The sequence below is a fragment of the Agreia sp. PsM10 genome, assembly GCF_030433855.1.
In the GTDB taxonomy this organism is placed as follows: domain Bacteria; phylum Actinomycetota; class Actinomycetes; order Actinomycetales; family Microbacteriaceae; genus Agreia.
Genome location: NZ_JARUXC010000007.1, coordinates 164,648 through 208,577, shown reverse-complemented (window position 1 = coordinate 208,577; position 43,930 = coordinate 164,648). Strand labels below are relative to the sequence as shown.

Sequence of the window (43,930 nt, the reverse complement as noted above, 5' to 3'; positions counted from 1 at the left end):
GGGTTTTCGAGCGACCACGCGCGGTTGTGCGGGCCCGACCCCGGGGGGGGCAGCCGGGAGGGGGGCCCGGGGGCGCAGGCCCGCCGGCGGCCCGACGGAGTGTCTCACTGCGGGTGGGCAGGGCATAACGATCTGTTCTCGGCCGGTGTCTCCCGAGAGTTCGCGAGCGAGGCGTTCGATGGCCCATCGCCCCATCTCGTAGTGAGGCAGCCCGATCGAGGTGAGTCCGGGCAGGAGTGCGTCGGCGACGAGTTCGAAGTTGTCGATGCTCACGACCGAGAGGTCGTTCGGGATGCTGAGGCCGACGGCCTGCGCGGCCTGGTAGGCGCCCATGGCCATCCGATCGTTGAAGCAGAACAGCGCGGTGGGTCGGTCTGGTCGCGCGAGCAGGTCGGCCGCCGCCTCGCGGCCGGGCGCGGTGGTCGCCCCGCTGACCGTGATCAGCGATTCGTCGACCGGGATGCCGTGCTTCGCCATGGTCGCTCTGAAGCCCGCGAGGCGACCGCGCGTCGCCGGAATGTCGTCTTCGTTCGACAGGTAGCCGATTCGGCGGTGTCCCGCCGCGATCAGCTCCTCTACGGCGCTGCGTGCCGCACCCTCTTCATCGGGCACGACAGACGAGATCGCTGGATCGTCGCATGAGGCGTCGAGCAACACGGTCGGCACTCCTCGCAAGCTGCGGGGAACGACGATCTCCTGGTGGTACATGCGCGCGTAGATGATTCCATCGACGCGGTGTTGGAGGAACGCCCCGATGCCCTGGTCTTCGAGCCCGCCGTCGGCATTGGTGTTGAGGATCATCAGCACCCACTCGTTCTCGGCCGCCGCCTCTTGGGCGCCGATCAAAACCTTGCCCGCGTACGGGGTGGTCGAGATCTCGTCGCTGACGAAGCCGATGATCTGCGAGCGCTTGCTGCGCAATCCGCTCGCGAGCCGGTTGGGGGCGTAGTTGAGTTCGGATGCGACGGCCCGGACGTGCTCGCGGGTGGCGGGGCTGATCTGGCCGCCGCCGCTGAGGGAGTGAGAGACCGTGGTCACCGAGACGCCGGCCGCAGCCGCAACATCTCTGATGCCTACTCGCTTGCTCATCATTGAACTCCCAAAACGTTTTTGTAATACGTGTTGGCGATCTTACATAAACGTTTTTGTGGATGTCAATGACCGATCGCGATTCGGCCTCGCCTACTAACCGAGTGTCGTCAATCCATCCTGTCGAACGGCGCAGCGAAGAAGGCGAGCTCGTGCTCGGCCGACCGGACGAACGCGTCCCTCATCGCGGAGCGACCCGCGTCGTCGGCGCGAGCGGCGGCATCCATGACGAAGGCGACGGCCGCCTCGGTCGTCGTGGCGACAGCCTCGTCGGCGTAGGCCTCGATCCACGATCGGTACGGATGTGCCTCGTGCGAGACGGCCAACAGGCGTTCGCCGAGGTCCTGATACAGCCAGAAACACGGCAGGAGCGCGGCGATGAGCGTGGTGTACGACCCGTCGGTGCACCGGGCGAGCAGGTGGTTCAGGTAGGCGGTGGTCGCGTGGTCTGCGCGGGTGCCGGCTAACGCGCCGTCGGCGAGCCACGAATCATGCAACTCGAGTTCGGCGGTGATCGACCCCTCGGCGGCCGCCGCCCAGAACGCCTGCTCGGTCAGGGTGGGCGCCAGCGCGCTCGCGGTCGCCAGGGCCCGGGCGAAATCGCGCAGGTACAGAGCATCCTGGGCGAGGTAGCCGCGGAACGTCTGGTCGTCGAGCGTTCCATCGCCGAGGCCGACCACGAACGGCAGGGTGTCGATCCGCTCGCGCACCGGCCGGATGCCCTCCCACCATTCCGCTCGGATCTCGCCCGCGGTGGGGCGGGTGTCGAGCCCGGCCCGCTGCCACATTCCGGCGAAATGGCTGATCGGTCCGTTGCCGCGGCCGACCTCGAGGTCGGCGCCGCCTCGGATGCTCTCGCTCAGCCACCGCTTCGCCTCGCCGACCGCATGCGCGGCATCGGGCGAGGTCACGAGCCTTGTCGCGAGGGCGGACGAGAGGGAGCACCCGGTTCCGTGGGTGTTCGTGGTCGCGATGCGCGGAGCATCGAACAGGATGGTGAGCACCTCGCCGCCGCGGGCATCGACCAGCGCGTCGGGCGACGTGCCGTGGTCGAGGTGCCCGCCCTTGGCGAGCACCATCACGCCGAGTCGCTTCGACACTCTCGCCGCCTGGGCGACAGTCTCCTCCCAGCTCGTGGCCGGCGGTTCGTCGGCGAGGATCGCCAGCTCGGGAATGTTAGGAGTGACCAGGTGAGCGAGGCGTGCCAGATCGCGCAGCGCACCCTCCGAGTCGGCGCGCAGCAGCCTGTCGCCGCTGGTCGCCACCATCACGGGGTCGAGCACGACGATCGGCGGCGCCACCCGAACCAGCCACTCGCGCACGGCCCCGATCACGTCGATGTCGGCGAGCATCCCGATCTTCACCGCGTCGATCTCGACGTCGTCACTGACCGCATCGAGTTGCTCGCGGAGGAAGGTCACTGGAGGAACATGAACCGAGCGCACTCCGCCCGTGTTCTGCGTGACGAGGGCCGTGACGACCGCCATGCCGTAGCCGCCGTTCGCCGCGATGCTCTTCAGGTCGGCCTGGATTCCGGCGCCTCCGGTGGGGTCGGTGCCCGCGATGCTCAGCACGCGAGGAACGGCGCGGACGGCCTGCGCATTCGCTGCTTCGCTCATCAGGCGTTCCTCCATTCGGTCACGAGTTCCCGAGCGGCGTCGCGGGGGCTGACAGCCGAGCAGATCGCGGAGACGACTGCTGCTCCCGCCGCCCCTGCCCGCCGCAGGGGCGCGATGTCCGCCTGGCCGATGCCGCCGATGGCCACGGCGGGCAGGCGCGTGGATGCGGCCAGCGCCGCGAAGGCGTCGAGCCCCAGGGGCCGGGGCGCGTCGGGCTTCGTGGTCGTCGCGTGCAGCGCCCCGATTCCGACGTAGTCGACGGCGGCGCGGTCGGCCTCGGCCTCGCGCAGCTGCGCGGGCGTCGACGCGCTGAGTCCGAGCACCGCATCGGGGCCGATGAGGTCTCGCGCCAGCGAAGGCGGCAGATCGGACTGCCCGAGATGCACGCCGCCCACCCGCGCGCCGAGCCTGCGGGCGGCGAGAAAGACATCCACCCTGTCGTTGACGATCACGGTCACAGACTCGGGCACCGCATCGGCGACCCCGCAGACCAGGTCGAGGAAATCGCGGGCCGTGCCGTGCTTCTCGCGAAGCTGCACGACGCTCACGCCGCCGGCCACCGCCTCACGCACGACCGACAGAATCGGATGCCCGGCCGCGGCGGCGATGGCGGTGTCGGTCACGAGATAGATCGACAGGTCGAGGCTCATGAGATCCTCGCTCGCGCCGCGACGTGCTCGCCGTCGATCGATGCGAGCGCGTCGAGGAAGGCGACGCCGAAGGTGCCGGGGCCTGCGGACTGCGCCGCGGCCAGCTCGGCGGCGATCGTGTACACCGTGACGGCGGCGACCGTGGCGGCCAGATGGTCGTCGTCGGCCGCCAGGAACGCGGCCATCACGGCGCCGAGTGCGCATCCGCCGCCGGTGATGCGGGTGAGCATCGGGTCGCCGTTGGCGATGCGCACGACCCGGATGCCGTCGGTCAGCAGGTCGACGGCGCCGGAGACGGCGACGACTCCGCCGGTCGATTCGGCGAGCGAGCGCGCGGCGGGCAATGCGGCCTCGACGGAGTCGAGGGCGTCGACCCCGCGCCCGCCCGCACCGCTGCCCGAGAGCGCGATGATCTCGGAGGCGTTGCCGCGCACGACCGAGGGACGCAGCTCGCGCAGCCGGTGAGCGAGGGGCGTGCGCACGGGCAGAGAGCCGATCGCGACAGGGTCGAGCACCCAGGGCGTCGACCCTGCGGCAGCCCCCGCCTGCGCCTCGATCATCGCGTCACGCTGCTCCGGCGTGGGCGTGCCGAGGTTGATCAACAGCCCCGAGGCGACGGTCGCGAACGGTCCGGCCTCGCCGATGATGTCGACCATCGCGGGAGCGGCCCCGATCGCGAGGAGTGCGTTGGCCGTGAAGTTCACGACGACGCTGTTCGTGATGCACTGCACGAGCGGGCTGGTCTGCCGCACCCGGTTCAGGGCATCGATGTTGGACTCGATGAATGGTTCTGACGTGCGCATAAGCGCGACATCCCTTCGCTAGTACGAACTAGATCAGGTTCGACGGGTGTGATCTCAGCCCCGAAGGGGCACCCCGTGTCACGTAATTGCAGTCAGCCTAGCAAGGCCCCTCAGACATGCGCCGCGATGAGTTCGTCGACCCGGGCGTTCAACTCGGCCGAGGTGTAGTCGTGTCCGTCGCGCATCACGAGCGAGATCGAGCTCAGTCCCTCGATCGAGGCCAGCGGGTCGGCATCGAGGAGCAGCAGATCGGCATCCATGCCGGGCGCGACCCGTCCCATACGGTCCGTGCGATCGAGGTACCTCGCCGGCGCGCTGGTCGTGGCTTGCAGAACCTGCAACGGAGTGAGCCCGGCACGGCCCAGCTCGCGGAACTCGATCGCAAAGCTGTTGCCGACACCGCGGCCGTTGCCGTCGGTGCCGGTCATGATCGGCGCTCCCTCGTTCGCCCAGATACCCACCGTCTGAAGAACCCGTTCGTAGTACTCGTGCAGGATGTCGAGGTCGGCTCGCGGTGTGGAGCCGAATGCCTCGACGGCGGCGAGGTGTTCCTCCTTCTCGGCGGCGGGGAGTCGCTGAAGCCACGGGTCCTCGAGAAACTCCGGGTCGTCGAGCACGTACTTGCTCCTGATATTGGCCATCGTCGGCGTGTTCCACGTCTGCTTCTCAACGAAGGTGTGCGCGAGCCGTGCCGCGCGGTCTTCGGAATAGGTCGCGAAGGCGTGCTTCAGGAGGGCGAGCTGGTCGGCATCCGTGGTGCTGGTCGCCGGGCCGAGGAAGTTCTTCTTGAGGAACGTGTCGAACGCCCAGCCGGCGAACGGGATGCCCGTCGCCCACGAGGGGAACGGCAGCTCGGTGGGGGTCTGCGCCCACAGCTCGTCGGCCTTCGACGACAATGTCAGAAAGACGCTCGACCCGGTTCCGAGGTGCTCGAGGCTGTCGAACCCGCTCTCGGCGGCGCGGTCGATGCGCACGACAGGGGGCAGGTGACCCGCGATGCGCATGCCTCTCGTGTGCGCCGCGTCGATGACCGCGAAGAACACCTCGCGGTCGGTCAGCACCATCTTGATGAAGTCGGCTCCCTGGTCCCACTGTCGCGCGATCTCGAGCCGGGCATCCTCGACGGACCTCGCGTTGAAGGGCAGCAGCAGACTGCCCGGCATCTGCAGCAGTCGCGGCGCCTTCTCGTTCAGGCCGAGCCGGTTCTCGGCGCGGTTCGCCAGCAGCTCGGGCGAGCCCTCCATCTGGCGGATGCCGGTGACACCCTGGGCGAGCATCAGGGCGAAGCCGAGTTCGGCGATCGGCGACTGCAGCACGTGCGTGTGCATGTCGTTGTAGCCCGGAACGGCGAATCGGCCGGCGCCGTCGATCACGCGCATGGATGCTTCGGCCGGGATAGACGAGATCGGAAGGACGTCGACGATGCGGCCCTCGCGCACGACGATCGACTGTCCGGCGCGGCGGCTCCCATCGGTCGGGTCGATGACGGTCACGTCGTCGATGCGCACACCATCCGCCGTCGTCACGGCAGTGCGTGCGGAAACCACCGGCGCGGTGGACCGTCGCACTGTCTCATCTGCTGCGATTCCCAGGCCCACGAGTGCGGCTCCCACGCCCGCGCGCTTCAGGAATGTGCGCCGGTTGCTTCCCCGCTTCTTCGTAGTCTCGGGAGCGTGCGGCTCCTGGTCGGCCGGGCTTTCGCGGCTGTTCTCCGCATTCTCCTGGCTCTTTCGTTCGTCCTGTCTATTCACAAATTGATTGTATCCACAGTTTTGATGAAAACATCATGAATGATGACAGGAGTAGATTGTCGTCATGCCATCGACCAGCCCACCCGGCCCGGCCCGGCAGGACCGCCGCAAGGAGCGCACCCGCGCTGCCCTCATCGACGCCGCACAGCAGCTCATAGCCACGGGCGACGACGCGCACGCCAGCATCCAGGCGATCACCGATCTTGCCGATGTGGGCTTCGGCTCGTTCTACAACTACTTCTCGTCGAAAGACGAGCTCTTCGACGCGGCGGCTACGTCGGCTGTCGACGAGTACCTCGGCTGGCTCGACGAGAGCCTGCCCGACGATTCCGACCCTGTGACGCGTCTGATCGAGAGTGTCCGGCACACCGGCCGATTGGCTCTCGAACGACCGCGCACGGCCGCTATTCTCACCAAGCGCCTCGCGCTGATCGATAACGAGGGTGACCCGCGAGGCGAGCGCATCCGGGCCGATGTGAGCGCAGCGATGACGAACGGTGGCACCGTCGCCGACACTCTCGAGTTCGAGATCCTCGTGACCGCCGCCCTCGGCGCGATCCTGGCCGTCCTCAGACGAACGACATCGCTCTCGCCGGCCGAGATATCTGATGCCGCCGACGTGCTGGCCCCGGCGATACTCCGCCTCCTGGGCGTTGAGCCATCGACGGCTGCCCCGTAGGACGGCTGCCCGTAGGACGGCTGCCCCGTAGTCAGTCGCGTCCCGCCCGGCTATTACAGGACGAATCGAAGTTGCGTCGGCGCGTCACAGCTCAGCGACCGGAGTGTCGTCGATACATCCTGTCGAACGAGGAGACGTGTGGTCGTGACCGTCAGGCCAGCATGCGGTCGGCGGTGCGCAGCGACAGCGCCAGCTGCGCCAGGCACGGGTTGGCGCTGAGGGCGCTCGGGAAAGTCGAGTTATCCGAGATCCACAGATTCGGGATGTCGTGGCTGCGGCCGTCGGCGTCGACCACGCCCGTAGACGGGTCGGCGCTCATGCGGCACGTGCCCAGGGTGTGCGCGGTGCGGGCGAGCACCCGCGTCTCCCGCGCTCCCGCCGCCTCGAGGATCCGCGTCATCGTCGACAGAGCGTGGTCTTCGATGGCCTGCTCGTTGGTGCCGGCCGCGAAGGTGACGAGGGCGCGCGGCACGCCCCATTCATCCCGTTCGTCGGTGAGCACGAGCCTGTTGTCCTCCGCCGGCAGACACTCGCCGTTGATCCCGATCCCGGCCGAATAGCGCCACGCATCCATCGCCTGCATCAGCTCGTCGCCCCAGAGCCCTGCGCCGCGCACGAGGGTGTTCGCGTAGTTCAGCGGCATCACGCCGAGGCTCTGCATGAGGTAGCCGCCGGCGAAGTCGACGTCGTCGGGGCGCACGAAGTCTTCGCTGATCAGCGAGGAGGGGTAGCCGCGGTAGCCGCGGATCTGCTCGTCGAAGCGGCCCCACACCTGCACGCCGCCGTGCGCGAGGAAGTTGCGGCCGACCTGGCCCGAGGAGTTCGCGAGCCCCGTGTTCAGCAGCAGGCGCGGGGTCTCGATGCCGCCGCCCGCGAGCACGAGGGCAGCGCAGCGCTGGCGATATTCGACGCCCTCGTGCCGGTAGACCACGGCCTCGACGCGGCCGAGCGAGTCGAGCTCGATGCCGTGCACCATCGATTCGGGGCGGATCTCCGCTCCGGAGGCGACGGCCGCCGGCAGGTACGTGTTCGCGGTCGTGGCCTTCGTTCCGTAGCGCTCGCCCTGATGGATGCTGCCCAGGTTCTGGCTCGCCCGCCGTTCGCCGAAGTGCGGCTGGTCGCGGTCACGGCTCAGGATGGCCGCCGGCGCATCCGTGGCCCGGATGCCGAGCTGTGCGCATCCGGCCGCCATGAGGTCGGCGGGGGCGTTGCGGTCGACGGGAGGCTCGAGGTACTCGCGTTCCGGGTCCCACGGATACGGGGTCGGGCCGGAGACGCCGATGGTGCGCTCGACCTCCACGATGTAGCGGGTGAGTTCGGCGTGGTCGATCGGCCAGTCCTCGCCGACGCCCGTCTCGGTGCGCAGCCGCATGTCGCGCGCGTCGGGGCGCGGCGTGAACGCGCCCCAGTGCAGCGTTCCGCCGCCCACGCCGAAGCCGCTGTTGTTCGTTCCGAACGCGGTGGGGTCGTCGCCGCCCGACAGTCGCTCCGACATCCAGTTGATGCGCGGCGATTCGATCTCGTCGTTCGTGAAACCGTCGGGGTCGGTGTTCGGGCCGGCCTCGAGGGCCACGACCTTCAGTCCGCGCTCGGCGAGGCGCGCGAGAAGCGGACCCCCGCCCGCTCCGGTTCCGACGACGACGACATCGACGATCTCGTCTCGGTCGTACGTGCGCATGCGGCTCAGATCCACGCGGGGTTCTCCTCGACGGTTCGGGTGTTGTTCGGGGTGGGGCTGTCGCGCCCGTCGTCTTGCTCGTCGTCGTCGTACTCGTCGTCATCGTCGGATGCGATGCTTCCGAGCTCGGCCGGCTCCCAGGGGTCGCGCTGGCCGGCCGCGACGGCGACGTAGCCAGCGTCGCCGGTCGCCGCGCCGCTGGTGGCGAAGCCGTCGTAGCCCACGCGGGCGAGAGAGGCCGGATGTGCCAGCCAGATTCGGGTCAGGTCGGCGCGCACATCGTCGATCCAGTGCTGGCGCATCTCGCCGTTCCAGTCGTCGCCGCCGAGTGCCTCGTGGTCGTTCAGTTCGCCCGAGATGAGGCCCGCGATCAGGGCGTCCTGCTCGGCCGCCGCGTTCTGTTCATCCGTGTCGTCGGGCCAGAGGGCGGCGAGGTCGTCGAGTCCGAGGCGGTACGCGGAGGCGTCATCCGGCTGCCCGGCGTTTCGCCACCCGTCTCCGCGCCCTGATGCGAGGTCGTCGTCGACTCGCGCGGCGAGGTCGATGCGTCGACCTTCCGGCTGCGGAACGAGCCGGTCGGCGAGGAGGCGAAGCGTGGCGAGCTGCGCCGCCGAGAGGGCGCGAGGCCGGTAGTCCGGGTCGTCGGCGATCAGCCTGCGCGCGAGAAAGCCGCGCGCCTCGGGCGCCGTGCGGTCGGAGGCGACGAGCCGGCCCCATTCGGGCGTGAGCTGCGGGCTCACCGATACCGTCGCATCCCACAGCCGCACGATCTCGGCCGCCACCTCGGCGGGCCGCTCGTAGGGCAGCAGGTGCCCTGTCTCGGGGAAAGCGACGACGCGGGCCCGCGGGTACAGCTCGGCGACGAGGCCCGGCTGGGCGGATGCGCCGAGGTCGTCGTCGTCTTCGCCGGCCAGAACGACGACGGGAAGGTCGATCGAGCCGAGCTCCTCCGACACGTCTTCCGTGCTGCCATCGGTGAGCCAGCGACGCCACGCGAGCGGCGACATGAGGCGCACCTGGGCGATCGCCGCGCGCTCGTCGTCGTCACTGAGCGGGGTGGCCACGTTCTGCGCCACGAACTCGATCGCGTGCTCCTCGGAGATGAGCCCGTTCTCGGCCCATCCCAGCATCTCGGCGCGCTTGTCGTCGGCCATGGGCTCGGGGGTCGGCGGAGACGGCGCGAGCAGCACGAGCGCGGCGAGGCCGAACACGTTCGCGTCGCCGTTCAGGATGCGATGGGCTGCGACGGCCGCGACCTTGCCGCCCATGCTGTGGGCCGCGATCACGAACGGGCCGCCGTCGGCCTCGGCTTCGATGACCTGAAGCGCGCGGTCGGCGAGCGCCGATACTGAGCCGTTCGGCGCATCCGGAGACCCGCCGTGCCCGGGCAGGTCGATGCCGACAACGCGCAGGCGACCGCCCGCGAGGCTGTCGAGGGCGTCGGCGATCGGAGCGGCGGCTGCCGCGTCGAATCCGAGGCCGGGGAGGAAGAAGACGGTTCCGTCGGCGGCGGTCACGGTGTGACCATGCCCCCGTTGACGTTGAGCGTCTCGCCCGAGACGTAGCTCGACTCGGCCGATGCGAGGAACACGTAGGCGGGCGCCAGCTCGGCCGGCTGGCCGGAGCGCTGGTAGGTGCTCTCGTCGTCGAAGGCCTTCATCTGCTCGTCGGAGACTCCGCCCGACACCTGCAGCGCGGTCCACGTGGGGCCGGGCGCGACGATGTTCACGCGGATGCCGCGGGGAGCGAGCTGCTGCGCCAGACCCTTCGAGAAGTTGTTGATCGCGGCCTTGGTCGACGCGTAGTCGAGGCGGTCGGGGGCCGGCTTGTAGGCCTCGAGCGAGGCGGTGTTGATGATGGTGGCGCCCTCGGGCAGGTGGGGGAGCGCGGCCTTGGTGAGCCAGAAGTTCGCGAACACGTTGGTGCGGAAGGTCTGCTCGAACTGCTCGTCGCTCAGGTCTTCGAGCCGATCGACGGCGATCTGCTTGCCGGCGTTGTTGACGAGGATGTCGAGTCCGCCGAGCACGTTCACGGCCTCGTCGATGATGGCGCGGCACGTGACGGCCTCGCTGATGTCGGCGGCGATCGCGTGGCCCTTCGTGCCGGCCTGCTCGATCAGGCCGACGATGCGATCGGCGTCCTCCCTCTCGGCGGGCAGGTGCACGATGACCACGTCGGCGCCCTCGCGGGCGAAGGCGATCGCCACGGCGCCGCCGATGCCCGAGTCGCCGCCGGTGATCAGTGCCTTGCGGCCCGTGAGTCGGCCGGTGCCTCGGTAGGTCTTCTCGCCGAGATCGGGAACCGGTGTCATCTGCGCCTGCACCCCGGGCTCGGGCTGATGCTGCACGGGCGGTTCGACCCGGTCGTACTGGGTGACCGGGTTCGTGAAGGTGTACTGGTCGCGTTCCGTCATACGATCCACCGTAGGACGGGCGGGTTCTCAGGGCGGGGGCATTGCGCGCCGCTCAGCTTCTGGTAACGGCGGGGTCGCGCCGCAACTCAGGAAGAACCGACTCCCAGCGTGCGGAACTCCCCCATACGGCCCGTTTTTCCTGCGTTGCAGCGGCAGGCGGATCCGTCACCGCGGCGTGCTCACCCCTGGCGGGCTTTGAAGCGCGGGTTGAGCTTGTTGATCACGAACACGCGACCCCGTCTGCGCACGACCTGCGAGCCCGGCATCTTCTTCATGGACCTGATCGAATTGCGTACCTTCACGGCTGCCTCCGGTTGTTATTGAGAACGATTCTCACATACAGTAGCCCACATGACCGACTCCTTCGACCGCAGTTCACTGGCCGGTCTCGCTGTGACCCTGGTGGGCGGCAGCGACCGTCGGGCTGCGCAGCAGATCGCCGCCGTGCTCAGCGGCCGCCCCGCATCGGAGGCCCCCGTCGAGCTCGACGTCGGGGGCGACGACGACGCCTCGTTCGCCGTCGAACTCGCGCACCGACTCGCATCCGACTACGACGACGGGCTCACCGGCAACACCGTCATCGTCGTCGAACCGCACGCCGACATCGTCGAGATCGCCCTGGTGCTCGAGCATATGCTCGACTCCCGGCGCCCCAGGCCTCCCATCGGAATCCGCGACGTCGTGGCGGTGACGTCGGTGCGCGAGATCGGCGAGCTCCTCTTCCACCGCGCGCCCGAGGCCCGGAACGAAGGGGATTTCACTTCGCCGGGGCGTCTGGCGTCCCGCCTCGAGTTCGCCAGCATGATCGTGCTGACAGACGTGCCGGATGCGGCTGCGCCGGCGGACACCCGCCTGGCGCTCGCGTTCCTCGCGCGACTGGCGCCGTCAGCCCTGCTGCTGTCTCCGCTCGACATGGAGCACGCGCGACAGCTGTCGGGGCTGCTGGTGCGCGGACGAGCGCACAGGCTGGGAGCCACGATGGGGTGGCAGCGTGAGATCGCCGACACTGCGCCCGCGCATCCGGTCTCTGATGCCTGCACGACGTTCGTCTTCCGCGACCCGCGACCGTTCCACCCGGGCCGCCTGCACGCGGCCGTGACCGAGAGACTGACTCACGACACCGTCGGATGCGTCGCCCGGTCGCGCGGTTTCGTGCGGCTCGCGACGCGCCCGGCCAGGGTCGGATCGTGGGCGACCGCCGGCGACGTGCTCGACCTCGGACCCACCGACATGCTGAGCTGGCAGCCGGATTCGCCGATCGGCCAGGAGATCGTGTTCTTCGGCCCCGGTCTCGACGGGGAGGCACTCGCGGCGACGCTCGGCGACTGCCTGCTCACGGCAGACGAGCTGGTGGCCGGAGCGGATGCCTGGGCGCACTACTCCGACCCGTTCCCCGAGTGGGTGGTCGAGCATCACCACTGAGCCGAGCCGACGGGGCTCGCTTCAGGCCCCTTGCCCGGCGCGCCTGCTCGCCCGCGCCTCTCGAACGAGGAACCACACGAGGTAGCAGCCTCCGAGTACGACGGTGACGACCCCGACGGGAACCGTCACGGGCAGGGCGTGCTGAGCGATCAGGTCGGAGGCGCTGAGCATGACGGCGCCGAAGAGCGCCGTCGTCAGCAGCGGGATATGGGGCGTGCAGGCGATCCGTCGAGAGATCTGCGGGGCGGCGAGGGCGACGAAGGCCACGGGCCCCGCCACCGTCGTGGCCGCGCAGACGAGAACCACACCGACGGCGAGCATCGTGATGCGTGTCACCGTGATGCGCACCCCTGTGACGACGGCGATGTCGTCGCCGAGACCGAGCTGGTGCAGGGCTCGCGCGTGAAGGGGGATCACGGCGAAGAGGATCCCGACCAGCACGGCTGCGGTGGCGACGCCGCCGACGGTCACGCCGGCGAGCGTGCCCGCACCCCAGGCCGATGCGAAGAGCGCCGTATCGACATCGACCTGCAGAAGGAGCCATGTGCCCACAGCGGCTGCCATCGATGAGATCGCGATTCCCACGACGATGAAGCGGAAACCGCCGATGCCGAGGCCGCGCGCGAGAACGACGATGAGCAGGGCGACGGCGATGCCGCCCACCAGGGCGCCGATGGTGCGTGACTCGATCGACGATCCGGCGGCGATGAGCGCGACGAGCATCCCGACGAAAGCCCCGTTGGAGAGGCCGATCACGTCGGGACTCGCGAGGGGGTTGTGGGTGACGGTCTGAAAGAGGCCTCCGGCAACTCCGAGAGCCGAACCGACGACGATGGCCGCCGCTATGCGGGGCACTCTCCACTCCAGTACGACAGTGGTCGCCAGGTCGCCGGCTGTGCCCGACAGCACCTTCACGAGGTCGCCGAACGGAACGATGAAATCTCCGGTCATCGCGGCGATCGCGGCCAGAACCGCGAGAAGAACGAGAAGGGTCAGGTTCACCGTCGCGGGGCGTAACCGGTGTGGTGATCGACGATTCACAGGCCGGTCACCCGACGGTTCCGACGCACGAGCACGATGAGTACGGGAGCGCCGACGAACGCGGTGACGATGCCGACCGGCATCTCTCCGGGAAGCGCCACGAGTCGCCCGATGATGTCGGAGATGAGCACCAGAATCGGCCCGGTGACGATCGATCCGGCGATGATGCGGCGGTGATCCACTCCCACGACCCACCGGACCACGTGCGGCATCATCAGGCCGACGAATGAGATGGGGCCGGCCACGGCAGTGGCCGTGCCGGCGAGAAGGGTGATCGCGATCACGGCGAGCAGTCGGGTGCGCGGCACGCTCACGCCGTGGCCCGTGGCCACCTCGTCGCCCAGCGCCATGGCGTTGAGCGCGGGTCCGATGGCCATGGCAAGGACGATGCCCACCGCCAGCGGCAGCAGCACCGGGGTGGTCACGTCGAACCCCCGGCCGAGAAGACTGCCGGCCGACCAGCCGAGCATCCGCTCGAACGCATCGGGATTCGTGAGCGTGAGGCCCGTGGTGAGCCCGGAGAGGACGGCACCGACGGCCAGCCCCGCGAAGGTGAGAGTAAGGGGATCGGCCCGACGCGGCCCGGCCGATCCGAGGAGGAAGACCGCCGCCGTCAAGACGAAGGCGCCGGCGTAGGCGAACCATACGTACTGGCTCGGGCTGGTCACGCCCAGGAACACGATGGCGACGGCGACCGCCGCCGCCGCTCCCGCATTGACGCCGAGGATTCCCGGATCGGCGAGCGGATTGCGGGTGACGGCCTGGATGAGTGCCCCCGCGCCGCCGAGGCCGGCTCCGACCACGAGCGCCGCCGCCGACCGCGGCACTCGCTGGTCGAGGAGGATGAAACGCGACTCCTCTGTTCCCCTGCCCGCCAGCGTGTCGAGCAGCACGGACACCGACACCATGTTCGTGCCGATCACCAGGGAGAGAACGAGGAGCAGGGTGACGAGCACGCAGGCTGCCGCTATGAAGAGAGCGAATCGACGGGTCGATTCAGCGGGTGCTCCCGCGGACCGTGCCGAGGGCGGTGCTGTGCGGGCGGTGGCCCCGTCTGCCGCACTCACTGAGCGTCGCGGAGGATGCTTTCGATGTCGTCGAGCACCGCGAGGCCGCCGAGGGGCCCTACTCCCGTGATCCAGTGGGACTGATCGACGAGGTGCACGTTGGGAAACGACGACGAATTGGCGGTGATCGCCTCGGGAATCGTCGACGTGTCGTCGACGTCGGTCGTGGTCACGACCACGAGGTCGGCCTTCGCCTCGAGAACCTTCTCGGGCGACAGATCGACGGAGATGGAGTCCTGCCAGTCTCGTGCCGGGGTGGTGAACCCGACGCACTCGAGGGTGCTGCCCGCGAACGACTCCGGGCCGTAGACCGTCAGCAGACCGTCGCGGGGCCGGATGAGCTGCGCCGTCTCGCCGCTGATCGCGAACTCGTCCTTCACCTCGGCACAACGGTCGTCATAGCCGGCGAGCAGGTCCGCGGCCGCATCCGCTCTGCCGAGGGCTTCGCCCACGAGCGTCACATTGTCCTTCCACGGGTCTGCCTGAGAGGCGAGGAACACGGTGGGAGCAACCGAGGCCAACTGGTCGTACAGGGCCGAGTGGCGCGACTCGGTGCCGATGATGAGGTCGGGGGCGAGGGCGGCGATCTTCTCCAGACTCGGCTCCGTCACCGTGCCGACGCTCTCGATACCGCTCGCGTCCGTGCCGAGATACGAAGGGATTCCCGCGGCCTCGTTCAGGACAGCCGCGCCGACGGGAATGATGCCCAGTGCGACGGAGGTGTCGAGCGCGACCGGTTCGAGCACGACGACGCGCTTCGCCTGGGCCGGCACGTCCGATTCGCCTCGGGCGTGAGTGACAGTGATCGTTCCCTCATCGGCCGAGTCGGTCGCGGCCGGCGTTGTCGATTGGGCTGAGCAGCCGGACAGGGCGAGCGCGGTGATCACGATGCCGGCGAGCACTGCGGCGGGTCGGAGGCGGCGGGCGGCGAAAGGGAACGGCGGCATTGAAGGCCCTCTGGGTCGGCGTACGGATGAACATCGACGACCCTGGCGACCAAGGTTAGGCTACCCTACCTATCTGCTCGCCTCCCGCCCGTCGACTCTCCAGTAGCCCTGACGGTGAATGAGCTCGCGGGGGATTCCTGACTCTGCGACAGCTGTGCCCAGTCCCGAGACGGCGGAACTCTCGGCGGCGATCCATGCGGCGAATCCTGTTCCTGCGACTCGCGCCTCGTGGGCATCCGATGCGGCCCACCGTGCGATGGCCGCGCCGAGAGTCGCGCCGGGTCGACCTCGATCGCGGCTGACGTGCCGAACGGTCACGCCGACCGGCACGTTCTCGATCGGCGGGCACGCATGCACGTCATCTGCCTCGACGATGACGGTTCCTCGCGTGTCGGTGCCGAGGGACGCGACGATTCCGTTGATCGCAGGAATCGCCGTCTCGTCGCCCAGCAGGAGCACGACCGTGGGCGGCTCGGCCGGGCGCCACTGGATGCCGTGCCGCCGGTCGTCTGCTCGAACGTCGGGACCCGACACCAGGATTCGATCGCCGGGAGCCGCGGAGGCCGCCCAGCTGGAGGCAGGCCCTGTCGGGTGATGGATGAAGAAGTCGATGTCGATTTCGCACTCCCCGGGGCGAACGGCGGCCGTCGTGTACGTGCGCGCGAGGTGGTGATCGGCCGGGGGCAACCGCGCGAGCTCGGCTCGCCATTCGGGTGCGGAGATGCCGTCGACCTCCTCGGAGAACCGGCCCCGCCAGGAGCGGTCCTCGGTCGTGGCCCGGTCGCCGCCGTGCGGGAGGATCAGCTTGACGCGCTGGTCCAGGCCCCACGGGGCGAAGTGCCGAAGAGACGGTGCGCCGAGAGTCACGCGCACGAACGTCCGAGTCATCCGGTTGCTGCGGATGACGCGCGTATCGAAGAGACGAGGCGAGAGGGGTGCGGGCGCGGTCGTCATCGGAGGAATACTAGCGACAGATCTCGGGAGGGCAGGGTGCAGAATCCGTCGCCCTCCCTCACGGGATGAGGCGCTGGTCTCGCAGATCCTGGAAGATGCGCAGGAACATCGCCTCGGTGCCGACGTACTCGTGGAACCCGGCGCGACGGGACTTCGAGCTGTCCGAGATGACGTCGTAGTCCCACGCGAACACGAAGTCGCCGAAGGCCCACGACGAGACGTCGGAGTAGGGAGTGGCGACGAGGCCGTGGCACTCGATCATGGCGTTCCACAGGGGCTCCTTGTCGGCCATCACCTCGGTGAGGCTCATCTCGAGCGGGGGAGCAACGTCGAGATCGAAGAACGCGGCGATGCGCGGCCACATCGACGACCACCGGAACATGTCGCCGTTGGTGATGTTGTACGCCTCGTTTCGACCGGACTCGGTGGTCGCCGCCCACACCATGGCCTTGGCGAGCAGGTCGGCATCCGTCATCTCGATGAGGCTCGTGTAGGCGCCGGGCCTGCCCGGGAACCGCAGGGGGATGCGCAGCTCCTTGCTCATCGAGGCGTAAACGGCGATCACCATGGCGAGGTTCATCGGGTTTCCGAGGCCGACGCCGGCGACGACGGATGGGCGCAGGGCCGACCAGGTCCAGCTCGCGCCGGCCTGTCGGCGTTCGAGGAACTGCTGCTGGTCGACGTTGAACTCGGGAGGCATGTGCGGCGGATCGGACTCCTTGGCCGGCGTCGCGAAGGGGCCGAGATGGGCCCCGTAGACCTTGTAGCCCTGCATCAGGCCGATGTGTTCGAGCTCAGGGGCGACGGGCTCGATGGCGTCGACCACGTTCGTGAGCATGGCGAGGTTCGGCGGCACGAGCTCGGCCCAGGTGGGTCGGTCCTGGTAGGCGGCATAGAACACGTGGGTCACGTCTGACAGCCCCCGCAGCGAGTCGACGGTCGCCTCGCTGTCGAGCAGGTCGACCGCGATGTGGCGCACCCGCCCGCGATCCTGGCCGCCCCGGCGTGAGAGACCGACGATGTTCCACTCGCCGAGGGATCCCAGGTAATCGATGAGATTGCCTCCGATCACGCCGCGCGCTCCGACTACCAGGGCCGTCTTCTGTGTCATGGTTTCTCCATCGTTAGATCGCAATTTACCGATCTAAGATCTATCACATCATCGGTAAATACCGATATTGCGATATGGTGGGAGAATGAGCGAGACGCAGGAGCCCGATCTCGTGGCGGTGTTCAAGGCCCTCGGCCATCCGACCCGCCTCGCGATCATGGGGTGGTTGAAGGAGCCGGAGTCGTTCCCGCCGCAAGACGTGCCTGCAGCCGAGGTGGGGGTGTGCCTCAAGCACATCCAGGCCAGGGCCGAGGTCTCGCAGTCGACCGCGTCGCAGTTCATGGCCACTCTGCAGCGCGCCGGCCTGGTGACCTGCACCCGCATCGGGCAGTGGTCGCACTACAGCCGCAACGAGAAGGCGATCGAGGCGCTCGGCACGAAGGTCTCGCTCAGCGTCTGAGATTCACGGGGCGGCGAGGAATCGGCCGCGCTCCTCGATGAGGCGCCGCATGTACCGGGCGAGCACGAACCTCTCGACAGCCCGACCAAGAGGTCCGAACGGCGCGTCGAAGCGAACGCGGTCGATCATCACCGAGCCGAATTCCGTCGCCTCGAAGCGGTGCTCGTGGTGAAAGGTCGTGAAGGGGCCGCGAATCTGCTCGTCGACGAAACGATGGGGCGGTTCGAACTCCGTGACCCGGCTCGTCAGCGTGAACGGCAGCCCGAAATGCCGGGCCTTCCAAGTGACGTTCTGGTGCAGTCCGATGAGCCCCCCGGTCACGCCTGCGACGGCCTTCTCGCCGGCGTCGGCCTGGGACCGGGTATGGGTGTCGATGTTCCTCGCGAGATCGAACATCTGCTCGACAGACTTGCTCGAGGTCGTCACGCAGTCGAATTCGGCAGTCACGCGGCGTTCTCGATGAGCTGCAGTTGCGTTCCGTCGAGGTCGATGAGGAAGCCCGCTCGATGTCCCCAGGGCTGCAGGTGCACGGGATGCAGTCGCGGATGCCCCACGGACTTCTCCTCGACGCCGGACTGTGCGATCTGGCGGTACAGCTCGTCGACGTCGTCGACGCGCACGCTGCACATGAACGAACTCTCCTCCGGCACGAGGTCGGGGAACGGAAAGAACTCCAGCTGGAGCTCGCCGCGGCGCAGGCTGAGCCAGTCGTCGCCACGGTAGCTCGGCTCGAATCCGAAGCCGCCGTAGAACGAGACCGTCGCGTCGAAGTCACGAGACGGCAGATTGGGAATAGCGCGATCGGCCATACGGCCAAAGTAGTACTCCGATCGCGGCCGCGACAGAACGTCGTCTCGATTCGACTCCCGCAGCCCACTCGATAGGGTCGAAGGAGGGTACGCAGATCGCGGCCCGTCTGGCGGGGAGCTCGATGACTCAGTGGCGGTGGCGTTACGCCCTCTGGTATCTGCTCGCTCTGCCGGCGATCTGGCCCCTGGCCGCCTTCGCGGGATGGGCGGCCGAGAACTTTTCGCACAGTGCCTCTCCGCCCGACTTTCCGTTCGAGGTGGATCTTCTCCTGGGTGCACTCGTAGTCGTGCCCCTGGTGATCGGACTGTACATCGCCGAGGCGCGAGCCGCTCGGCGCTTCGCGGCGATACGCGCTCAGTTTCCTCGAGCCGTCGTGATGGAGTTCGGGGTCTCCCGAGAACTCCGCGCCTCGCTGCAGCAGGCGCTGGGCCGGCGACTCGCGGGCCCCGTCGTCGCGTCGATGGTGGTCGTCGTCTCCGAGACCGCCATCGGTCTGCACCGCAGGGCCGACCCGACGAGGCCGGAGCTCGTTCTGCGCTGGGGCTCGATCGGACGTGTCGCCGTCGTGCGCAAACGACGCGCCCTCGCGCTCGTGGTCGAGATCCTCCGCCCGAACGACACGACGGGCGAATCCCTGATCCTCGACCTGCCGATGCCGCTCCTGCACTCGCCGAGCCTGCGCGGCTACGACAGCCAGCGGGCCGTTCTCGAGTCGGCTCTCGACGGCATCGAGTCGTGGCGCGAGCACCGTTTCGTCGCGAGTGAGACCAGCGGGTCCGCCTCGTGACCACCCTCCCGCCGTTCCCGCGCGCAGGCAAGAAGAAGCCCTTCCCCGTCTGGGGAATCTGGCTCATCTTCGGCATCATGCTGCTCCCCGGCATCATCACCCTCTACGTCTTCGGCCTCGCCAAAGACACTGCGGCGAGCGGCGTCGACTTCCAACGCGACGCGGTGGGCCGCAGTGTCGTCCTCACGGGAACGCTCTCCGAGGTCGACACCACATCGGGCCTGCCCAAGACCACCGGCTACTACGAGGTCGCTGTTCCGGATGCCGACGGCGGGCCCGGAACGACCGTCACCTTTGCAGGCGGCGAGCACTGGGGCTTCCCGCCCTCGTCCGACTACCCGGCCGAGCAGTCGTTCCTGGTCATCACCGACGACCCGCCGCGGTCGGTGAAGCATGGCCCGGTAGGCAGCATCCAGCCCGTCACCGAAGAGTCGGTGCAGGATGCCGAGAACGGCTTCGCGCTCGCGCAGACCGTATGGGTGGTCGGCATCGTCGGGTTCTGGATGCTGGCGCTGGGCCTGCCCGCGCTGGCCGTCACGCTCTCTGTGCGCAAGCGCCGCGGGCGCGGAGCGGCTGTGCCTCGCGTCTAGGCCGGCCGACGCTGCGTAAGGTGCTGGCATGACTTCTCCGCAGGCGCTCAGCGAAAAAGACCGGCGACTCGTGGCCGCCTGGGCGGCGGACTGTGCCGAGAGGGTGCTCCATGTCTTCGAAGCGGAGGCTCCTGACGACGACCGTGCCCGGGATGCGATCGCCCGGACCCGTGCGTTCGCCGACGGTCAGCTCGATGCCGCGGGCGAGATCCGTCGTCGTTTCGTCGCCAACCGGGCAGCTCAGGTGGTCAGCTCGCCCGCGGCGAAGGCTGCCGCCTGGGCAGCGGGACAGGCATCGGGCGTCGCTCACATGGGAGCGCACGCGTTGGGGGCGGCGGCCTACGCGGCGAAGGCCGCAGAGCTGGATGCGCCCGGCGTCGGCGGCTCGGCCGAGATCGATTGGCAGCTCGATCATCTCACCGAGCCGGTCCGCGAAGCCCTGAGGCTCCTGCCACCGCTCGGCACTGACTCCTCGGGACCGCTCGGCGCGGGACTCTTGGCGTCCGGAGCCCTCGGGGCGAACATCCGACTGCTCCAGGCAGGTCTTTAACATCCGGCTTCGGTGCGGAACGCGCCGATCGGGCTCACATCGCGGGTGTGGGCCTGGCCTCGAACCAGTGCACGAGCTCGCGCACCGCGGCGGTCGTCGCGTTGACGTCGTTGGTCTCGTCGGAGAGGTCGTCGAACGCCTTGCGGTAGCCCGGAACCTGGTCTACGTCGGAGCTGCTGAGCTGCTGGAAGCTCATGGTCCAGTCAGGAAACTGGCGTCGATCGACGGATTCCTTGAGCAGGACGCGCACGTTGCGATGTCCTGAGTCCCCAGCGATCTTCGTCATGAGCTCTTCGACCTGGAGCTGCGGCCCTTCGAGCACCTGCAGAAACCGGTCGTGGCGAGAGAGCAGCATGCCGGTGACGCCGGCGCGGGCATTGTTGTGGCGGCTCACCGTGAGCAGGGCGGCAAGATCGGCATCGGTGAAGGCTGTGGTGGCGGTGCTGGAGTAGACAACGGACAGCACCGGATGACGCGTAGGACTCATTAGACCGATGTTACCGAGCAGAAAACCACCCCTAGCGGGAGTTGACTTCCGCCGCCGACATCCGGTCGATTCACGAACCCCGGCTGGATCACATACCCCGGTCTCCCACTGCCCCTGTCGGCACGATTTCGTGAATACGGGCCAGATCTTCGGTCGTCAAGGTCACCTCCGCAGCGGCGACATTCTCTTCCACGCGTTCTGAGCTGCGCGAGCCGGGGATGGGGACGAGATCATGTCTGACGGCGAGAAGCCAGGCGAGAGCCAGTCCGGCCACTGTCGTGTTCTTGCTCGTCGCGAACTCGGTGAGCCTCGAGACCATCGACAGGTTGGTGTCGAAGTTCTCGGGCGCCCACCAACCAACGCCCTGGCGAAAATCGGTGGCGTCGTAGTGGTCTCGAGGTTTCACGCCGCCGGTAAGGAATCCCCTGGCCAAGGGCGAGTAGGCGACGAGTCCGATTCCCAGGTCGTCGAGAGTGGGGAGGAGGGCCTCGGCATCTCGAGAGAAGATCGAGTACTCGCTCTGCATCACGGAGACCGGGTGCACCGCGTGGGCGCGACGGATGCTCGCGCTGTCGGTGTTCGACAGACCGAGGTAGGACACCTTGCCCGCTGCGATCAGTTCGGCCACAACGCCGACCACGTCCTCGATCGGAACCCCGGGATCTGGAGCGTGCTGGTACAGCACGTCGATGTGGTCGGTATCGAGGTTCCGGAGGCTCGTGTCGACGACCTCTCGGATGTGGGCAGGTGATGAATCCCGGCCGAACGAGTGCGTGAAGCCGAACTTCGTCGCGATGGTCACCTCGTCACGAATCGGCGCCAAGGCCGTTCCGAGCAGCTTCTCTCCTGTGCCCCAGCCATACATCTCGGCGGTGTCGAAGTGAGTGACACCGAGCTCGTGGGCGCGACGGATGGCGGCGATCGACACGGCGTCGTCGCTGGGCCCGTACCCGATAGCCGTGCCCATCGCGCCGTAGGCGATCGCCGATGACGTGAATCCCTGATGCCCGAGAGACCTGATCTGCATGGGAGCTTCCTTTCGTATGAGTGCTGTCAGTCTAAGTTATATCTGTCAGTCTCTGACAATCGATCTGACTATCATGGTGTCATGACGTCCTCCGCCTCTACCGGAAACCCCCTTCGGTCGATCGCTCGGGCGTCGGTGCGAGCTCACATGTCGGAGGTTGCGATCGAGCTCTTCGCTCTTCGCGGCTTCGACAACGTGACGGTGGAGGAGATCGCAGCCGTGGTCGGCGTGTCGGCGCGAAGCTTCCATCGCTACTTTCCGACCAAAGAAGACGCGGTCATCGGAGATGTCGGGCCCTGGGGGGAGTTCGTACGCGACCAGTTCGCGGCCAGGTCGCCCAGCGAGCCGCTCTGGGAATCGCTGCATGCGGCTTTCGATGGATTGCTGGCTTCGTCGGGCGAGCAAGGTGAACGGGAGAAACGCGGATTGCGGGTGTTGGCGAGCACGGCGTCACTGCGTGCGCGGCATCGAGAGAAGCACGCGCTGTGGGAAAAGCTGCTCATCCCTCTCGTCGAGTCCCGACTGGCTGAACCCGACGTGGCACTCCGATCGCGTGTCATCGTGCAGGCGGCCGTCGCCTGTTTCGACACGGCGCTGGCCGTGTGGGCGACTCCGGGCGAGACGCGTTCGTCACGAGAACTCCTGGCCATCGCTTTCGACCAGTTCGACACGATGGGAGAGATCTGACGTGTCGTCCTCAGATCCACCCGTTGTCATGCGCTGTGGCTGCGGCGGCGACGCGTGAACTCGCGTGGAGTTTCGCCATGGCCGACGACAGATGATTGCGGGCCGTGCCGTGGGCTACCCCGAGAGCCCTGGCGATCTGCTTGGTGGCGAGGCCCTCGCCGGTGAGGCGCAGCACGTCGGTTTCGCGCGCGGTGAGGGGGCTCTCCGTCTCGGTGAGTGCCGCCGTGGCGAGCTGCGCGTCGATGTAGCGCTCGCCGGACTCGACCGATCGGATGATGGCGGCGAGAGTGGATGCCGGGGTCGACTTGGGCACGAACCCGCTGGCCTGCGCGGTCAAGGCGCGCTTGAGCGTGCCCGGTCTGGCGTGGCGGGTGACGATGATCGTTTTGCAGGCGGTGACCGAACGAATTTCTCTGGCCGCGTCGATCCCGTCGAGCTCCGGCATCTCGAGATCGAGCAGGACGACGTCCGGTCGGTGGGTGGTAGCCGCTGCCACCGCGGCCCTGCCATCGCTCACATCGGCGACAACCTCGATGTCGGGTTCGAGTGAAAGAAGGGCGACAAGCGCGCCCCGGATGAGTTCCTCGTCGTCCGCGATCAGGACGCGGATCATCGTCCGGCCTCGGTCCGCTGCACAGCGGGCGCCGGAATCCGCACGACAAGGGTGAAGGTGTCGTCGTCGCGGCGGGTCTGCACCGTGCCGTTCCACGCCGCCGCCCGCTCGCCGATCCCCGAGATGCCGGTTCCTCCCGACCGTCGGGCGCTCGAACCGTTGCTCGTGATCGTCAGTCGATACTCCTCGTCGTTCGACAGGATCAGCTCGAGCGAGGCCGCGGTCGCGGTGCTGTGGCGAAGGATATTCGTGGCCGCCTCGCGGATCGCGACGGCGAAGACCGCGCCCATGGGCGGCGGAAGATCGGGCGCATCGATTCGAGCCTCGCAGTCGATCCCCGCCGAGCGCAGCACCGCTGCCGCGTTTCGGGCTTCGACGGCCACGGTGACGGTGCGGTAGTCGTTCACGACCGCGCGAGTGTCCTCCAGCGCCGCCTGTGCGATGCCACGGATATCTGCCAGCTCCCGTGCTGCGAGCTCCGGTTCGCCAGCGAGCAGCCGCCGCTCGGCGAGTTCCCCCTTGAGCGCGATCACCTGTAGGTGATGGCCCTGGATGTCGTGCAGATCGGTTGCGAATCTGAGTCGCTCCGTCGCTACGGCGAGTTCGGATGCCGTCTGCCGCGCCTCCTCGAGGCGCAGAACGACGCGCAGAACCCAGACGGTAGTGCGGGGGAGCACGGTCATGAGCACTGCTCCGGCGACGGTCACGATGTCTCGGTTCTGAGTCCCGGATATCGACGCGACGACTCCGACAGCGGTGTGGTCGTGCCCTACCCACTGAGAGATCCCGCCCAGCGCGATCGTTCCGATCGTGGCCACGATCACCGCGCCGCTTTTCAACCCGGAGACGAGACAGCTGAGCATTCCGCCGCTGATCGCGACGAGGAAAGCCCACCCCCAGCCGGCGAACGGAGGTGCAAGAGCGATCGCCCACGTGAGTAACGACGTTGCGAGCAGCGCGATGACCAGCGGATTACGTGCGGACAGTATGCCGCTTGCCCGCACAAGCGTCGGCACCATGGCCAGCGCGAGAATCACGCACGCGGTCGTCGAGATGACGAGCACGAGCATCCGCACATTCGGGGCGCCGTAGAAGATGCCGAGGAAGAGCTGGATGTAGGCGCTCACGAGAATGAGGCTCGACAGTCCCGCCGCGGTCGTTCGTCGCATCCATCGCAGATCGACGACGGATCGAGGGGTATGCAATCGACCGGGCATCATGACGTCAGCGTAGTTTCTGCGACCGGTGCCACAGTGCCTGGAGCGCCATGACACATGTCACGCCTGGGCATGACAACACGGCACTTCTGGCGTGGACATGGCTCTGCTGAGATGTGCAGATGACACCTCGGCAACCTGCAGTCACCCCATTCGACGCCCGACAGGCCGCGGTCTCTCGTTCGGCCACGCGGGGTCGAGCGGCGTCGGCAACGGTCTGCGTGGCGCTCGCCGGCGCGCTTCTCGGCGCCGCCGCGCTGCCCGCATCCGCGCAGCCTGCCATCGCGTCGACAGCAGCCGCGGTCGCGGCACCGGATGTGCTCGATCTCGATATCTCGGGTGCCCTCGCCAAGCTCGAATCAGGCGAGACGACATCGGTGGCACTCGTCTCGGAGTACCTCGCTCGCATGGCCGCCTACGACACCGCCTACGGTGACCAACCTGGACTGAATGCCCTCATCACCGTCAACCAGGAGGCGCTCGCCGAGGCGGCCGAGCTCGACTCCGAGAGAGCTGCCGGTGTCATCCGGGGAGCCCTGCACGGTGTGCCGATCGTGGTGAAGGACAACTACGCGACGGCCGACATGCCGACGAGTGGCGGCAGCGCATCGCTGGCGACGTTCCAACCGGATGCCGATTCCACGGCGGTCGAACGGCTGCGGGCCGCCGGGGCGATCATCATCGCGAAGAGCAACATGTCGGAGTTCTCGTTCTCGGGCAAGAACTCGATCAGCTCGGTGCGCGGCGCCGCCAACAATCCCTACGACCAGGCGCTGACGACCGGCGGATCCAGCGGTGGAGTAGCTGCATCCGTCGCTGCGGCGTTCAGCACCGCGGGTGTCGGCACAGATACTTGCGGCTCGTTGCTCGGACCGAGCGTGCACCAGTCGCTCGTCGGCTTCCGGCCGACGATGGGGCTCACGAGCGTCAGCGGTGTCCTGCCTCTGTCGCCTCGGCAGGATGTCTCGGGTCCGGTAGGCAAGTCGGTCACCGACACCGCGATTCTGCTTCAGGTGCTCGCGGGCTACGACCCGGCGGACCCGCTGACGGTCATGGCCGACAAGCAGAACGGCGCCGACTACGTCGCCGGGCTGTCGGACCGGGCGCTCGAGGGCAAGAGGATCGCAGTCGCGAACTGGGACTGGTCGCTGTTCGGACCCGTGGCCGGTTCCGATGAGGTCATCGCACTCTACGAGCAGTCCGTCGTCGATCTCGAGGCACAGGGCGCGATCATCGTCGATGTGCCTTTCAGCCTGGCGTTCGCGGGCTCCCTTCCGAGCGGCGGCATGCTCGACGTGCGCGCGGGTATCGACGACTTCTTCGCGTCGACGCCGGCGACGTGGCCGGCTGGGCTCGCGGAGCTGACAGCCCCGGCCGATGCCTTGACCTGGTCCGACATCGCGGCCGACGCGAAATTCTCCTCCACTATCAGCCCGGCTGTGGCCGCCTACATTACCGCCCAGGCCGACATCCCGAACCCTGCCTACGATGCGGCGGGCGCAGCGTGGCAGTCAGGTCGCGCGGCCATCGACGCGTACTTCGCTGACAACGACATCGACGCGATCGCCCTGCCCACCTCGCCTAACCCGGCTACGCCCGACGAGGCGAGCAACCCCTTCTGCGGCCTCGGGGCTTTCACGGGCATCCCGACGATGACCATCCCGACCGGTTTCACCTCGGCCGGTCTCCCTGCAGGGCTCGAACTGGCCGCACCTCGGAGCGAGGACGCTGAGCTGCTGGCGATGGGCTACGACTACGAGCAGGCCACCCGTCACCGGGCTGCCCCGTCGACGACGCCGGAACTCGCGCATCCGACGCCGCAGCCTCAGCCGACCGAGACCCCCGCACCCGCGCCGGGTGATACCGGTTCGACGACACCGTCGACGGCCTCGACTTCGGGCGATCGCCTGGCCGCGACGGGTGTGACGGGCACGGGGGTCTGGCTGTCCGCGGGCATCGCTGTTCTGTTCGCGGGAGCGGGTTCACTCGCGCTGAGACGCTCCCGCCGGCAGGAGTCGTAGCGCATCCGGGGCCTGAGCGATCAGCCCTGCCCACTCACGCTGTTCGCCTTGATGGTCAGGATGACCCGCTGCTGGTCGCGGCCGCCGTACCAGGGGTAGGGCTGCCCGGTGTACTTCTGCCACAACGCCTCGATGCTCTCGAGTGTTCCCTCACAGGGTATCCGCCGCCCACGGCAGATCGGCGCCGGAACGGGAGACCGTGATCGCCGCAGCGGCCACGGCGCGGGTGCCGATGAGCTGCAGATCGTGGGCGCTCAAGGTGGCGCTCGGAGCCCATCGAACCGACGCCAGGAGGGAAGCCATGACGGTGTCACCCGCCCCGATGGTGTCGACTGTGTGAACGTGCGGCGCGGCCACCGCGGTTCGATGAAGCGGCGTGGCAAGGCGCAGGCCGCGGGCGCCGCGGGTGAGCACGACAAGGCCCGCGCCGCACTCCAGAAGCCCATCGATCACCGCCTCGTGGCTGCGGCCGGGGTACAGCCAGGCGGCGTCCTCATCGCTGAGCTTGATCACTGTCGAGGCACGCGCGACGGCCTCGAAGCGGTGCACCGCCTGGCTGTGCTCGCCCGAGAGCGCCGGTCGCACATTGGGATCGACCGAGATCTCAAGGGCGCCGCTGCGCTCGATGTAACCGATGATCTGCTCGGGGTCCGTGAGAAATGTGGCGAACGACCCGATGTGCAGGATGTCCGCCGCCGGCGACGTATCGCCGTGGAACGCCCACGACACATCGAACTCGTAGTGGGCGGCTCCATCGGCATCGATCGTGGCGACTGCTGTGGAGGTGCGCGCCGCGGCAACCGACTCCGGCCGTACGCGTACCCCCGAAGCCCCGAGGTGGCTGATGATGGCATGGCCGCGCGGATCATCGGCGACATGCGTCGACAGGTCGACCGGCACCCCGAGCCGTCCGAGGCCGAGCGCAACATTGGCAGCGCTTCCTCCGGGGTGCTCTGTCACTGCACCGCCGTGCCGCACCACATCGACGAGGGCTTCGCCGACCACGAGCACCGACGGTGGAACGGCCGACCCGCCCTCGGCTGCGCGGCCCAGGGGCTCCGCAGCCGAGTGACGCGCGGTCATCTCAGCAGACCGTGCACGACCGGCGATCCTCCGCCGACGATCGACAGGCCGTCGCCGACAGGCAGCCAGGTGAACCCGAGCGCGCCCTGCGAGCCGGAGATCTCGACAGCCTGCGCATCCAGTACGAGTCTCGCCGACCCGCCGTCGAACGGGAGCACGTAGCGCTCGCCATTCGATCGCGCAATCAGCGAGGAGTCCTCACGGCGCAGCTCGATTCGGCCTCCGTCGGCACCGGCCACGACGAGCATGTCGTTCTGCTCCGGTGTCCACACCACGTCGGCCGCGAGGCCGTCGACCGAACCGGTCGCCGATTCGGCGCCTCGGTAGCGTTCGAGATCCGGATGCGGGCGGGCCGCCAGTCGGTCGCCGTCGAGACCGAGGACATGCGGCACGCTCAGCGCGCTCGCCCAGCCGGTCTCGAGGTCCTCGACCCCGCGCATCCAGAACATGAGACAGGGCCGACCGTCGGCGTCGCGGAAGAACGACGGCGCGTAGTAGCTCGGTCCGTAGGTGAGGCGCCCCCAGGTCTCCGCGACGAAGCGACCATCGCGGTAGTCGCCGATCGCGTAGCCGGCGTAATAGAGCACGTCGTCGTCCCAGACCGACGAGACCATGACCCACCGGCCGTCGACCTCGAAGATCTGGGGGCACTCCCACAGTGCTCCCATCCACACGGGCTCGCGCTCGGTCGTGGAGCGCTCGAGCGCGATGCCCTCGTAGCCCCACGTCTCGAGATCGGATGAGGTGTACGACAGCGCGCGAGCCGCACCGTCAGGGCTGCCGGCTCCGACGAACATGCGCCATCCCTCCGGCTCGCGCACGACGAAGGGGTCTCGGTACGCGATCGTTTCGAGTTCGGCTGGTGCGCCGGCCACGAAGTCGCCCTTGCGCCACTGCAGCCAGCTGTCGTCGGTAGGCTCCGCCACACGGATGCGGCCGATGCCGATGTCTGGTTGCGAGGTCGAGGTGTAGAAGACACGGGTGCGGCCCGTGTCGTCGGTCACCAGCGAACCGGTCCAGATGCCGTCATCGCCCTCGCCTGGAGCGATCGCCACCGGCAGCTCCTGGAGGGAGAAGAGGTCATCTCCGCGAGCGTGTCCCCAATGGCAGTTCGGCGCCCAGACGGTGCTGTCGGGAACGTACTGGAAGAAGGCGTCGTAACCTCCGTCGCGCGGTGTGATGCCGTGCGGATCGTTGATCCAGCCGCGCTCGGCGGTGAAATGAAAACGAGGGCGCATCACTCGGCTGCTCCGTTGTAGCGCACACGAACGTCATGGGCGATGGCCTTGTTGGAGGCCTCCCACTGGTCGATCTGAGCCTTTCGTTCTGCACGCATCGCCTCGCGCTGGGTCACGAAGCGCTCCATGCGCTCGGCGGCGGCCGCGCGGGCTGCCTTCTGCTCGTCGTTCAGTTCGGGCAGGGGCGACTCGATCACGCGATCCACGGGCCGCAGCGGCAGGCGCTCCTCGACGGCCGGAATGGTGAGCTCGGGCGAGGGCAGCGTCTGGTACCAGTACGCGGTGGAGGACCAGTCGTCGGACAGGTGGTTTCCGTGTCCGTGCTCGAACGTCACCTTGATGCGCTTCTCGAAACGGATGGGATCAGCCATGTGGAAGCGGTAGCTGTGATGGAAGCCCGGCACGTTCTCTTCGTGCACCATGGTGCCATTGAACAGATAGGCGTTGTGCTGCATGCCCCAGGCGTGGCCGAAGTAGTCCTCCATGCCGGTGCCGTGCAGGCTCGGCGGCCAGGTGTCGTCGTCGATGAAGATCATGTCGTCACCTTCGCCCCACCACGACCCCTGGAAGTGGCGTACTGCGACGTTGCAGCCTACGTAATGGCCACGGCCCTCGGTCTCCAGTGCGACGTAGTTGTCGTCTCCGGTGAGGTTGGCCACGGTGGTCTCGATGCTGTTCGTCTGCAGATCGGGGCCCCAGCCCTGCGGCAGGGCGCGCCGCCAGTGCGAGTGGAAGTAGACCGTGTCTTCGGGCAGCGGCTCCTTCTGCAGCTCGTAGTCGATGTAGAAGTACTGCAGGTAAGGGATGTCGTTCTGATTCTCGACCGTGATTCGCGCGCGTGAGGAGAACGGCATTCGGAAGTAGCTGTTGAAGGCCGCCGATCCGCCGAAAGTGTGCAGTTCGGGCTCTTTGGCCGAGACGGAGAGCGGGAGCGACTCGTAGCTGCCGGAAAGCGAGTTCATCAGTCCGAAGAAGTCGCCGAGCGGGGCGATGACGGAGGGGGTCTCCTGGTCGTCCCAGTACATCCGCAAGACGATCTTGCGGTAGTAATCGGGATCCACGACCTCCCAGCTCACGCCGAGAGCATTGTGGATCTCGAGCATCGGCACGCCGACCAGGTTCGGATCGATCTGGCCGGGGCCTGGCTGGATGCGGCAGGACTGCGTCATCCAGATGTGGGTGATGAATCCCGGCCCCTCGATATCGGCGAGCGTGCGCTCTTCGCCGGGCATCACGATCCAGTTGTCGCGGTTGCGACCGGTCTGATCGAAGCTCGACGAACGGGCCGTGCGCAGGGAACGCGCCTGGGTGAGATCGCCGAGCAGACCGCCAGGTGTGCGAGATGTGGTCATCATTGTCCTTCCTCGGCTGCGCCCGCATGGAGCGCAGCACTGCGAATGCGCATCGAAACGTTTGCGCGTGAGGACATGCTAGATCGCTCAAGCCTGTCGGCGCAAACGTCCGTCTGAATTCCTGCTTGCCCGCATTTATGCGGCGCTTGCGGGCGTCCGGTAGATTTGCGCAAAACAGGCGGTCCGAGATGTGCGAAAGGTCAGAACGATGGCGAATATGAACGACGTCGCGCGGCGAGCGGAAGTGTCGCTTTCGACGGTCTCTCATGTGGTGAACGGCACGCGCAATGTCGAGCCGAAGACGCGGCAGCGTGTTCTCGACGCGATCCAGGCGACCGGCTACCGCCAAGACGTGCTGGCCCGCGCTATGCGCCGATCCCGCACCGACAGCATCGGGCTGGTGGTGTCGGATGCCGGTGAGCCCGCCTTCGCCGAGATGGTGCACGGCGTCGAGCATGCGGCCGTGCAGCATGGCCTCACCCTGGTGCTCGCGAACTCGGCCGAGGATGCCGAGCGTGAGGAGCGGGCTGTGCACACGCTGCTCGACCGGAGGGTCGACGGGTTGATTCTCGCCCGCTCCGCGGCCACCGCCCCCGGCTTGCTCGGCACGCTGACGGGCAGCAAGGCGCCTGTCATCCTGCTCGACCGCGTGTTTCCCGAACTGCCCTTCGATCAGGTGGGCGTAGACAGCCGCGATGCCATGCAGCGCCTGGTGATGCACCTCGTGAACGCTGGTCACAAGCGCCTCGCGCTCGTTGCCGGCGACCAGAGGGTGCCCACGCTGCGCGAGCGCCTCGACGGCTTCTGGGACGGCGTAAGGCGGGCCCGTCTGGATCCTGCAGAGCAGACGGTGCTCGAGAAAACCGACCCTGACACGCGTGCACAGCTCGAGAAGATGCTCGAGGAAGACATCTTCTCGGCGCTCATCGCCTCCAGTACGCCTCTGGCCACCCTCGCTCTCGAAGCCGTGCAGGGCGGCAGGCGGGTGGTCGGGGGCGACCTCGCCTTCGCCACCTTCGACGGTTTCAACCATCCCGATCTCTTCGAGCCGAGGATCACGACCGTGCGTCAACCCGCGTTCGACATGGGGGTCACGGCTGTGCGGCTGCTCGTGGATCGTCTGGAGTCTCGCGACGCGAATCCCCGCACGGTGAGACTGCAGCAGCAGATCGAGCTGCGTGACTCGACCGAGCGAATCCAACTCGCCTAAGTCGGGACTTGACAGCCTCGCGGTCAGCGTTCTAGTTTCAGAGAAACGTTCGCCGCAAACGTTTCGATGCGAAGCACATTCCGTCGTGAACCCGAACATCAAAGGAGATGACCGTGCACCTACCTTTCAGACGCACACACAGCTTGCGCAGACTCGCCATCGGCGCTCTGGCAGCAACCGTCACTGCCGTAGCCCTGGCGGGCTGCGGCAGTACCGGCGGCGGCTCCGCCGATGGCGTCACCAAGATCACGCTGTCTATGCAGAACGCCGACGTGAAGACCGCCGATCCGGCCACCTGGGCCATCGTGCAGGCCTTCCAGAAGGCCAACCCCGACATCGAGGTCGAAGTATCGGGTGAAGCCGTCGCCGATCATCTGCAGAAGCTGTCGATCGCCGCGCAGAGCGACACCCTGCCCGATGTGTTCTGGATCTACAAGGCCAACGCCGAGGAGATGTTCAGCGCTGGCAAGATCATGGATCTCACCTCGACGCTCGACGATCTGGGCCTGACCGAGAAGTTCCCCGCCAGCACGGTCTCGAACTTCTCGCAGGAGGACAAGGTCTTCGGCGTGCCCTACCAGGGACTGCTGACCGGGCTGTGGGTGAACGAGAAGATCCTCAGCGACAACGGCCTCGAGAAGCCGACCACCTTCGACGAATTGCTGACGGTTGCCAAGACTCTCAATGCCAAGGGAATCCCGACCATCTCCAACGGCGCGAACCAGTCAGCGTTCTCCGTGTGGAGCTTTCTGACCGACCTCGACCGTTTCGGCTACAGCGACAAGATCGAGGGCATCCTCGACGGCAGCGAGAGCTTCAACAACCCCGACTTCCTGACCCTGTACGAGCACATCGCCGAACTGCGCGACGCAGGAGCATTCGCCTCCAACGTCTCGACGCAGACCTACCAGCAGGCCGTGGACCAATTCACGAGCGGCAAGGCTGCGATGCTCGATTCGGGTGTCTGGGCCTCGAGCGCCATTCAAGAGTCCTCGATCGCATCCGATGTGTCGTTCTGGCAGGGGCCGCAGTTCGCCGACGGGGTCGGAGAGCAGAACATCATCATGAACGTCGCCTCGGCTCCCCTCGCCGTCAGCGCCAAGGTGTCGGGAGACCAGACAAAGCTTGCCGCCGTGACGAAGTTCATCGACTTCTACTACAGTGACGCCGCCCAGCAGATCCTGGTGGATAACGGGCAGCCGCCGGTTACCACCTACACGCCGACGATCGACGCGACCACCCAGAGCGCACTCAAATCGGCGCTGGATGCGGCGGCGGCGCCCGGCGTGACCAGCCCCGAGTCCCAGCCCGATCTGCTCGTCTCGACCCCGGTGGCGAACGCGATGTACGACAGCATCTACGGTGTCATCCAGAACCAGCTGACGCCCGAAGAAGCTCTCGATCTTGTTCAGAAGGCGATCGACGCCGAATAGCAGCAGGCGAGGGTTGGCTCAGAGTTCTCGGAGCCGACCCTCGCTCCAGCTGTCCAACCGCTCCCATAGAAAGCGTCCCGCCCGTGACCTGGATTAGTTCCCGCTGGAAGATCGCGCTGATGATCGCGCCCGCCGCGATCCTCTTCTCACTGTTCGTGATCTACCCGGTGCTCTACTCGCTCGGCTACAGCTTCACGAAGTTCCAGGGCTTCAGTGCCCCGGAGTTCATCGGCTTCGACAACTACGTGGCCCTGGGCTCGGATCCATTCTTCTGGATCGCTCTGCAGAACACGGTCATCATCCTGGTCGTGAGCATCGTTCTCCTCGTGCCCTCATCGTTCGCTCTGGCTCTGCTGTTGCGCACCGCGATCCGCGGGGCAGGCGCATTGCGGGCCCTGGTATTCGGGCCGGCCATCATCGCGCCGATCCTTGTAGGGCTGATCTGGGTCTTCATCCTCGACCCGAAGATCGGCCTGCTCAACCGCCTGCTCGCCATCTTCGGCGCTTCGCCCGTGCAGTGGATCGGCGGCGACACCCTCACGCCGTACATGATCTCGATCGTCTTCATCTGGAGCAGCATCGGCTTCGCGATGACCATCTTCTACGCGGGCCTGCAGCTGCTGCCGCAGGATGTGATGGAAGCGAGTTCGCTCGATGGAGCCTCGTCCTGGCAGCAGCTGCGCCTCATCACGATCCCGATGATGAAGGAGACCTTCGGCATCGTGACGATTCTGATGATCACGAACGTCTTCAAGATCTTCGAGCTCGTCTACATGCTCACCGGTGGCGGACCCGTGCACCGCTCGGAGACCCTGGTGAGCTACATGTACTTCGTGACGTTCACCAATCAGCAATACGGCTACGGCATGGCGATCGCCGTGATCGTCACCCTCCTCGGCGCCGCCGCGTCGATCGGCTATCTCGCGCTCGCGCGTGGCAAGAAGGAGCAAGAGGCATGAGCTCAATCCTGAAAGACCGTCACCTGGTTCCTCCATCGGAATACGCCGCCGAACCACCCGCGCCGCGCACCCGGTCCAAGGTGAAGCGCGTCGGATTCTGGGTGGGCGCGCTCGCCTACCTCGTGACATTCCTTATCGTGCTGCCCCTGTTCTGGATCGTGCTGCTGTCGTTCCAGCCGAGCGGCAACATCCTGAGCAACCCGTTCGACCTCAGCCAGCTGACGCTCGACAACTACATCAATGCGATCAGCCAGTTGCCACTGCTCACGATGTACGGCAATACGATTCTCATCGCACTGATCTCTGTCACGGTGGGCACGGCGGTGTCGTTCACGGCGGCGTTCGCGCTCACGCGCATGATCTTCCGTCGCAAGAAGCTGCAATCCGCATTGCGTTACTACTTGCTCGCCGGCCTCGCCGTGCCCGTGTACATCCTGTTGTTCCCGGTCTACCGGCTCGACCTGGCGCTCGGCGTCTTCGGCACCTACGCGGCGCTGATCCTGCCGTACATCGCCGTGTCGATCCCCTTCAACACCTTGCTTCTCACCGGCTTTCTTCGGGAGTTCCCTGGCGAGATCGAGGAGGCGGCGATCATCGACGGCGCCGGTCTGTTCCGGCTCTGCTGGAGCGTCGTGCTGCCGCTTATGCGGCCCGTCATCGCAACTGTGCTGATCTTCAACGTGGTGTACATCTTCAACGAGTTTCCCTTCGCGTCGATTCTGATCAACAACCCCGACCTCGTGACCGTATCGCTTGCGGTGTCTCGGTTCCAGGGGCAGTACTCAGTCGACTACGGCGGCATGATGGCGGCGGCAACTCTCGTGCTCGTGCCGCAGTTGGTCATCTATGCGATCTTCCAGCGTCACGTGATCGCGGGAATGACCGTGGGTGCGGTCAAGGGCTGACGCGCACAGGTTCGCGCGACAAGAACTCGCTCTTCACGCCCCCACCCCGCGCGCCAGCCGCAGCGCCAGCGCCGTGCGGTCGGGCTCGCCGAGCTTGCGCAGCAGCGCCGACACCGTGTTCTTCACCGTGCCGTGCGCCAGATGCAGGCGCGAGGCGATCTCGGCGTTCGGCAGGCCCCGGGCGACGAGGTCGGCGACGGCCTGTTCGGCGTCCGTGAGAACCGGATGCCGGCTGGCCGGCAAGGCGGGCGACAGCGCGGCGCGCGCGACGCGGGGATCGAGAACGAGGCCGCCGTCGAGAACCTGACGGATCGCATCCGTCAGCGCATCCGTCGAGATGTCTTTGAGCAGGAAGCCGGCGGCGCCCGCGTCGAGCAGCTGGCGCACGAGGCGGGCGTCGTCGAAGGTCGTGAGCACCAGAACGGGCAGTCCGGGATGCGACGCCGCGCACTGCTGCACCAGTCCGAGCCCGTCGAGCACCGGCATGCGGGCGTCGGCCAGCACGACGTCGGGCGCGAGCTCGGGGATCAGCGCAAGCGCGCGCATCCCGTTCTCGGCCTCGCCGACCACCTCGATGGCGGGGTCGGTTTCGAGGATCATGCGCAGTCCTCGTCGCAGCAGCTCCTGGTCGTCGACGATCAGAACGCGGGCGGTCGTCATCGGGCGCCCTGCGTCGCGACGCTCGTCGGCAGGGCGGCCTCGGGTGCGTCGTTCACCTCCGGTGCGGCCGCGGGCAGCGCGAGCGACAGTCGGAAACCGTTCGGTGTCGGTGCCGCGTCGAGCGTTCCGCCGAATGCGTCGGCGCGAGAGCGCAGGGAACGGAGGCCGAAGCCCTCGATGACGGCGACGGGGACGGCGACGCCGGACGAGGCCGCACCGCGATCCTCGAGCACGGCACGCACGGTTCCCGCGGCGTCGACGGCAATCCGCAGCTGCGCGGAGCTCGCGTTCGAGTGCCGCACAACATTGGTCAGCCCCTCCTGCACGAAACGCAGCAGCAGCAGGGAGCGCTCGTGCGTCAGCGCGGAGTCGTCGCCCTCGATCCACACGCCGATGTCGATGCCCGTGCCTTTGAATGCCTCGGCCACCGCGCGGAACGACTCCGCGTTGTCCAGCGTGCCCAGCTCGACGGGGTGCATCGCGCGCACGAGCCGACGCATCGCATCCAGAGACTCGCCGACCTGCTCGCGGGCGTGCCGCAGTTCGTCGTGCGCCGCGTGCGGGTCATTGACGCGGGCGGCATAGTCGAGGGAGAGGCCGATCGCGGTGAGGCGGTGCCCGAGGCCGTCGTGCAGTTCGCGCGCGGTGCGTTCGCGCTCCTCGGCGAGCACCAGATCGCGGTCGGCGACGAGACGTGCGCGCAGCTCGGCGTTGGCCGCATCCAGTTTCTGGAGCGTCTCGCCCAACTCGTCGTTCACCCGCAGACTGTCGCGCAGGATCGCCGAGATCGCGGCCGCGATGCCGGCGAAGAACATCGCGCCGATCGCCTCGGTCACGAGCCGTTCGTCGGAGCTGCCGGCGGAGACGTGCAGCACGGCGACGAGCACAACAAGGACTCCCGCGTAGGCCCATACAACGACCCCCGACGCGAACGTGACTCCGAGCACAAGGCAGGCCGCCCAGATGATGCCGTAGTACAGGGCGCCGTCTCCGAGCATCATGGTTGCGGTGGCAACGAACGTGAAGGCGATCGCGGCCACGCGAGACCGCTGCGCTGAACGCCGCCACAGCGCCCAGATCGCGATCGCGGCGGCGAGCAGCAGCACGACCGTCACCGACGTCCAGAGCGGTCGGCGGTCGATCGAGTACAGCACCATCAGCACCGGACCGGCCAACCCGATGACCGCGGCCAGGTCGAGCAGCAGTGCGCGGCGGGTCGGGATGCTCGGCATATCCCTCAGCGTAGGCAGTCGGGCGGGCCCGCCGCACGTGACCCGGGTCACGAGACGTCGTGACCGCAGGGGCGGGCCGGAAGCCGGGCGGCTCCGTAGCGTGCTGGATATGACCACCGCACCCGTCGCATCCACCCCGCCTGATTCACCCGCTGCGCCCGCCGCGCCCGTTTTGTCTCCTCGTCTCGGCTTGGGCCCGCTCGGAGTGGCCGTGCGCGTCGTGGTGGCCATCGGCATCCTGATGATCGCCAACCTCGTCGCGGGTCTGCTGCCCCTCGCGCTCACCGTCATCCCCGGCGCCGTCGAGACCTTCGGCGGGTCGTCGCCGTGGGGCTTCGCGTTCGCCTTCGTGCTTCAGCTTCTCGTGCTGTGCATCGTCGTGCTTGCCGTGCGGTTCTGGATGCGGAGGGTCGAGCGAGCCCCGCTTCGCGCCGCCGGCTGGCGCTGGGGCAGGCGGTCGGTCGTGTGGCTGCTGCTCGGAGTGGTGGTCTCGGCGGGCAGCGCGTTCGCGGTCGTGGCGCTGCTGCCGTCGACCGGACCCGTGCTCGACGACTCGGCGTTCGTGGGCGAGGAGTCGGTGACGCCGCTGATGGTCGCGCTGCTGATCGTCTACTACCTGGGCCTCGCATTCGTTCAGCAGGGCATTCCCGAGGAGCTGCTCTTCCGCGGCATGCTGCTGTGGAGTCTGCGGGAGCGCCCCGCGCTCGCGGTCGCCGTGACGACGCTCTCGTTCACGGCGATCCACCTGGTGTCGAGCGGCGGGCAGCAGTCGGCGTGGGAGCACGTGCTCTACCTGGCGCTGCCGCTCGGCTTCGGGCTGCTCGCGGTGGGACTGCTGCTGTGGACGGGGTCGCTGTGGGCTGCCGTCGGGGTGCACGGGGGTTTCCACGTGGGGAACTATCTTGCGGTGGGGTTCCTGCCGCAGGTGGATTCGGTCACGTCGTGGCTTGCGATCGGCGGGGTGCAGGCGGTCGTGGGGCTGGCGCTGGTCGTCACGGCGCTGCGGCGCGGTCGGCGAATCTTGGATGGTGAGAGCTGAGCGGTCGCGCGCAGAATCCTGCGGAGCCCTCCTGAACGCAACTGCTGACGGGGATGCGGCGGTTCGGAGCTTCCACCCACGCGCTCGCCAACGCTGGCACGGGCCTGACCGCTGCTTGACGCCCGCGGAATGAGAGCGGCGTGCGCTCAGTCCTCTCGGGTTCCTCGCGGCCCGGTGTGCAGGTAGCGGCGGAGAGCCGCGTAGCGGTATTCCTGATAGAGGCCGTGAAGAACGGCCAGAAGCGCGGCCGTTCCCAGGCCGATGAGGATCGACGGAGTGGGCAGCTGCGTGGACTGCACAACGATGATCGCGACGCCCGCGCCCGCCACCATCGAGTTCACCACCGCGATGGCGGTGGCCGTGGTGAAGAACACGCCCACCCATGATCGCCGACGGCCGATGGGCAGCATCTCGTTGGGCGCGTGAGGTCCGACAGGGCGGGGGAAGTACTTCGCGGCCCCCGGCAGGAGCGTTGCGTAGACGGCCCTGATGCGCTGGATGGCGTCGAGAGCCGCTACATCTTCGAGGGAGGTCTCGACGAGTCGTTCGTAGGTGAAGATGCCGAGAAGAAAGACGACCGGGATGATCACCATCAGGAACCCCAGCGCGTAGTCGGTCTGGGCGAGAAAGCCGAAGGCGACGAGGCTGCTCGAGAGGGTCGTGAGGTACAGGGCGGCCCGGCTGCTCGCCTCGCTGACAGTGATGCTGCGAGCAGACTCGAGCACGAAGTGCTCGTTCATCAAGGCGCTGTAGAAGGCCCCGGCGCGATCCGTCAGCGCCTCGATCGCCTCGTCTGCGGTCGGCAGATCCCCCGACCTGGCCGGCGGCACCTCCGTGCGGGCCTCCTCGTCAGTCATGATCGGCGACCTCTTGCCGCACGGAGAACAGATTGCCGAACGGGTCGAGCAGCTGACACAGCCGCTCTCCGGTGAAGACGGTTTTCGGCCCGCGGTGGGCCACGGCGCCATGCGCGGTCCACTCCTCGACGAACGCATCCACATCGACGACGGTCCAATACGGGCTGGTTCCCGACGGCCCAGGGGAGTTGAACTCGTCTTTCCCATGGAGGGTCAGCCTCGTGCCGTCGAGATCGAATGCCACGAGCGCCCCGCCGCGCACCACGGGCTGCCGCTGCAGCCGCTCCGAATACCATTCGACGGCAGCGTCGAGGTCGTCGACGAAATAGAAGACGTTCCCGACGCCGGCGAACTCGACGCCGGTCATGCCGAGAACACGCCCTGGAGAAAAGCGAGGGACGGGCCGATCGCCGCGGCCGTATACCCCTCGGCATGATGGGTGCCCGGGATCAGCTGCAGCGTGGTGGCGATGCCCGCATCCGACAGCGCCGCCTGCATCGCGCGGGCATCGTCGACCGGCACGAACTCGGCGAGTGAGTTCGCGAGAAAGACCGGGCCGCCCTGAGCCGATACGTGGCGTGTGGTCGACGCGGCTGCGAGCAGACTGCGGTCGCCTCCCACCTCGTTCAGGATGGTCCAGCGCAGGAACGCGTCGTTCCGGCCGGTCTGGTTGATGTCGGCACTCTTCATCGCGTTCAGGTCTTGCGAGGTCGGTGTCGCCGGCAGGTCGTCCGTCGCCTCCACGATGCCCAGAAGATCGAACATCCCCGACCAGCTGACGGCGGGGCGGCCCGTGGCGATGCTCGCCTCCACGACGAGATTGCCGCCCGCCGACCCGCCGAAGAACGCCAGCTTGCTGCGATCGAACGACCAGTCCGATGCGAGAGCCCACTGCGCTGCGGCCTGCACGTCGTCTCTGCTGGCTGGGAACGTGGCATCCGGCGCCTCGCGATAGTTCGGCGCGAAGACGATGTAGCCGGCGTCGACGAGCATCGTCGCCAGCGACAGTTCTTTGCTCTTGTCGCCACGAAACCAGCCGCCGCCGTGGATCAGCACGATGGCTGCGCGCGCACGATCGGCGTCGTCGGAGATGCTCCTGTCGTACACGTCGAGCAGAAGAGGGGTCGAGCCCACGACTCCATACTCGACGTCTCGGATCACTGATGGCTCGTCGGACACGGGAGGCCTTCCTGTCGGCTGGCAGCGCTTGCGGCGCTGAGACGAGCCTAGAATCCGACCTCGCTGTGAACCATGGCCCTGCTGGGGTCAGTCAGGGCTTGAATGGCTGAAAACTGGGCCGTTTTTGCGGTTATGTTCTCTTGTCAGGACATTCTATGTATCATAGAAAAAAGCGTTGCCCGTCCTCATCCTCGTTGGTGCTGTTTCGGCACAGATCCTGCAGAAAGTTGTACAGAGCCGTATGACCCCCTCATCCACGACCTACGACGTGCTGACGATCGGCCGCGCCGGCGTCGACATCTACCCGCTGCAAGACGGAGTCGGCCTCGAAGACGTCGAAACGTTTAAAAAGTACCTCGGTGGCAGCGCGGCGAACGTTGCCGTCGCGGCTGCTCGGCACGGACGTTCGGCAGCTCTTATCTCGCGAACAGGTGACGATCCCTTCGGGCGCTACGTAAAGCGCGAGCTGGGCAGGCTCGGAGTCTCCGACGAGTTCATCGGCATGGATATCGGGCTGGCGACCCCCGTCACGTTCTGCGAGATCTTCCCGCCAGACGACTTTCCGCTGTACTTCTACCGCAAACCCAAGGCGCCCGACCTGGCGATCACCATCCAGTCGCTCGACCTCGACGCCATCCGCCGTGCGAAGGTCTACTGGTCGACCGTCACAGGCCTCAGCGAGGAGCCAAGCCGCTCTGCGCATTTCGCTGCTTGGCAGGCGCGCGAGCGAAAGCCGCTCACCGTGCTCGATCTCGACTACCGTCCCATGTTCTGGAACTCGCCGGAGCAGGCGCATCGTGAGGTGGCGAAGGCGCTCGAGTGGGTGACCGTCGCCGTCGGCAACCGAGACGAGTGCGAGGTCGCCGTTGGTGAGACCGATCCGCACCGCGCCGCAGATGCTCTGCTGGAACGAGGGGTCGAACTCGCGATCGTGAAGCAGGGCCCGCGCGGGGTCCTCGCCAAAACCCGGTCCGAGACGGTCGAGGTTGAGCCGTTCCCGGTCGAGGTCGTGAACGGCCTCGGTGCGGGCGACAGCTTCGGGGGCGCGCTCACCCATGGACTGCTCGAAGGCTGGGATCTCGAGCGCATCCTTCGATTCGCCAATGTCGCGGGTGCCATCGTCGCGTCACGGCGCGAGTGCTCGACGGCCATGCCCACGTCAGACGAGGTCGAGTCATTTCTGAAAGAGCGCACCGATGTCACCATCTGAGGCACTCCGGGCCGGCGATCTGAACGGAGCCTTCGACCGGCTCCGGCTGCTGCGCGCCGAAGACCCCGCCGCCGTCGCGCAGGCACTCGCGACGCGCCGGCGACGTCCTCTCCTGGGCGGCAACAGCCGTCTGTTCATCGTCGCAGCCGATCATCCGGCCCGGGGTGCGCTCGGGGTCCGGAACGATGCCATGGCTATGGCCGACCGATACGATCTGCTCGGCCGTCTCGCCACGGCGCTGTCGCGTCCCGGGGTCGACGGCGTGCTCGGGACACCCGACATCATCGACGATCTCGCACTCCTCGGTCTGCTCGACGACAGGGTCGTCGTGGGGTCGATGAATCGCGGCGGGCTGAAGGGGGCCTCTTTCGAAATGGATGACCGCTTCACCGGCTACGACATCGACAGCATCGTGCGCGACGGACTCGACTTCGCCAAGACGCTTCTGCGCATCAACCTCTCTGATGCGGGATCCGTCGCGACCATCGAAGCGAACGCCCGCGCCGTCACGGCTGCCGCGGCCGCTCACGTGCCGATCATGCTCGAGCCCTTTCTCAGCAAGTGGGTCGACGGCTCGATCGTCAACGACCTCAGTCCGGATGCCGTCATCACCTCGATCGCGATTGCTGCAGGCCTCGGGTCATCCTCGGCCTACACCTGGATGAAACTGCCCGTCGTCGACGACATGGAGCGTGTGATGGCATCGACCACAATGCCCACGCTCCTCCTCGGGGGCGACCCGCAGGGCAGCCCGGAGGCCACCTACGCGACGTGGCAGAGGGCGCTCGCCCTGCCCGGTGTGCGCGGACTCGTCGTCGGTCGCACCCTCATCTACCCGGCCGACGGAGATGTCGCATCGGCCGTCGACACCGCCGCGGCCCTCGTGCACGGCACCTCCGCCTGAGAACCCGATTCGCCAGGCGAACCCGATTCGCCCAGCCCGACCCCCGGCATCCACACCTGACCAGAGAAGAAGGAACCATGTCCGAAACCATTGGAATCGAAGCCCCCTCCGCCGTCACGACGGTCCCGCACTGGATCGATGGCAGGGAGGCGCCCGCCGCCTCGGGACGGACTGCGCCCGTCTACGACCCGGCTCTCGGGGTCGTCACGAAAGAGGTCGGCCTCGCGAACCAGGACGAGATCGCCGCGGCCGTCGCCTCTGCCAAAGCGGCCTTCCCGGCGTGGCGTGATCTCTCCCTGACCAAGCGGCAGGCGATCCTCTTCAGGTTCCGTGAGCTGCTCGAAGCGAAGAAGGGCGACCTCGCCGAGATCATCACCTCCGAACACGGCAAGGTCCTCTCCGACGCTCTCGGCGAGATCACCCGCGGTCAGGAGGTCGTCGAATTCGCTACCGGCCTCGCGCACCACCTGAAGGGCGAGTACTCCGAACAGGTCTCCACCGGCGTCGATGTCTATTCCACCAAGCAGCCCCTCGGCGTCGTCGGCATCATCTCTCCGTTCAACTTCCCTGCGATGGTGCCGATGTGGTTCTTCCCGATCGCGATCGCGGCAGGCAACACCGTCATTCTCAAGCCGAGCGAGAAAGACCCGTCCGCTGCGATCTGGATGGCCGCGCTGTGGAAAGAGGCCGGCCTGCCCGACGGCGTTTTCACGGTTCTGAACGGCGACAAGGAGGCTGTGGACGGTCTCCTGACCCACCCCGATGTCCGGTCCATCTCCTTCGTCGGATCCACTCCGATCGCCCAGTATGTCTACGAGACGGGCACCAAGCACGGCAAGCGTGTGCAGGCGCTGGGCGGCGCGAAGAACCACATGCTGGTTCTTCCCGACGCAGACCTCGACCTCGTGGCCGACTCCGCGATCAACGCCGGATTCGGGTCGGCCGGCGAGCGCTGCATGGCCATCTCCGTGGTCGTCGCCGTCGAGCCGGTCGCCGACGAGCTCATCACCAAGATCCAGGAACGGGCCGCGAAGCTGCGCATCGGTGATGGTCGCCGGGGTTGCGACATGGGACCGCTCGTCACGGAGCAGCATCGCGACAAGGTCGCCTCGTACATCGCCATCGCAGAAGAAGACGGCGCCGACGTGGTGATCGACGGGCGCGGCATCGACGTCGACGGAGCGGCCGACGGATTCTGGCTCGGCCCGACGCTCCTCGACAACGTGCCGACGACATCCCGTGCCTACACCGAAGAGATCTTCGGGCCTGTCCTCTCCATCGTGCGCGTCGCGTCCTACGAGGAGGGCGTGAGCCTGATCAACAGCGGCGCATTCGGAAACGGCACGGCCATCTTCACCAACGACGGAGGTGCTGCCCGGCGCTTCCAGAACGAGGTCGAGGTCGGCATGATCGGAATCAACGTGCCGATCCCGGTGCCGGTCGCGACGTTCTCCTTCGGAGGGTGGAAGTCCTCCCTCTTCGGCGACACCAAGGCCCACGGCGCCGAGGGTGTGCGATTCTTCACTCAGCAGAAGGCGATCACGAGCCGTTGGCTCGACCCCTCGCACGGCGGCATCAACCTGGGCTTCCCCCAGAACTGACAAGGCACGCCCGGCTCGACGACAGAAGGTCACACATGCAACGGCGCAACGAGTGGATGTTTCCCCGAGGGGATCTCCGAGAAGAAGAATGGGAATCTGTCGTCGACAGCAGCCTTCCCGGATGGAAACACACCGGACTCCGGGTAGCCGACCTTCGAGAGGGAGATGAACTGGATCTCCCGGCCGAGGGGCTGGAGCGCATCGTCGTGCCCCTGTCGGGCGGCTTCACCGTGCAGCATCAGGGCGCCGGCCCGGCCATCGTGAGTCGCCTGGAGGGCCGGGCCTCCGTCTTCGACGGTCCGACCGATGTGCTCTACCTCTCGACCGTGTCCTCGGCGACAGTGTCGGGGGTCGGTCGCGTCGCGATCGCTGAAGCGCCCTCCACGTCGGTGCACCCCAGTCGCCATATCCGCCGAGACGAGGTCTCCGTCGAACTCCGCGGAGCCGGACGGTCGAGTCGCCAGGTGCACAACTTCGGCCTACCCGGCGAGCTCGAAGCCGATCGTCTCATCGTGTGCGAAGTCATCACTCCGGCCGAGAACTGGTCCAGCTATCCCGCTCACAAGCACGATGAGGACGTTCCCGGCCACGAGTCCCGTCTGGAAGAGATCTACTACTTCGAATCGGCCGTCAGTCGAGGGCTTCACGCCCCCGC

Annotated in this window: 45 protein-coding genes and 1 riboswitch (1 of these 46 only partly in view); of the genes, 17 read left to right on the top strand and 28 right to left on the bottom strand. The window is 67.4% G+C overall.

Annotated features, from left to right (window positions below; translation table 11 throughout):
- From QCD70_RS11430 to QCD70_RS11410, 5 genes are all read right to left on the bottom strand, one after another.
- The coding region (locus QCD70_RS11430) for a LacI family DNA-binding transcriptional regulator (protein WP_301216270.1) at positions 1 to 1,089 on the bottom strand (1,089 nt) is incomplete at its 3' end.
- A 110-nt stretch (positions 1,090 to 1,199) separates the two neighbouring features.
- Positions 1,200 to 2,708 carry a bifunctional hydroxymethylpyrimidine kinase/phosphomethylpyrimidine kinase gene (locus tag QCD70_RS11425; RefSeq protein ID WP_301216268.1) on the bottom strand — a complete coding sequence of 503 codons (1,509 nt, stop codon included), beginning with the start codon at positions 2,706 to 2,708 and terminating at the stop codon, positions 1,200 to 1,202.
- Positions 2,708 to 3,358 carry a thiamine phosphate synthase gene (thiE, locus tag QCD70_RS11420; RefSeq protein WP_301216266.1) on the bottom strand — a complete coding sequence of 217 codons (651 nt, stop codon included), beginning with the start codon at positions 3,356 to 3,358 and terminating at the stop codon, positions 2,708 to 2,710. Before thiE ends, QCD70_RS11425 begins: the two co-directional genes overlap by 1 nt.
- Positions 3,355 to 4,161 (bottom strand): hydroxyethylthiazole kinase, encoded by an 807-nt coding sequence (gene thiM / locus QCD70_RS11415; protein ID WP_301216263.1) that lies wholly within the window; start codon positions 4,159 to 4,161, stop codon positions 3,355 to 3,357. The genes thiE and thiM overlap by 4 nt, the downstream gene beginning before the upstream one ends.
- A riboswitch (TPP riboswitch) is annotated at positions 4,155 to 4,247 on the bottom strand. (Overlaps the previous gene by 7 nt.)
- A gap of 24 nt (positions 4,248 to 4,271) precedes the next feature.
- Positions 4,272 to 5,912 carry an amidohydrolase family protein gene (locus QCD70_RS11410; protein WP_301216261.1) on the bottom strand — a complete coding sequence of 547 codons (1,641 nt, stop codon included), beginning with the start codon at positions 5,910 to 5,912 and terminating at the stop codon, positions 4,272 to 4,274.
- 64 nt (positions 5,913 to 5,976) lie between these two features.
- Here QCD70_RS11410 and QCD70_RS11405 point away from each other — a divergent pair, with 64 nt between their 5' ends.
- Complete coding sequence (locus QCD70_RS11405) at positions 5,977 to 6,591, top strand: TetR/AcrR family transcriptional regulator (RefSeq protein ID WP_301216259.1); 615 nt, start codon at positions 5,977 to 5,979, stop codon at positions 6,589 to 6,591.
- A gap of 151 nt (positions 6,592 to 6,742) precedes the next feature.
- Here QCD70_RS11405 and QCD70_RS11400 read toward each other — a convergent pair whose 3' ends face one another.
- The 4 genes from QCD70_RS11400 to ykgO form a co-directional block, all read right to left on the bottom strand.
- Complete coding sequence (locus QCD70_RS11400; protein WP_301216257.1) at positions 6,743 to 8,284, bottom strand: GMC family oxidoreductase; 1,542 nt, start codon at positions 8,282 to 8,284, stop codon at positions 6,743 to 6,745.
- The gene (locus tag QCD70_RS11395; protein WP_301216255.1) at positions 8,275 to 9,786 is read right to left on the bottom strand and encodes an alpha/beta hydrolase; all 1,512 of its coding nucleotides are present in this window, start codon (positions 9,784 to 9,786) and stop codon (positions 8,275 to 8,277) included. The genes QCD70_RS11400 and QCD70_RS11395 overlap by 10 nt, the downstream gene beginning before the upstream one ends.
- Positions 9,783 to 10,682, bottom strand: a complete 900-nt coding sequence (locus QCD70_RS11390; protein WP_301216253.1) for an SDR family oxidoreductase — start codon at positions 10,680 to 10,682, stop codon at positions 9,783 to 9,785. Before QCD70_RS11390 ends, QCD70_RS11395 begins: the two co-directional genes overlap by 4 nt.
- A 179-nt stretch (positions 10,683 to 10,861) precedes the next feature.
- Positions 10,862 to 10,984, bottom strand: a complete 123-nt coding sequence (ykgO, locus tag QCD70_RS11385) for a type B 50S ribosomal protein L36 (RefSeq protein WP_301216251.1) — start codon at positions 10,982 to 10,984, stop codon at positions 10,862 to 10,864.
- A 49-nt stretch (positions 10,985 to 11,033) separates the two neighbouring features.
- Between ykgO and QCD70_RS11380 the strand changes: the two genes are divergently transcribed.
- Positions 11,034 to 12,104 carry a GTP-binding protein gene (locus QCD70_RS11380; protein ID WP_301216249.1) on the top strand — a complete coding sequence of 357 codons (1,071 nt, stop codon included), beginning with the start codon at positions 11,034 to 11,036 and terminating at the stop codon, positions 12,102 to 12,104.
- Between the two features lie 21 nt (positions 12,105 to 12,125).
- Here the strand turns inward: QCD70_RS11380 and QCD70_RS11375 are convergent, their stop codons facing one another.
- The 5 genes from QCD70_RS11375 to QCD70_RS11355 form a co-directional block, all read right to left on the bottom strand.
- Positions 12,126 to 13,106, bottom strand: coding sequence for a FecCD family ABC transporter permease (locus QCD70_RS11375; protein ID WP_301216247.1), 981 nt, complete (start codon positions 13,104 to 13,106; stop codon positions 12,126 to 12,128).
- Between the two features lie 35 nt (positions 13,107 to 13,141).
- Positions 13,142 to 14,101: an iron chelate uptake ABC transporter family permease subunit gene (locus tag QCD70_RS11370; protein ID WP_301216245.1), complete on the bottom strand. Its 960-nt coding sequence runs from the start codon at positions 14,099 to 14,101 to the stop codon at positions 13,142 to 13,144.
- A 107-nt stretch (positions 14,102 to 14,208) separates the two neighbouring features.
- Positions 14,209 to 15,159 (bottom strand): ABC transporter substrate-binding protein, encoded by a 951-nt coding sequence (locus QCD70_RS11365; protein WP_301216243.1) that lies wholly within the window; start codon positions 15,157 to 15,159, stop codon positions 14,209 to 14,211.
- Positions 15,160 to 15,228: 69 nt separating this feature from the next.
- Positions 15,229 to 16,113: a siderophore-interacting protein gene (locus QCD70_RS11360; RefSeq protein WP_301216241.1), complete on the bottom strand. Its 885-nt coding sequence runs from the start codon at positions 16,111 to 16,113 to the stop codon at positions 15,229 to 15,231.
- A gap of 58 nt (positions 16,114 to 16,171) precedes the next feature.
- Positions 16,172 to 17,224: an SDR family oxidoreductase gene (locus QCD70_RS11355; protein WP_301216239.1), complete on the bottom strand. Its 1,053-nt coding sequence runs from the start codon at positions 17,222 to 17,224 to the stop codon at positions 16,172 to 16,174.
- Positions 17,225 to 17,309: 85 nt separating this feature from the next.
- On the opposite strand from QCD70_RS11355, the gene QCD70_RS11350 reads away from it, so the two are divergent.
- Positions 17,310 to 17,624, top strand: coding sequence for an ArsR/SmtB family transcription factor (locus QCD70_RS11350; protein WP_301216237.1), 315 nt, complete (start codon positions 17,310 to 17,312; stop codon positions 17,622 to 17,624).
- Positions 17,625 to 17,627: 3 nt separating this feature from the next.
- Here QCD70_RS11350 and QCD70_RS11345 read toward each other — a convergent pair whose 3' ends face one another.
- The gene (locus tag QCD70_RS11345; RefSeq protein ID WP_301216236.1) at positions 17,628 to 18,071 is read right to left on the bottom strand and encodes an SRPBCC family protein; all 444 of its coding nucleotides are present in this window, start codon (positions 18,069 to 18,071) and stop codon (positions 17,628 to 17,630) included.
- A complete protein-coding gene (locus QCD70_RS11340) occupies positions 18,068 to 18,433 on the bottom strand; it encodes a bleomycin resistance protein (RefSeq protein WP_301216234.1) in 366 nt (121 codons plus the stop codon). Before QCD70_RS11340 ends, QCD70_RS11345 begins: the two co-directional genes overlap by 4 nt.
- Before the next feature lie 122 nt (positions 18,434 to 18,555).
- Here QCD70_RS11340 and QCD70_RS11335 point away from each other — a divergent pair, with 122 nt between their 5' ends.
- From QCD70_RS11335 to QCD70_RS11325, 3 genes are read left to right on the top strand one after another with little or no spacing between them, the layout of a single operon-like run.
- On the top strand, positions 18,556 to 19,221 hold the full coding sequence (locus QCD70_RS11335) for a hypothetical protein (protein WP_301216232.1): 666 nt from the start codon (positions 18,556 to 18,558) through the stop codon (positions 19,219 to 19,221).
- The gene (locus QCD70_RS11330; RefSeq protein WP_301216230.1) at positions 19,218 to 19,811 is read left to right on the top strand and encodes a hypothetical protein; all 594 of its coding nucleotides are present in this window, start codon (positions 19,218 to 19,220) and stop codon (positions 19,809 to 19,811) included. The genes QCD70_RS11335 and QCD70_RS11330 overlap by 4 nt, the downstream gene beginning before the upstream one ends.
- 28 nt (positions 19,812 to 19,839) lie before the next feature.
- The gene (locus QCD70_RS11325; protein ID WP_301216228.1) at positions 19,840 to 20,361 is read left to right on the top strand and encodes a putative immunity protein; all 522 of its coding nucleotides are present in this window, start codon (positions 19,840 to 19,842) and stop codon (positions 20,359 to 20,361) included.
- A 34-nt stretch (positions 20,362 to 20,395) separates the two neighbouring features.
- Here the strand turns inward: QCD70_RS11325 and QCD70_RS11320 are convergent, their stop codons facing one another.
- Together QCD70_RS11320 and QCD70_RS11315 are read right to left on the bottom strand one after the other, a co-directional pair.
- The gene (locus QCD70_RS11320; protein WP_301216226.1) at positions 20,396 to 20,848 is read right to left on the bottom strand and encodes a BLUF domain-containing protein; all 453 of its coding nucleotides are present in this window, start codon (positions 20,846 to 20,848) and stop codon (positions 20,396 to 20,398) included.
- 88 nt (positions 20,849 to 20,936) lie between these two features.
- Complete coding sequence (locus QCD70_RS11315) at positions 20,937 to 21,875, bottom strand: aldo/keto reductase (protein ID WP_301216224.1); 939 nt, start codon at positions 21,873 to 21,875, stop codon at positions 20,937 to 20,939.
- Positions 21,876 to 21,956: 81 nt separating this feature from the next.
- Between QCD70_RS11315 and QCD70_RS11310 the strand changes: the two genes are divergently transcribed.
- Positions 21,957 to 22,562, top strand: a complete 606-nt coding sequence (locus QCD70_RS11310) for a TetR family transcriptional regulator (RefSeq protein ID WP_301216223.1) — start codon at positions 21,957 to 21,959, stop codon at positions 22,560 to 22,562.
- A 10-nt stretch (positions 22,563 to 22,572) separates the two neighbouring features.
- Here QCD70_RS11310 and QCD70_RS11305 read toward each other — a convergent pair whose 3' ends face one another.
- Together QCD70_RS11305 and QCD70_RS11300 are read right to left on the bottom strand one after the other, a co-directional pair.
- On the bottom strand, positions 22,573 to 23,175 hold the full coding sequence (locus tag QCD70_RS11305) for a response regulator transcription factor (protein WP_301216222.1): 603 nt from the start codon (positions 23,173 to 23,175) through the stop codon (positions 22,573 to 22,575).
- Positions 23,172 to 24,395 (bottom strand): sensor histidine kinase, encoded by a 1,224-nt coding sequence (locus QCD70_RS11300; RefSeq protein WP_301216220.1) that lies wholly within the window; start codon positions 24,393 to 24,395, stop codon positions 23,172 to 23,174. The genes QCD70_RS11305 and QCD70_RS11300 overlap by 4 nt, the downstream gene beginning before the upstream one ends.
- A 218-nt stretch (positions 24,396 to 24,613) precedes the next feature.
- Here QCD70_RS11300 and QCD70_RS11295 point away from each other — a divergent pair, with 218 nt between their 5' ends.
- Entirely contained in the window at positions 24,614 to 26,413 is a 1,800-nt protein-coding gene (locus QCD70_RS11295; protein WP_301216218.1) for an amidase, read from the top strand.
- A gap of 150 nt (positions 26,414 to 26,563) precedes the next feature.
- Here QCD70_RS11295 and QCD70_RS11290 read toward each other — a convergent pair whose 3' ends face one another.
- Genes QCD70_RS11290 through QCD70_RS11280 form a run of 3 tightly spaced genes read right to left on the bottom strand, consistent with a single transcriptional unit; the run spans position 26,564 to position 30,089 of the window.
- Positions 26,564 to 27,496: a carbohydrate kinase family protein gene (locus QCD70_RS11290; RefSeq protein WP_301216216.1), complete on the bottom strand. Its 933-nt coding sequence runs from the start codon at positions 27,494 to 27,496 to the stop codon at positions 26,564 to 26,566.
- Entirely contained in the window at positions 27,493 to 28,734 is a 1,242-nt protein-coding gene (locus QCD70_RS11285) for a glycoside hydrolase family 32 protein (protein WP_301216282.1), read from the bottom strand. The genes QCD70_RS11290 and QCD70_RS11285 overlap by 4 nt, the downstream gene beginning before the upstream one ends.
- Entirely contained in the window at positions 28,734 to 30,089 is a 1,356-nt protein-coding gene (locus QCD70_RS11280; RefSeq protein WP_301216214.1) for a glycoside hydrolase family 172 protein, read from the bottom strand. The genes QCD70_RS11285 and QCD70_RS11280 overlap by 1 nt, the downstream gene beginning before the upstream one ends.
- Before the next feature lie 205 nt (positions 30,090 to 30,294).
- Between QCD70_RS11280 and QCD70_RS11275 the strand changes: the two genes are divergently transcribed.
- The 4 genes from QCD70_RS11275 (at position 30,295) to QCD70_RS11260 (ending at position 34,593) form a co-directional block, all read left to right on the top strand.
- On the top strand, positions 30,295 to 31,296 hold the full coding sequence (locus QCD70_RS11275) for a LacI family DNA-binding transcriptional regulator (RefSeq protein ID WP_301216212.1): 1,002 nt from the start codon (positions 30,295 to 30,297) through the stop codon (positions 31,294 to 31,296).
- A gap of 143 nt (positions 31,297 to 31,439) precedes the next feature.
- Positions 31,440 to 32,729, top strand: coding sequence for an ABC transporter substrate-binding protein (locus QCD70_RS11270; RefSeq protein WP_301216210.1), 1,290 nt, complete (start codon positions 31,440 to 31,442; stop codon positions 32,727 to 32,729).
- An 83-nt stretch (positions 32,730 to 32,812) separates the two neighbouring features.
- Positions 32,813 to 33,688: a carbohydrate ABC transporter permease gene (locus QCD70_RS11265; protein WP_301216208.1), complete on the top strand. Its 876-nt coding sequence runs from the start codon at positions 32,813 to 32,815 to the stop codon at positions 33,686 to 33,688.
- Positions 33,685 to 34,593, top strand: a complete 909-nt coding sequence (locus QCD70_RS11260; RefSeq protein WP_301216206.1) for a carbohydrate ABC transporter permease — start codon at positions 33,685 to 33,687, stop codon at positions 34,591 to 34,593. Before QCD70_RS11265 ends, QCD70_RS11260 begins: the two co-directional genes overlap by 4 nt.
- Before the next feature lie 33 nt (positions 34,594 to 34,626).
- On the opposite strand, the gene QCD70_RS11255 is transcribed toward QCD70_RS11260, so the two are convergent.
- Together QCD70_RS11255 and QCD70_RS11250 are read right to left on the bottom strand one after the other, a co-directional pair.
- A complete protein-coding gene (locus QCD70_RS11255) occupies positions 34,627 to 35,253 on the bottom strand; it encodes a response regulator transcription factor (RefSeq protein WP_301216204.1) in 627 nt (208 codons plus the stop codon).
- Complete coding sequence (locus tag QCD70_RS11250) at positions 35,250 to 36,485, bottom strand: sensor histidine kinase (RefSeq protein ID WP_301216202.1); 1,236 nt, start codon at positions 36,483 to 36,485, stop codon at positions 35,250 to 35,252. The genes QCD70_RS11255 and QCD70_RS11250 overlap by 4 nt, the downstream gene beginning before the upstream one ends.
- A gap of 109 nt (positions 36,486 to 36,594) precedes the next feature.
- On the opposite strand from QCD70_RS11250, the gene QCD70_RS11245 reads away from it, so the two are divergent.
- Positions 36,595 to 37,524 carry a CPBP family intramembrane glutamic endopeptidase gene (locus QCD70_RS11245; RefSeq protein WP_301216200.1) on the top strand — a complete coding sequence of 310 codons (930 nt, stop codon included), beginning with the start codon at positions 36,595 to 36,597 and terminating at the stop codon, positions 37,522 to 37,524.
- A 146-nt stretch (positions 37,525 to 37,670) separates the two neighbouring features.
- On the opposite strand, the gene QCD70_RS11240 is transcribed toward QCD70_RS11245, so the two are convergent.
- From QCD70_RS11240 to QCD70_RS11230, 3 genes are read right to left on the bottom strand one after another with little or no spacing between them, the layout of a single operon-like run.
- Complete coding sequence (locus tag QCD70_RS11240) at positions 37,671 to 38,381, bottom strand: hypothetical protein (RefSeq protein WP_301216199.1); 711 nt, start codon at positions 38,379 to 38,381, stop codon at positions 37,671 to 37,673.
- On the bottom strand, positions 38,374 to 38,748 hold the full coding sequence (locus tag QCD70_RS11235; RefSeq protein WP_301216197.1) for a VOC family protein: 375 nt from the start codon (positions 38,746 to 38,748) through the stop codon (positions 38,374 to 38,376). The genes QCD70_RS11240 and QCD70_RS11235 overlap by 8 nt, the downstream gene beginning before the upstream one ends.
- Positions 38,745 to 39,560, bottom strand: coding sequence for an alpha/beta hydrolase (locus tag QCD70_RS11230; protein ID WP_301216195.1), 816 nt, complete (start codon positions 39,558 to 39,560; stop codon positions 38,745 to 38,747). The genes QCD70_RS11235 and QCD70_RS11230 overlap by 4 nt, the downstream gene beginning before the upstream one ends.
- 241 nt (positions 39,561 to 39,801) lie before the next feature.
- Between QCD70_RS11230 and iolC the strand changes: the two genes are divergently transcribed.
- From iolC to iolB, 4 genes are all read left to right on the top strand, one after another.
- Positions 39,802 to 40,770: a 5-dehydro-2-deoxygluconokinase gene (gene iolC, locus QCD70_RS11225; protein ID WP_301216193.1), complete on the top strand. Its 969-nt coding sequence runs from the start codon at positions 39,802 to 39,804 to the stop codon at positions 40,768 to 40,770.
- Complete coding sequence (locus QCD70_RS11220) at positions 40,757 to 41,674, top strand: Cgl0159 family (beta/alpha)8-fold protein (RefSeq protein ID WP_301216191.1); 918 nt, start codon at positions 40,757 to 40,759, stop codon at positions 41,672 to 41,674. The genes iolC and QCD70_RS11220 overlap by 14 nt, the downstream gene beginning before the upstream one ends.
- Positions 41,675 to 41,751: 77 nt before the next feature.
- Complete coding sequence (locus QCD70_RS11215) at positions 41,752 to 43,275, top strand: CoA-acylating methylmalonate-semialdehyde dehydrogenase (RefSeq protein ID WP_301216189.1); 1,524 nt, start codon at positions 41,752 to 41,754, stop codon at positions 43,273 to 43,275.
- A gap of 35 nt (positions 43,276 to 43,310) precedes the next feature.
- A protein-coding gene (gene iolB, locus QCD70_RS11210) for a 5-deoxy-glucuronate isomerase (RefSeq protein WP_301216187.1) crosses the window boundary here: on the top strand, positions 43,311 to 43,930 show its 5' portion. It continues 304 nt past the right edge of the window; 620 of the gene's 924 nt are visible here — the first part of the coding sequence; it begins with the start codon at positions 43,311 to 43,313; its stop codon lies off the right edge, out of view.

Excerpts from the sequence above, each read along its gene's own strand:
- QCD70_RS11240 (WP_301216199.1), bottom strand. The coding sequence starts at position 38,381 with ATGACTGACGAGGAGGCCCGCACGGAGGTGCCGCCGGCCAGGTCGGGG.
- QCD70_RS11255 (WP_301216204.1), bottom strand. The coding sequence starts at position 35,253 with ATGACGACCGCCCGCGTTCTGATCGTCGACGACCAGGAGCTGCTGCGA.
- QCD70_RS11220 (WP_301216191.1), top strand. The coding sequence starts at position 40,757 with ATGTCACCATCTGAGGCACTCCGGGCCGGCGATCTGAACGGAGCCTTC.
- QCD70_RS11425 (WP_301216268.1), bottom strand. The coding sequence starts at position 2,708 with ATGAGCGAAGCAGCGAATGCGCAGGCCGTCCGCGCCGTTCCTCGCGTG.
- QCD70_RS11315 (WP_301216224.1), bottom strand. The coding sequence starts at position 21,875 with ATGCAGATCAGGTCTCTCGGGCATCAGGGATTCACGTCATCGGCGATC.
- QCD70_RS11360 (WP_301216241.1), bottom strand. The coding sequence starts at position 16,113 with ATGACGACCGCGCCCGCACCCCTCTCGCCTCGTCTCTTCGATACGCGC.
- QCD70_RS11325 (WP_301216228.1), top strand. The coding sequence starts at position 19,840 with ATGACTTCTCCGCAGGCGCTCAGCGAAAAAGACCGGCGACTCGTGGCC.
- QCD70_RS11350 (WP_301216237.1), top strand. The coding sequence starts at position 17,310 with ATGAGCGAGACGCAGGAGCCCGATCTCGTGGCGGTGTTCAAGGCCCTC.
- QCD70_RS11250 (WP_301216202.1), bottom strand. The coding sequence starts at position 36,485 with ATGCCGAGCATCCCGACCCGCCGCGCACTGCTGCTCGACCTGGCCGCG.
- iolC (WP_301216193.1), top strand. The coding sequence starts at position 39,802 with ATGACCCCCTCATCCACGACCTACGACGTGCTGACGATCGGCCGCGCC.
- QCD70_RS11365 (WP_301216243.1), bottom strand. The coding sequence starts at position 15,159 with ATGCCGCCGTTCCCTTTCGCCGCCCGCCGCCTCCGACCCGCCGCAGTG.
- QCD70_RS11335 (WP_301216232.1), top strand. The coding sequence starts at position 18,556 with ATGACTCAGTGGCGGTGGCGTTACGCCCTCTGGTATCTGCTCGCTCTG.
- QCD70_RS11285 (WP_301216282.1), bottom strand. The coding sequence starts at position 28,734 with ATGCGCCCTCGTTTTCATTTCACCGCCGAGCGCGGCTGGATCAACGAT.
- QCD70_RS11245 (WP_301216200.1), top strand. The coding sequence starts at position 36,595 with ATGACCACCGCACCCGTCGCATCCACCCCGCCTGATTCACCCGCTGCG.
- QCD70_RS11405 (WP_301216259.1), top strand. The coding sequence starts at position 5,977 with ATGCCATCGACCAGCCCACCCGGCCCGGCCCGGCAGGACCGCCGCAAG.
- thiM (WP_301216263.1), bottom strand. The coding sequence starts at position 4,161 with ATGCGCACGTCAGAACCATTCATCGAGTCCAACATCGATGCCCTGAAC.
- QCD70_RS11380 (WP_301216249.1), top strand. The coding sequence starts at position 11,034 with ATGACCGACTCCTTCGACCGCAGTTCACTGGCCGGTCTCGCTGTGACC.
- QCD70_RS11275 (WP_301216212.1), top strand. The coding sequence starts at position 30,295 with ATGGCGAATATGAACGACGTCGCGCGGCGAGCGGAAGTGTCGCTTTCG.
- QCD70_RS11290 (WP_301216216.1), bottom strand. The coding sequence starts at position 27,496 with ATGACCGCGCGTCACTCGGCTGCGGAGCCCCTGGGCCGCGCAGCCGAG.
- QCD70_RS11355 (WP_301216239.1), bottom strand. The coding sequence starts at position 17,224 with ATGACACAGAAGACGGCCCTGGTAGTCGGAGCGCGCGGCGTGATCGGA.
- QCD70_RS11260 (WP_301216206.1), top strand. The coding sequence starts at position 33,685 with ATGAGCTCAATCCTGAAAGACCGTCACCTGGTTCCTCCATCGGAATAC.
- QCD70_RS11235 (WP_301216197.1), bottom strand. The coding sequence starts at position 38,748 with ATGACCGGCGTCGAGTTCGCCGGCGTCGGGAACGTCTTCTATTTCGTC.
- QCD70_RS11280 (WP_301216214.1), bottom strand. The coding sequence starts at position 30,089 with ATGATGACCACATCTCGCACACCTGGCGGTCTGCTCGGCGATCTCACC.
- thiE (WP_301216266.1), bottom strand. The coding sequence starts at position 3,358 with ATGAGCCTCGACCTGTCGATCTATCTCGTGACCGACACCGCCATCGCC.
- QCD70_RS11310 (WP_301216223.1), top strand. The coding sequence starts at position 21,957 with ATGACGTCCTCCGCCTCTACCGGAAACCCCCTTCGGTCGATCGCTCGG.
- QCD70_RS11390 (WP_301216253.1), bottom strand. The coding sequence starts at position 10,682 with ATGACGGAACGCGACCAGTACACCTTCACGAACCCGGTCACCCAGTAC.
- QCD70_RS11305 (WP_301216222.1), bottom strand. The coding sequence starts at position 23,175 with ATGATCCGCGTCCTGATCGCGGACGACGAGGAACTCATCCGGGGCGCG.
- QCD70_RS11320 (WP_301216226.1), bottom strand. The coding sequence starts at position 20,848 with ATGAGTCCTACGCGTCATCCGGTGCTGTCCGTTGTCTACTCCAGCACC.
- QCD70_RS11300 (WP_301216220.1), bottom strand. The coding sequence starts at position 24,395 with ATGATGCCCGGTCGATTGCATACCCCTCGATCCGTCGTCGATCTGCGA.
- QCD70_RS11340 (WP_301216234.1), bottom strand. The coding sequence starts at position 18,433 with ATGGCCGATCGCGCTATTCCCAATCTGCCGTCTCGTGACTTCGACGCG.
- QCD70_RS11215 (WP_301216189.1), top strand. The coding sequence starts at position 41,752 with ATGTCCGAAACCATTGGAATCGAAGCCCCCTCCGCCGTCACGACGGTC.